This window comes from Streptomyces sp. NPDC002566, from assembly GCF_042889585.1.
Lineage (GTDB): Bacteria > Actinomycetota > Actinomycetes > Streptomycetales > Streptomycetaceae > Streptomyces.
This window is the reverse complement of the sequence record NZ_JBIARD010000010.1, coordinates 171,816-220,013: the sequence shown is the minus strand read 5'-3', so window position 1 is coordinate 220,013 and position 48,198 is coordinate 171,816. Positions and strand designations below refer to the sequence as shown.

Below are 48,198 nucleotides of genomic sequence, written 5' to 3'. Positions count from 1 at the left end.
AGATCTTTTCTCGATCCGATTTCCTCGGTGCTTTCCGGTTCCCCGCTCTCGCGGTTTCCCTTCCGGCGTTTCCGACTCTATCAGATCCTTTCGGCTCTGATTCCCAGTCAGAGGGGTTTGTCTTCCCGGCCGCTCGGGCCGTTCCGACGGGTGAGACTTTAGCGGATTCCCCGCCGCCGAAGCGAATCGGGGCCCGCGTCCTTTCGAACGCGGATTCCTCATTTCGCGAATACGCACGCCAATGAAACGACGACAGACCAATGGACTGCTCGTCGAGAGCCTGGTGAGGTACTTGCGGAATGGCTGTCCGGGGACCGACCGGAGTCGGCGCTCACGTCGGACAACTCGGAGAACACTACGTATCGGCCCGGGGTGTGTCAACCCGCCTCCTCGACGGTCCCGCGCGGCGTACTGTGGGGTCATGTTCATGCGTACGTGCAACCAGCAGTGGTGGGCCGCCTGAGGGCGGCCGGACTCACGTATGCAGTCAGCGGCCGCCGCCTCGGCGGCCGTTCTCGTTTCTCCCTCCTGAGAGCCGGCCGGCGGGCGCGGCGGTCATCGACCAGGAGGTGGAGTGATGAAGAGGGTCTTCAGCGGGGTCAAGCCGACCGGGCATCTGACGCTGGGGAACTACCTGGGGGCCATGCGGCAGTGGGCCGAGGTGGACCAGCACCGGGCGGACGCCCTGTTCTGCGTCGTCGACCTGCACGCGCTGACCGTGGACCACGATCCGGCGCGGGTGCGTCGGCTCAGTCGGCAGACGGCCACCCTGCTGCTGGCGGCCGGGCTGGATCCTGCGTTGTGCACCCTGTTCGTGCAGAGCCATGTGGACGAGCACGCGCGGCTGTCGTACCTGCTGGAGTGCGTGGCCACCGACGGCGAGATGCGGCGGATGATCCAGTACAAGGAGAAGGCCGGACGGGAACGCGAGCGCGGTGGGAGCGTGCGGCTGTCGCTGCTGACGTACCCGGTGCTGATGGCCGCGGACATCCTGGCCTACGCGGCGGACGAGGTGCCCGTCGGCGACGACCAGGCGCAGCACGTCCAGCTGACGCGGGATCTGGCGTTGCGGTTCAACCAGCGCTACGGGCAGACGTTCGTGGTGCCGAGGGCCACGCATCCGGCGGTGGCCGCCCGGGTGATGAACCTGCAGGAGCCCGCGTCGAAGATGGGCAAGAGCGAGGACTCCGGGCCGGGGATCGTCTACCTGCTGGACGAGCCGGACGTGGTGCGCAAGAAGGTCATGCGGGCCGTGACCGACAGCGGTCGTGAGGTCGTGTACGACCGGGCGGGGCGGCCGGGGGTGGCGAACCTGCTGGAGATCCTCGCGGCGTGCACGGGCGGGGACCCCGAATCCCTCAGCGTCCGTTACCGGTCGTACGGCGCTTTGAAGAAGGACACGGCGGACGCTGTGGTCGAGGTCCTGAAGCCCCTGCAGGACAGGCACAAGGAGCTGTGCGCTGACCCGACGTATGTCGAGGGGGTGCTGAGGGAGGGTGCGGAGAAGGCCCGGGCGATGGCCCGTCCGGTGGTCGACTCCGCCTATCGCGCGATCGGACTGCTGCCGCCGGTGCCGGAACCGCTGCCGGTCGCGACACCGTGAGGTGACTGCTCCCCGGTGGGCGGGCGGCGTCAGTCCTTTGTGCCGGAGGCCAGTTGGCGGCTGCGGTCGCGGGCGGCTTCGAGGGCCGCGATGAGGGCGGCGCGTACGCCGTGGTTCTCCAGTTCGCGGATGGCGTTGATGGTGGTGCCCGCCGGGGAGGTGACGTTCTCGCGGAGCTTGACGGGGTGTTCGCCGCTGTCGCGGAGCATCGTGGCCGCGCCGATGGCGGACTGGACGATGAGGTCGTGGGCCTTGTCGCGGGGCAGGCCGAGCAGGATGCCGGCGTCGGTCATCGCTTCGACCAGGTAGAAGAAGTAGGCCGGGCCGGAGCCGGAGAGGGCGGTGCAGGCGTCCTGCTGGGACTCGGGGACGCGCAGGGTCTTGCCGACCGAGCCGAAGATCTCCTCGGTGTGGGCGAGGTCGGCTTCGCCTGCGTGGCTGCCGGCGGAGATGACGGACATGGCCTCGTCGACGAGGGCGGGGGTGTTCGTCATGACGCGGACGACGGGGACGCCGGCGGTGAGGCGGTCCTCGATGAACGCGGTGGTGATGCCGGCGGCTCCGCTGATGACCAGGCGGCCGGCGGGGACGTGCGGGGCGAGTTCCTCGAGGAGGGCGCCCATGTCCTGCGGCTTGACCGTGAGGATGAGGGTGTCGGCGGTCTTGGCGGCTTCGGCGTTGGTGACCGGGACGACTCCGTGGCGGCTGCGGAGTTCCTCGGCCCGCTCGGCGCGGCGGGCGGTGACGAGAAGGTCGGCGGGCGGCCAGCCGCCTCGGAGCATTCCGCTGAGAAGGGCTTCGCCGATCTTGCCGGTGCCGAGGACTGCGACTTTCTGGGCCATGGCGGGGTGTCCTCCGGAAGGGTGCGTCGTCCTGAGGGCATCCTCGCATCCGGGGTGGGCCGCGTGGTGCGGTCGTCCGGCAGGCGGGACGTCGGGCGGGGCGGTGGAGCGGGGCCGGCACCCGGTCGCGGGCGGGCTGTCACGCCGTACGCCTGCGGAGTGTCGCCGCGCCCAGGCCGAGGACCAGCAGGGCGCAGCCGGCCACGATGAGGGCGTCGCGGACGAAGGTCGCCGTCATGTCGGTGTGCCTGAGGACCTCGTTCATGCCGTCGACGGCGTAGGACATGGGCAGGACGCCGGAGAGGCCTTCGAGGGCGGGGTGCATCTCGTCGCGCGGGGTGAACAGGCCGCACAACAGGAGCTGGGGGAAGATCACCGCCGGCATGAACTGGACCGCCTGGAACTCCGAGGCGGCGAAGGCGGAGACGAACAGGCCGAGGGCCGTGCCGAGGAGCGCGTCGAGCAGGGCCACCAGGAGGAGGAGCCAGGGGCTGCCCGTGACGTCGAGGTCGAGGAACCAGACGGCGAGGCCGGTGGCCAGGGCGGACTGGACGATCGCCAGGGCTCCGAAGGCGAGGGCGTAGCCGGCGATCAGGTCGCCCTTGCCGAGGGGGAGGGCGAGGAGGCGTTCCAGGGTGCCGGAGGTGCGTTCGCGCAGGGTGGCGATGGAGGTCACCAGGAACATCGTGATCAGCGGAAAGATCCCGAGGAGGGAGGCTCCGATGTCGTCGAAGGTGCGGGGGCTGCCGTCGAAGACGTAGCGGAGCAGGAACAGCATCGCGCACGGGATGACGATCATCAGGGCGATGGTGCGGGGGTCGTGGCGGAGCTGGCGCAGGACGCGGGCCGCGGTGGCGGTGGTGCGCGAGAGGTTGAGGGGGCCGGTGGGGGCGGGGCGGGTCGGTGTGGTCATCGTGTCGTCTCCTTTTCACGGGCGGACCGTGTCGCCTCGTCGACGAGGTGCAGGAAGGCCGCCTCGACGGTGTCGGAGCCGGTGCGGGCGCGGAGGGCGTCGGGCGTGTCGTCGGCGAGGATCTCGCCCTCGCGCATGAGGAGGAGGCGGTGGCAGCGCTCGGCCTCGTCCATGACGTGGGAGGAGACGAGGAGGGTGGCGCCGCGGGAGGCGGCGATGTCGTCGAAGAGGTTCCACAGGTCGCGGCGCAGGACGGGGTCGAGGCCGACGGTGGGTTCGTCGAGGACGAGGAGTTCGGGGGCGCCCAGGAGGGCCACGGCGAGGCTGACGCGGTTGCGCTGGCCGCCGGAGAGGTTGCCGGCGAGTGCGTCGGCGTGGCTGGTGAGGTCGACGTCGGCGATGGCCCGGGTGACGTCGTCGTGGCGGCGGTCGGCCGCCGGGCGCCCGGGGTCGAGGATCGCGGCGAAGTAGTCGAGGTTCTGGCGGACCGTGAGGTCGGCGTAGACGGAGGGGGCCTGGGTGACGTAGCCGATGCGGGTGCGCAGGGCGGGGTGTCCTGCGGGCCGGCCCAGGACGTCGAGGGTGCCGGTGACCTTGGCCTGGGTGCCGACGATCGCGCGCATCAGGGTCGACTTGCCGCAGCCCGAGGGGCCGAGGAGCCCGGTGATCTGGCCGCGCGGGACGGTGAAGTCGAGGGAGCGCAGCACCGTGCGGGGGCCTCGGACGACGGTGAGGCCTCGGGCCTGTACGGCGGGTGTCCGGTCGGCGTCGGGTGGCCTCGGGGGCTCTCCGGAACTGTAATTCATCATGTGATGAATAGTGCGCCTCGGGCGGGGCGTCGTCAAGAGGGGCGAGGGCGAGTGGGGCGGGGTCGACCAGGGCCGGGACCAGTGGGGCGGCGTCGACCAGGGCCGGGACCGTGGACATGCGTGTGCGGCGGCCCCGGAGTCGGGAGCCGCCGCACGGGAGAGGTGTGGTCAGGGGCGGAGGGCGACCAGGAACGCGACGTCGTAGGTCTCCTCGACGATGCCGTCCGGGAAGACGGTCAGGAGGTGCCGGCGCTCCTCGTCGAGGAAGGCGGCGACGCTCTCCCCGTCGTGGACGAGGAAGATCGAGTGGCTGCCGATGTTGGCCAGATGGGTGTCCAGGGGGACGCGGCGGCTCCAGCGGACATGGCCGCGCGCGAAGTCCAGGGGGTCGGTCGGGCCGGCCAGGACAGCATGCGTGCCGTCGCCGTTCCTGCCGGCGGTCCGCTCCAGGCCGAAGTGGCGCTGGACGCGGTCGGTCTGGGCGTCGATCCAGGGCACGTCGAGTGCGGCGGCGTTCCACCACAGGACGAGGGCGCCGCCGGGGCGCAGCACGCGCACGGCCTCCGGGACGGAGCGCGCCGGGTCCGTCCAGTGCCAGGACTGGGCGTAGGTGAGGAAGTCGAAGGAGGCGGTGGCGAGGGGGAGATGGTTGCCGTCGCCCCGGACGACCGGCACCTCGGGGAGGGCGCGGCGGAACTGCTCGGCCATGCCGTCGCCCGGTTCGACCGCGACGACGTCGGCGCCGCGGGCGTGCAGGAGGGCGGTCGCGATGCCGGTGCCCGCGCCGATGTCGGCGACGCGCGCCCCGGCGAGCGGACGGTCCGCCATGGCCTCGATCGCTTCGAGGAGGGCGGGCGGGTAGGAGGGGCGGTTGGCGGCGTACTGGGCTGCGGCGGAGCTGAAGGAGAGCGCTCGGTCGGTGTGTGCGGGAGCCGTCATGTGGCCATGGTGGCCGGGGTGGGCGGCGAGGGGAACGGGGCCTGCGGGTGCGCCGAGGGCGGCTCAGGTCCGGCGGCGCTTCTTGGAAGGGTTGCCCGTACGGCGGCCGGAGCGGCGTTCGTACTGGACGCGGGCCGCCTCGTACTCCTCGCGGTGGAGCTTCTCGCCCGGGGCCTCGGTGAGCGAGCGGAAGAAGTAGGCGAACAGGGAGCCGACGAAGCCGATGGCCAGCAGACCGCGCAGGGAGGACTGGCGTTCGGGGTCGTGGCGCTTGGTGAAGCCCTCCAGGGTGTGCCGGAAGGCCAGCGCGCTGCACACCGCGAACATGACGACGACCAGCAGGGTCACGAAGCTGCCGCTGTCGGCGATCGCGAGGCCCTCGTAGGCGAGGCGCAGCACCAGGCAGGAGCCGACCGCGGCGGCGAGGGACCCCACGGACGCGGCGGCCCGGCGGGCGGCGTAGCCCTGGTCGTGGTCGACCCAGGTCGTGCCGAAGAAGCGCAGGGGCTCGGGGCGGGGGCCGGTGGCACCGCCCCGGGCGCCGTTGTCGTCGCTCACATGACGATTATGGCCGCGGGCGGGGCGGGCCCCCCGGGTGGGGCCGGAGCGGGGCGGGCTTCCGCCGGGTTTCCCGTGAGGTGTCCCCTCGGGCTTCCCGTCAGGGCTTCCGTCGGGCTTTCCGTCCGGCCTTCGAACCGGTCGAACCGGTGGGAGCCCGCCCGTGCCGTGCGGTCAGCCGCAGCGTGAGGCCACGTAGCCGTCGCTGCCCGTGCGGACATAGGTGTCCGAGACGTACTGGCCGCTGCCGATGTTGTCCCAGATGTTCGACGTGCCGTACGGGCCGCTGACCGATGTGCCCGGCGTCTGGCAGTAGATCGTCACCGAGGCCCCTTCGGGCAGGACGCGGACCACGCCGTAACCGGTGCCGGGACCGCTGCGGACGTTCAGCCGGACGCCCGGGGCGACCGGATAGGAGTTCACCGCCACGGCCGCCCGCCGCACCGGCTCCCCGCCGCTCTCAACCTCTTCGACCTGCTCGACAGACATGACTGAACCTCCCCCGTGAACCCCCATGACCTCCATGGGGGGAGACGTTGATTCCCTGGAATCAGCGGCTGAAACACATGTATGCAATTCGAACACGGGGGCCTGGCAAGCCTCCTCGGTCCCGTCAGCCTCATCGACTAGGCTCCCTGCGTCGCGCGCGCCGATTCGCGGCCGAACAGCACGGGGGTGGTCATGGCGCCACAGCGCAACGCCGGATCGGATGCGGAAGCGGAACTTCCCGAGTACGCCGGCCACTACCGTCTGGAATCCTGTCTGGGCTCGGGCGGGATGGGCGTGGTCCACCTGGCCCGCAGCACCTCGGGGATGAAGCTCGCGGTGAAGGTCGTGCACGCCCGGTTCGCCGAGGACCCCGAGTTCAGAGGGCGGTTCCGGCAGGAGGTCGCCGCCGCGAGACGGGTCAGCGGGGCGTTCACCGCACCCGTCGTCGACGCCGACCCGGAGGCCGGACGGCCCTGGATGGCCACGCTGTTCATCCCCGGTTCGACCCTCTCGGACCAGGTGAAGCGGAACGGGCCCATGAGTACGGGTGAGTTGCGGCGGCTGATGGCCGGACTCGCGGAGGCCTTGCGCGACATCCATCGCGTCGGCGTCGTCCACCGGGATCTGAAGCCCAGCAACGTCCTGCTCGCCGAGGACGGCCCGAAGGTCATCGACTTCGGCATCTCCCGGCCCAAGGACAGCGAACTGCGCACCGAGACAGGGAAGTTGATCGGCACCCCGCCGTTCATGGCGCCGGAGCAGTTCCGGCGGCCCAGGGAGGTCGGGCCCGCCGCCGACATCTTCGCGCTCGGCTCGGTCCTGGTGCACGCGGCGACCGGGCGGGGGCCGTTCGACTCCGACAGCCCCTATGTCGTCGCCTACCAGGTCGTGCACGACGAGCCCGATCTGACGGGCGTGCCGCAGATCCTCGCCCCGCTGGTCCAGCGCTGTCTGGCGAAGGAGCCCGAGGAGCGGCCCACACCGGACGAGCTGATGCGGGAACTGCGTTCGGTGTCGGCCTCGTACGACACACAGGTGTTCATACCGGCGCCGCGGGACCGGGACGGGGACCGGGAGAGGGACCAGGACCAGAACCTGGACCGCGGTTCCCCCCGTCTCATCGGTCAGGCGGACGCGGCCGGCGAGGGCAACACCGAGGGCAGCAGGGCCGCCGGGAGCCACGGGGACTCCGAAGGCGACGGGCACGCCGAGAAGGGCGGGGCCGCCCCGCCCGCGCCCCGCACCCGGCGTCGGCTGCTCCGGCCGATGGCGGTCGCCGCGGGGGCGCTGTGCCTCGTCGCGGGCGGGGTCGCCGCCGTGCAGTGGGCCGGGGGCGCGCCCGCGCCGGGGCCCACCGGGGGGCGGACGGCGCCGGCCGGGTTCTCGGCGTGGAGGTCGGACCCGGTGTCCGACGCGCAGACCGCGCCCGAGTGCTCCTACGGCGCGGGAAAGCTCCTGTGCGCCCAGGCGGGGACGGTCCTCGCGCTCGACCCCGCCGACGGCTCCCCGGCCTGGCGGCACACCGTCGATGCGCCCCTCGGCAGCGGGGCTCCGGTGCTCGTCGGCGGTCTGGTGCAGCCCCCGGCGCATCTGGCCCCGCGGCTGGAGGCGCTCGACCCCGCCTCGGGCGAGGTGCGCTGGACGGCGGACGTGCCCGAGTACAACGCGCTGCAAACCGTCGGCGACATGCTGCTGCTCACCTCCGCCGACGGCACGGTCACCGGCGTCGACGGCGCCACGGGCAGGACCGCGTGGAGCCGTACGGTCCCCGGGCAGCCCGCGCCGTACTTCACGTCGTTCGCCGGCGATCCGCTCGCCTACGTGACGAGCACCTCCGGCTCGGGGAGGACCTCCGTCACCGCCGTGGACCCGGCCACGGGCGCCGTGCGGTGGCAGGCGGGGCTGGACGGCACGCTCACGGCCGTCGGCAGCCATGACGGGGCACTGTTACTGCTGTCGGTCGAGGACGGGACCGGGTACACCGACGCCGTCGTGCGCTACGACCCCGCGTCGAAGTCGACCCGCCGGGTGAAGCTGCCGGTCACCCGCCAGGACCCGCAGGCCGGCGTGCGCGGGGACGTCGTCTACCTGCTGAGCACCGGCGGCGCGCTGGAGGCCGTCGACATGGCCGGACGCCGCGTCCTGTGGCAGCTGGAGACCGGCGTGAGCCGGGGCTCGGAGCCGGTCGCCGACGGCCGGCATGTATACCTCGTCGGCGCGGACGGACGGCTCCTCGGGGTCGACGCCCGCGCCGGCCGGCTGCTCGGGCAGACCCCGGCCCGCCTCGGCGCGCACGGCGACCGGGTGGCGGCCTCCCTGCCGGCGCCCGTCGTCGCGGACGGGCGCGTGTACGGCAGCGCGCCCGACGGCACCGTCTTCGCGGTGGACGGGGGCGACCCGGCGGGCTGGTGAGCCCGCCGTCGCCCCCGTGGCACCGGGATCAGCCCAGCTTGGACACGTCCCGCACGGCGCCCTTGTCGGCGCTCGTCGCCATGGCGGCGTAGGCGCGCAGGGCGGCGGACACCTTGCGCTCACGGTTCTTCGGGGCGTACGTCCCGTTCAACGCCTGCTCACGGCACGTGAGTTCCGCGTCGTCGACGAGCAACTCGATCGTGCGGTTAGGGATGTCGATGCGGATGCGGTCGCCGTCCTCGACGAGGGCGATCGTGCCGCCGGACGCCGCCTCGGGCGAGGCGTGGCCGATGGACAGGCCCGAAGTGCCGCCGGAGAAGCGGCCGTCGGTGATCAGGGCGCAGGCCTTCCCGAGTCCGCGGCCCTTCAGGTAGGACGTCGGGTAGAGCATCTCCTGCATGCCGGGGCCGCCCTTGGGGCCCTCGTAGCGGATGACGACGACGTCGCCCTCCGTGATCTGCTTCAGCAGGATCTTCTCGACGGCCTCCTCCTGCGACTCGCAGACGACCGCCGGGCCCTCGAACGTCCAGATCGACTCGTCGACGCCGGCCGTCTTGACCACGCAGCCGTCGACGGCGAGGTTGCCCTTGAGGACCGCCAGGCCGCCGTCCTTGGAGTAGGCGTGCTCGGCGGAGCGGATGCAGCCCCCCTCGGCGTCCTCGTCCAGGGCCGCCCAGCGCTCCGACTGGGAGAACGCCTCGGCGGAGCGGACGCAGCCCGGCGCGGCGTGCCACAGCTCGATCGCCTCGGGGGACGGCGAGCCGCCGCGCACGTCCCACGTCTTCATCCAGTCCGCGAGGGACGGGCTGTGGACGGCGTGCACGTCCTCGTTGAGCAGGCCCGCGCGGTGCAGCTCGCCGAGGAGGGCGGGGATGCCGCCGGCGCGGTGCACGTCCTCCATGTAGTACGTGCGGTCCTTGGCGACGTTGGGCGCCACCTTGGCCAGGCACGGGACCCGGCGCGAGACGGCGTCGATCTCGTCGAGGCCGAACGGGACGCCCGCCTCCTGCGCGGCGGCCAGCAGGTGCAGGATCGTGTTGGTGGAGCCGCCCATCGCGATGTCCAGCGCCATCGCGTTCTCGAACGCGGCGAAGGTGGCGACGTTGCGCGGCAGGACCGTCTCGTCGTCCTGTTCGTAGTACCTGCGGGTGATGTCCATGACCGTGCGCGCGGCGTCGACGTAGAGCCGCTTGCGGGCGGTGTGGGTGGCGAGGGTCGAGCCGTTGCCGGGGAGGGACAGGCCGATGGCCTCGGTCAGGCAGTTCATCGAGTTGGCGGTGAACATGCCGGAACACGAGCCGCAGGTCGGACAGGCGTTCTCCTCGATACGGAGGATGTCCTCGTCGGAGATCTTGTCGTTGACGGCGTCGGAGATCGCGTCGACCAGGTCGAGCGTGCGGACCGTGCCGTCGACGAGGGTGGCGCGGCCGGACTCCATGGGGCCGCCGGAGACGAACACCGTGGGGATGTTCAGCCGCAGGGCCGCGTTGAGCATGCCCGGGGTGATCTTGTCGCAGTTGGAGATGCAGATCAGGGCGTCGGCGCAGTGGGCCTCGACCATGTACTCCACGCTGTCCGCGATCAGGTCGCGGGAGGGCAGGGAGTACAGCATGCCGCCGTGCCCCATCGCGATGCCGTCGTCGACGGCGATGGTGTTGAACTCGCGCGGGATGCCGCCGGCCTCGACGATCGCCTCGCTGACGATCCGGCCGACAGGCTGGAGGTGGGTGTGGCCGGGCACGAACTCCGTGAAGCTGTTGGCCACGGCGATGATCGGCTTCCGGCCGATGTCCGCACCGGGTACACCGGAGGCGCGCATAAGGGCGCGTGCGCCCGCCATGTTGCGGCCGTGGGTGACTGTGCGGGACCTCAGCTCGGGCATCGTCGCTCGCTCCTTCAGACAGATAGGGCTGCTGTCGAGCGTACGCCGGTCATCCAGGGACCGGGACGATGTGTCCGGAATGCGGGACGCATGTCTCGCCTGAGGGGCGGGAGCGGCACCCGGTCACGGTCCTGCGAGGTGTCCCTGCACGACCGGCGCGACCCGGGCGACGATCTGTTCGACGTCCGCCGACGCCAGCGGCTCCACCTTGATCACGTACCGCAGCATCGCCATCCCCACCAGCTGCGCGGCCGCCAGTTCGGCGCGCAGTTCGGCGTCGGGGAGTTCGAGCTGCGCGGCGACGCGGCGCAGGAGCTGGGAGGCGACCAGACGGCGGAAGACGGCCGCCGCGGTCTCGTTGGTCACCGCCGAGCGGACGATGGCCAGGACGGGCGCGCGGGTCGCCGGGTTCTCCCAGATGCCCAGGATGAAGCGGGTGAGGCGCTCGCCGACCTCGGCCGGCGGGCCGTCGGCGAGGGCCTCGGGCGCGTCGAGCGCGGGCGCGAACGCGACCTCGATGGCCGCCGCGAAGACCTGCTCCTTGGTGCCGAAGTAGTGGTGGACCAGCGCAGAGTCGACCCCGGCGGCCTTGGCGATGCCCCGCACGGACGTCTTCTCGTAGCCACGCTCGGAGAACTCCTCGCGGGCCGCGGTCAGGATGCGGTCGCGGGTGTCGCCGGACTCGGTGCGCGGGGGCCGCCCTCGGCGGCGCGCGCCGGTGCCGTTCACCAGCGGGGCACCTTCGGCGCCGACGCGAGGTGCAGTCGCGTGAAGGCCAGGGCCTCCGCGAGGTCGGCCTCCCGTTCGGCTCCGGACATGGCGCGGCGGGTGTTGACCTCGATGACGACATGGCCGTCGAAGCCGCTGAGCGCGAGCCGCTCCAGCAGTTCGGCGCAGGGCTGCGAGCCGCGGCCGGGGACCAGGTGCTCGTCCTTGGCCGAGCCGTTGCCGTCCGCGAGGTGGACGTGCCCGAGGCGGTCGCCCATGCGGTCGAGCATCTGGATGGCGTCCGTACGGGCCGTCGAGGCGTGGCTGAGGTCGATCGTGAAGTGCCGGTAGTCGTCCTTGGTGACGTCCCAGTCCGGCGCGTAGGCGAGCATCTCGCGGTCGCGGTAACGCCAGGGGTACATGTTCTCGACGGCGAACCGCACGTCCGTCTCGTCGGCCATCCGCCAGATTCCGGTGACGAAGTCGCGCGCGTACTGGCGCTGCCAGCGGAAGGGCGGGTGGACGACTACGGTGCCGGCGCCGAGCTTCTCGGCCGCCGCGCGGGCCCGCTGCAGCTTGACCCACGGGTCGGTCGACCACACCCGCTGTGTGATCAGCAGGCACGGGGCGTGCACGGCGAGGATCGGCACCTGGTGGTAGTCGCTGAGTCTGCGGAGCGCGTCGATGTCCTGGCTGACCGGGTCGTTCCAGACCATGACCTCGACACCGTCGTATCCGAGGCGCGCGGCGATCTCGAAGGCCGTCGCCGTCGACTCCGGATAGACCGAGGCCGTCGACAGGGCGACCTTCGCATCCGGGATGCGCACGACTGGCTCTGCCATGGGGGACAGGTTACGGGGTGCGGTCGAGTGCGAGCCGGGTCCCCGGCGGCCGTTGTGGTGTTCGCCACGACGCCCACGACGGGCTCCGGTGGATTCGCGCCGAATGCGCAGGGGTGGGGTGGGGGCGGGGGCCGACGCACGCGCGCGTGCGCGACTGACGGGGCGGCAGACGGAGGGGAGGCGTGTGCGGGTGCGCGCGGCGGCGGGGGCGGTGACGGTGACGGGGGTGGCGAGGGCGCTTACGCGTGCCTGCCCGGCCGGGCGGCGGGGTGGTGGCGGGGCTGTCGCGGGGGCGCAGGCCTCCCGACGGGGCGGCTGGGACGTCGGCGGGGGCGCCCATGCGTGTGTGCCCGTCGGCGGGCACCACGAGGAGCTGGGTCGGGTGCGCCGCATCGGCACACGTGTGTGCCCGTCGGCGGGCACCACGAGGAGCTGGGTCGGGTGTGCCGCATCGGCACGCGCGCGGCCGGCCGGCTCCGCACGCGGCGTGGGGGCCGCCCGGCTTGCGCACGCGCACGCGTGGTCTGTCCGTACGCTCACGCGTGCGTGCGGCCCGCTGTCGGACTCGCGCACGCGGGCCCACCGGCTCGCACGCGCGCACGTGTGCTCCGCCGGCTTGCGCACGCCGCGTGTAGTCCGGCTGCGCACGCGCACGCGCGGATCGTCCGTACGCTCACGCGCGCGTGCCTCGGTCTACGCCGAGCCCATGTGGTCCAGGCGGCGCAGGATGACGCCCTCTCTCAGGGCCCAGGGGCAGATCTCCAGGGTCTCCACGCCGAACAGGTCCATCGCGCCCTCGGCGACCAGTGCCCCGGCGAGGAGCTGGCCCGCGCGGCCCTCCGAGACGCCGGGCAGCTCCGCGCGCTGGGCGGCTGTCATGCCGGCCAGGCGCGGCACCCAGGCCTCCAGGGACTCCCGCTTGAGCTCGCGCTGCACGTACTGGCCGTCGGTGGAGCGGGCGGCGCCGGCGAGGCGGGCGAGCTGCTTGAAGGTCTTCGACGTGGCGACGACGTGGTCCGGGGAGCCGAAGCGGCTGAACTCCCCCACCGTGCGGGCGATCTCCGCGCGTGCGTGCCGGCGCAGCGCCCGGATGTCCTCGGGGTCGGGCGGGTCGCCGGGCAGCCAGCCCGCCGTGAGCCGGCCCGCGCCCAAGGGAAGGGAGACGGCCGCGTCGGGCTCCTCGTCGATGCCGTACGCGATCTCCAGCGAGCCGCCGCCGATGTCCAGGACGAGCAGCTTGCCCGACGACCAGCCGAACCAGCGGCGGGCGGCGAGGAAGGTGAGCCGGGCCTCCTCCGCGCCGGTGAGGACCTGGAGCTCGACGCCCGTCTCGTCCCGCACGCGCGCGAGGACGTCGTCGGCGTTGCCGGCCTCGCGCACGGCGGACGTCGCGAACGGCAGCAGGTCCTCGACACCCTTGTCCTCGGCCGCCTGAAGGGCCTCCTGGATGACCGTGATCAGCCGGTCGACGCCTTCGGCGCCTATCGCCCCGCTGTCGTCGAGGAGTTGAGCCAGGCGCAATTCCGCCTTGTGCGAGTGCGCCGGCAGCGGGCACGCGCCGGGGTGCGCGTCCACCACCAGCAGGTGCACCGTGTTCGATCCCACGTCGAGGACACCGAGTCTCATAAGGGGAAACGCTACTGCCAGGCGGGCTCCGCACGGTCCCCGGTGTGCATCCTGAGACGGTGTCGCGCCGGCCCGCGGGCGACTTACCCTGGACGCGTGCCAAAGACGAAAAGCGCGAAGCACGACAAGAACGCCACCTCGAAGAAGTCGCGCAAGGCCGCCCCGCAGGGGTCGCCCGCCGGCCCGGCCGGGGACGAGAAGGGCCTCGACTTCGCGCGCGCGTGGGTCGAGTTCCCCGACCCCGCCGACCACGAGCAGGTCTTCCGGTGCGACCTGACCTGGCTGACCTCGCGCTGGAACTGCATCTTCGGCAGCGGCTGCCAGGGCATCCAGGCGGGCCGCGCCGACGACGGCTGCTGCTCGCTGGGCGCCCACTTCTCCGACGAGGACGACGAGAAGCGCGTCGCCGAGCACGTGGCGCGCCTCACCCCGGACATCTGGCAGCACCACGACGAGGGCACGCGGGGCGGCTGGGTCTCGGAGGACGAGGACGGCTCGCGGCAGACCCGCCCGTTCAACGGTTCGTGCATCTTCCAGAACCGTCCCGGGTTCGCGGGCGGCGCCGGCTGCTCGCTGCACATCCTGGCGCTGCGGGAGGGCCGTGAACCGCTGGAGACCAAGCCGGACGTCTGCTGGCAGCTCCCGGTGCGCCGCACGTACGACTGGATCGACCGGCCCGACGACACGCGCGTGCTGCAGGTGTCGATCGGTGAGTACGACCGGCGGGGCTGGGGTCCGGGCGGTCACGACCTGCACTGGTGGTGCACCTCGGCGACCTCGGCGCACGGCGCGGGCGAGCCCGTGTACGTGTCGTACCGGGCGGAGCTGACCGAGCTGATGGGCAAGGCGGGCTACGACCGGCTGGTCGAGCTGTGCGAGCAGCGGCTCGCCGCACAGCTTCCGCTGGTGGCGCCGCACCCGGCGGACCCGGCGGGCTGAGGGGGCCCTGCCGGGCGGCTCCGTCAAGGCGCGCCGGTGTCGCCGTCGCCGCCGCCCTCCCCGCCGCCGTCGCCCGGTGGCGGTGTGGAGACGCCCGGGTCCGGTGTGGACGGATCGGGGCTGGGCTCGGGGTCGGCGGTGGCCGGCGGGGGGCTGGAGGCCGGGGGCGTGGTGGGCGGGGCCGTGGGGCTGGGCGCGGGTCCCTGCGACGGGGGCGCGCCGGTGGGGCGGCCCGGTCCGGGATCGGCGGGCGCGGGCGCGACGCCGTAGCCGTCGATGGAGACGACCGCGCCGGCCGGGGCGATCGCCACGCGTGCGTGCCAGTGCCCGGCGGGTTCGCGCTGACGGTCGACGTAAACCTTGACCGTCGTCGACTCGCCGGGCGCGATCACGCCCCGGGAGCGGCTCAGGTGGAGCCAGGGGGCGGTGGCGGTCGCGGACCAGCGGATCGGCTCGGGCGCGTCCGGGGCCGCGGTCAGGGTGATCAGGGTGGTGGCGCCGTCGGTGCCGGCCCGCACGGAGAGGCGGCCGACGCCGTGTTCGCCGAGTCCGGCGACGCTGATGACCTCGACGGAGACATCGGTCTCGTCGCCCGCGGAAGCGCGCCCGCCGGGCCGCGTGCTGGCGTTGCCGGCGTTCTGGTAGCCGCCGGCGGCCGCCGAGTCGAGGCTGCCGGGGTCCTGTGCCTCGCTGGCGGCGGGGTTGCGTCCGTCGGCGCCCTCGGCGGTCGGCGTGCTCCGGTAGGCGGCCCAGAGGGCGATCACGGGCGCGGCGACGACGGTGGCGACGACGGTCGTGGTGACGGCACGCGCGCGTAGGCGGTCGCGGCGGGCGGCGCGGTCCTTGGGGTCCATCGGGAAGCCGCGCCGGTCGAACCGGGGGGCGGCCGCGCCCCGCGCGCGGGAGAGGCGGGCGGTGGCGGCGCGCAGGGTCGCGCGGGGCGCTTCCAGCACCGGCAGCTCGGCGGGGGTGACGCCGGCGCCGGGCCAGCGGCCGGGGACCGCGCGTTCGGCGGCGCGGCGGCAGCGCGGGCAGTCGTCGACGTGCCGGACGAGTTCGCGGCGCAGGGCGGCACTCAGCACGAGCTGGTCGTCTCCGGAGAGACGGTCCACCCCGGGGCAGCCGCCGGTCTCGACGACGGCGAGGGCGGCGCGGGTGCGCTCGACCTCGCAGGCGGCGGTGGCGAGCAGCTCACGGGCTGCTGCGTGCTCCATCCCGAGAACGGCGGCCACCTCGTGGGCGGCGAGCTGGTGGCGTACGGCGAGTTCCAGCGCCTCGCGCTGCTCGGGTGTGGTGCCGGCCGCCTCCGGCCAGGCGAGCAGGGCGAGTTCACGCCGCCGCTGCTGCTGCCGGGCCTCGTCCGCGAGATCGGCGGGGGGCGCTTCGGCGGGCTTCGCGCCGCTCGCGCCGGGGGCGTCCGACCGCCCCGCCGCGTGCGTGCCCTGGCGTTTCCGCCGGGCCTCGGCGAGCTTGCGCAGACACGCCCAGCGGGCCAGTGCGTACAGCCATGCCCTGCGGTCGCCCGGGGCGTCCGGGACGCGCTGACCGCGCCGCTCGGCGAGCACAAGGGCGTCCGCGAGCGCGGCGGTGGCCGCGTCGTGCTCGCACAGGACGGACAGGCAGTAGGTGAACAGCCCGTCGAGGTAGGGCTCGTAGGACGGCTCGCTGCGGCCGCGCGGTCGCCGCGCCGGCGTGCGCGCCTCGGCGCGGTCGCACGCCTCCCGGTGCGCCCGGTGTGCGCCGGTCGTGCGGGTCGGGGTCTGCGGACTGCTGCTCATCACCCGTGCGACCGTAGGCGGCGCGGAACTGCGTGTTCTGCCCCCTTGAGTCCTTTTAATCCGTACGGGTGAAACGATCCCTCATACGGGTCGGGGGCGAAAGGTGCATACGGGGGTCGTCCCCCCGTGGGGGAACGCCGGGGGCGCACGGTTGTCCACAGGCCCGGACCGTTGTCAGTGGCTGCGGTTACGGTTTCCCCATGGCTGCCCGTACGAAGACCACCAAGGACCGTCCGTCCTACCGCTGCACGGAGTGCGGCTGGCAGACGGCCAAGTGGCTCGGCCGCTGCCCCGAATGCCAGGCGTGGGGCACGGTCGAGGAGTACGGCACGCCCGCGGTCCGTACGACGACGCCGGGGCGCGTCACCAACTCCGCCCTGCCGATCGGCCAGGTCGACGGCCGTCAGGCCACCGCCCGCCCCACCGGCGTGACCGAGCTGGACCGTGTGCTCGGCGGGGGCCTGGTGCCGGGCGCGGTGGTGCTGCTCGCCGGGGAGCCGGGCGTGGGCAAGTCGACGCTCCTGCTCGACGTGGCCGCCAAGTCGGCCAGTGACGAGCACCGCACGCTCTATGTGACCGGTGAGGAGTCCGCGAGCCAGGTCCGGCTGCGCGCCGACCGCATCGGCGCCATCGACGACCACCTCTACCTCGCCGCCGAGACGGATCTGGCGGCCGTCCTCGGCCACTTGGACGCGGTGAAGCCCTCGCTGCTGATCCTCGACTCGGTGCAGACGGTGGCCTCCCCGGAGATCGACGGCGCGCCCGGCGGGATGGCCCAGGTCCGCGAGGTGGCCGGGGCCCTCATCCGCGCCTCCAAGGAACGCGGCATGTCCACGCTGCTCGTGGGCCATGTCACCAAGGACGGCGCGATCGCGGGGCCGCGCCTGCTGGAGCACCTGGTCGACGTCGTCCTGCACTTCGAGGGCGACCGGCACGCGCGCCTGCGTCTGGTGCGGGGCGTCAAGAACCGCTACGGGGCGACGGACGAGGTGGGCTGCTTCGAACTGCACGACGAGGGCATCACCGGCCTCGCGGACCCGAGCGGCCTCTTCCTGACCCGTCGTGACGAACCCGTCCCGGGGACCTGCCTGACGGTCACCCTGGAGGGCCGCCGCCCCCTGGTCGCCGAAGTACAGGCGCTCACCGTCGACTCGCAGATCCCCTCCCCGCGCCGGACGACCTCCGGCCTGGAGACGTCCCGGGTGTCGATGATGCTCGCGGTCCTGGAGCAGCGGGGCAGGATCAGCGCCCTCGGCAAGCGGGACATCTACTCCGCGACGGTCGGCGGGGTGAAGCTCTCCGAGCCCGCCGCGGACCTGGCGATCGCCCTCGCGCTGGCCAGCGCCGCCAGCGACACACCCCTGCCGAAGAACCTCGTCGCGATCGGCGAGGTGGGCCTCGCGGGCGAGGTCAGACGGGTCACGGGCGTGCAGCGCAGGCTGGCCGAGGCCCACCGTCTGGGCTTCACGCACGCGCTCGTGCCGGGCGATCCCGGAAGGGTCCCCGCGGGCATGAAGGTCCTGGAAGTCGCGGACATGGGGGACGCCCTGCGGGTCCTGCCGCGGTCCCGTCGCCGAGAGGCCCCACGGGAGGGGGAGGACCGCCGGTAGACTTTGCCCAGGTCTCGCCCGTCCGTACGAACCGAGTGCGCGCAGCGGGGACGCCCCAGAACCTGCGACCGGAGGAGTGCAGTGGCAGCCAACGACCGGGCGGCAGCTCATGGAAAGTCCGGTGGCAATTCCGGTGCCGAGGGCCTGATGCGCGCCTCGCTGAGCGCGGTGGCCCCCGGCACTGCTCTGCGCGACGGCTTGGAGCGGATCCTGCGCGGCAACACCGGCGGGCTCATCCTGCTGGGCTCCGACAAGACGGTCGAGGCGATGTGCACGGGCGGCTTCGTCCTGGACGTCGAGTTCACGGCGACCCGGCTGCGCGAGCTGTGCAAGCTCGACGGCGGCATCGTGCTCTCCTCCGACCTGTCGAAGATCCTGCGGGCCGGCGTCCAGCTGGTGCCGGACCCCACGATCCCCACGGAGGAGACCGGCACGCGGCACCGCACGGCGGACCGCGTCAGCAAGCAGGTCGGCTTCCCCGTCGTCTCGGTCTCCCAGTCCATGCGGCTGATCGCGATCTACGTCGACGGCCACCGCCGCGTCCTGGAGGACTCGGCGGCGATCCTGTCCCGCGCGAACCAGGCCCTCGCCACCCTGGAGCGCTACAAGCTCCGCCTGGACGAGGTCGCGGGGACTCTGTCGGCGCTGGAGATCGAGGACCTGGTGACGGTCCGGGACGTGTCCGCCGTGGCCCAGCGCCTGGAGATGGTGCGCCGCATCGCCACCGAGATCGCCGAGTACGTGGTGGAGCTGGGCACCGACGGCCGCCTTCTCGCCCTCCAGCTCGACGAGTTGATCGCGGGCGTGGAGCCCGAGCGTGAGCTGGTGGTCCGGGACTACGTGCCGGAGCCGACGGCCAAGCGCTCCCGCACGGTCGACGAGGCGCTGTACGAGCTGGACGCGCTGAGCCACGCCGAGCTGCTCGAAATGCCCACGGTGGCGCGGGCGCTGGGCTACACCGGATCCCCCGAGGCCCTCGACTCCGCGGTCTCCCCGCGCGGTTTCCGGCTCCTGGCCAAGGTCCCCCGCCTTCCCGGCGCCATCATCGACCGCCTGGTGGAGCACTTCGGCGGCCTCCAGAAGCTCCTCGCCGCGAGCGTCGACGACCTCCAGACGGTCGACGGAGTGGGCGAGGCCCGGGCCCGCAGCGTCCGAGAGGGCCTCTCCCGCCTGGCGGAGTCCTCGATCCTGGAACGCTACGTCTGACACAGCCCGCGGCTGCGGAGCCGCGGGCCGACCGTCCGCCCCAGGGCGTGTTTCGCTCTAGGGCGTGTTTCGAAAGTAGCGTCGTCCGCCCGCAGGGCGGGGCTCGCGGCGTCTGGTGCGGTGCATCGCAAGGCGGAGGGTCGTCCGCGTACTGGTTGTACGCGGGCGATCCCGACAACGCGGCGAGGCGCCGTGCCAGGCGTCGCGAGCCAGACGGGACTTTCGAAACACGCCCTAGTCGGCCTTCAGCACGAACGACGTCTGTGCCTTCGCGAAGCCCGGGACCTTCGCCTCGACCAGGTAGGTCCCCGGTCCGGCCACCCCCGCCGGCGGCGTCGCGCACTTGGGCGCACCGGGCTTGCGGTCCCAGGTCACGGTGTACGTGAGGCCGCTCCCGCCGGCCACCCGGTACAGCCGGCTGCCCGCACCCTTGGGGCAGTCGTCGGAGGACCAGTAGTCGTCCTCCGCCCCCGCCTGAGTGATCGTCAAGACTGCTTTCGCGGGCCCGAGATCGACCTTGCAGTCACTCCCTGAGGAGTTCTTCGCCGTCAGCTGGAACGTGGGCTTCTGTCCCGGCGAGTAGGTGTTGCGGACACTACGCAGGCTCAACGTCACCACACTCGCAGTGCAGTTGGGCAGTGTGGTCCCGGCCGGCAGAATCGTGGCGGACGTCCCGGCGCTGGAAACGCCGTCGCTCACCACACCCCCGGCGCCCACCGCGGCCCCGCCGTCGCCCGCACCGGCGCCACCGGAACCGGCTCCGCCACCCGAACCCGACCCGCCCCCGGAGCCGCCCACGGCCCCGGACCCGCCCGATCCACCCGATCCGCCGGAACCGGAGCCCCCGTCGCCCGACTCGTCGCGCCCGCCGGGGTTTTGACTGATCGCGGGCCCTGATCCGGACGGTCCCGGAGTGATGGAAGGCGCGGGATTCTTCCCGTTGGGACCGTCCGCGCCGTTGCGTCCGCCACCCCCGCCCGAGGCCACGATCCATGTGACCAGCAGCGCCAACAGGGCGACCACGGACAGCAGTACGACCCTCCGTCGCCAGTAGATGGAGGAGGGAAGCGGCCCGACCGGATTGCGCAGAGATCCCACGGCGCAAACTGTACGAGAGATCGCGCCGTTCACCGGCCCCACCCGCCGCCCGGAGAACAACTTTTCCGGATCATCATCCCGGACACGACTGCTCCGCCTCCGACTTGTGCCCTTCACACCGCCACCAGTCGCAGGAGGTGACGACGAAGGCCTTCGCGCTCACCATCCGTGACCGCTGCTGAAGGAGCCGCCTCCCCTTCGCATCGCGCCGCTTGCACCTCTGGCCACAGCCGCCTGACGCTCCGGCCGCGACCGGGAGGGCGGTCCAACGGAAGATCCCCGTGGCCCGCCCCACAGAGTGGCGGTACGCGCGCTCCCCTCCCCTCATGGCAGGATCGGTAGGGCCATGACTGCGCCCACCAAGCCCCCGTACAGCAGCCCCGCCGACGCCGACGCCGCCCCCGGTCCCCTGCTCGACGAGCAGGTCACCGGCGCCCACCTCCACTCCCCCGTCATCGACTGGTTCGACGACAACGCCCGCGACCTGCCCTGGCGGCGGCCAGAAGCCGGCGCGTGGGGCGTGATGGTCAGCGAGTTCATGCTCCAGCAGACTCCGGTCAACCGGGTCCTGCCCGTCTACGAGCAGTGGCTCGCCCGCTGGCCGCGCCCCGCCGACCTGGCCGCGGAGGCCCCCGGCGAGGCCGTACGCGCGTGGGGCAGGCTCGGCTACCCGCGCCGCGCCCTGCGGCTGCACGGCGCGGCGGTGGCCATAACGGAACGGCACGGCGGCGACGTGCCGTCGGACCACGCTCAGCTCCTGGCGCTGCCCGGCATCGGCGAGTACACGGCCGCCGCGGTCGCCTCGTTCGCGTACGGGCAGCGGCACGCCGTGCTGGACACCAACGTCCGGCGGGTCTTCGCGCGCGCGGTCACCGGCGTCCAGTACCCGCCGAACGCGACCACGGCCGCCGAGCGCAAGCTCGCCCGGGCGCTGCTGCCCGAGGAACAGGAGACCGCCGCGCGCTGGGCGGCCGCCTCCATGGAACTCGGGGCGCTCGTCTGCACGGCCAAGAACGAGACGTGCGGACGCTGCCCGATCGCCGCACAGTGCGCCTGGCGGCTCGCGGGCAAGCCGGAGCACACCGGCCCACCGCGCCGGGGGCAGACGTACGCCGGCACCGACCGGCAGGTGCGCGGGAAGCTGCTCGCCGTCCTGAGGGACGCTCACGCGCCCGTGCCGCAGGCCGTTCTGGACCGCGTGTGGCACGAGCCGGTGCAACGCGCGCGTGCGCTGGACGGCCTCGTCGCGGACGGTCTCGTGGAACCGCTGCCGGGCGGCCAGTACCGCCTGCCGCTGACGTGACGCTCAGCCAGTTCACGGCCGTCGCACAGGCTCAGCGCTTGCGCACGGCTCCGTAACGGGCTTCCGTCACACTCGCTCACCATCTAAAACACCCCATAGGCACACCGATCGGTCGGGCCCCTTACCCCGAACTCATTTCCGTTACACAACCGACGGACAGCCGAGGGCTGGCCGCAGGCTGCCTCGGACAGTGCCGTGACAACACCTCCGTAGCTTCTCTTCCGTGGCCGCAGCAGCACGAGGGCCACAGACCACGAGCAGGAAACCGGTGGACCACGGTCGGCCGGAACGGGGACACGGAGGGTGTTGAACATGGCGCAGGGAGAGGTGCTCGAGTTCGAGGAGTACGTCCGCACTCGGCAGGACGCGCTGCTGCGCAGCGCCCGCCGGCTGGTCCCGGACCCGGTCGACGCCCAGGACCTGCTCCAGACGGCGCTGGCCCGGACGTACGGCCGCTGGGAAGGCATCGCGGACAAGCGGCTGGCCGACGCCTACCTGCGCCGCGTCATGATCAACACCCGCACCGAGTGGTGGCGGGCCCGCAAGCTGGAGGAGGTGCCCACCGAGCAGCTCCCGGACGCCTGCGTGGACGACTCCACCGAGCAGCACGCGGACCGCGCCCTGCTGATGGACGCGATGAAGGTGCTCGCTCCCAAGCAGCGCAGCGTCGTCGTGCTGCGACACTGGGAGCAGATGTCCACGGACGAGACCGCCGCCGCCCTCGGCATGTCGGCGGGAACGGTCAAGAGCACGCTGCACCGGGCGCTCGCCCGGCTCCGTGAGGAGCTGGAATCCCGCGATCTGGACGCACGCGCGCTGGAGCGTGAGGAGCGGGAGCGTTGCGCGGCGGCCTGACCGAGGCCGGGCCCCCACGGGTCCGGGGGATCTTCCAGGCGGCGATCACGGCGATGACCGTGCTCGCCGCCCTCGGGCTTTTGGCCTCCGCCTGCGCCACCGGGGGTACCGGCGCGCGCGACGAGGGGCCGGCCAGGGGCGACGCCTCCCTGGGCGCCGCCTCGTCGGGCGCCACCCCCGCCGCGGCCCCGACCAGCACCTTCGACCGTGTGGACGCGGCCCGTCTGGTCAAGGACGATCCGGCGGTGTCGGCCGAGGTCAAGCGCGGGCTGAAGCCCTGCGTCGGCGACGAGTACCCGGTCGACGTGTCGTACGGCGACCTCACCGGCGGCTCGGAGGACGACATCGTGGTGAACGTGCTGACGTGCAGCGACGTCGTCGGCATCGGTTCGTACGTGTACCGGCGGGCGGGCGACGGGTACACCAACGTGTTCAAGGCGGAGGAGCCGCCGGTCTACGCGGAGGTGGACCGGGGCGGCCTCGTCGTGAGCAGGCAGGTGTACGAGAAGGGCGACCCGGTCTCCAGTCCTTCGGGCGAGAATGTGGTCACCTACCGCTGGGTCTCGGGCCGGTTCGTCAAGGAGTACAGCTGGCACAACGACTACAGCGTCGTGGGCGACGACGCGACGCCGCCGCCGTCGGCCGGGGGCTGACCGGGCCGGTCGCCCACGGGGGAACGCCGTCGGGAAAGTGGTCGGGCGAAGTCGTCCGGCGAGGTCGTCTGGCAAGGTCGTCGGAGAAAAATCGGCCGTCGGGTGAACCGTTCGGACCCTCCGGACCGATGAACCAGTGAACGACCTGAGCGCTCCGGGCGTCCCTTCTAGGGACACCGGGCAGCGAAACGACAGATTCACGTCCGGGATCCGACCGCCCGAGCCACGACGACCGAGCAGCCACGACCGACCAGACACCACCGAACCGAAGACGACCCACCGAGACGCAAGCGGCCGGCTCACCACGAGCCGGCTCACGAGCGGCCATACGCACGAGGACTGAGAGCACCGGGATGGCAGACCAGACCCACGTCCTGTTCGTCGAGGACGACGACGTCATCCGCGAGGCCACCCAGCTCGCCCTGGAGCGGGACGGCTTCGTGGTCACCGCGATGCCCGACGGCCTGTCCGGACTGGAGGCGTTCCGGACCGATCGCCCCGACATCGCGCTGCTGGACGTGATGGTGCCCGGCCTGGACGGCGTGAGCCTGTGCAGGCGCATCCGCGACGAGTCCACCGTGCCGGTGATCATGCTCTCCGCGCGCGCCGACTCCATCGACGTCGTCCTCGGCCTGGAGGCCGGCGCGGACGACTACGTGACCAAGCCGTTCGACGGCGCCGTCCTGGTCGCCCGTATCAGAGCGGTGCTGCGCCGGTTCGGTCACGCGGGCGGCGGCGACCGGTCCGACCAGGACGCGTCGGCGGTCGGGGGCGTGCTGACCTTCGGGGAGCTGGAGGTCGACACCGAGGGCATGGAGGTACGGCGGGCCGGCCGGCCGGTGGCGCTCACTCCGACCGAGATGCGCCTGCTGCTGGAGTTCTCCTCCGCCCCGGGCACGGTGCTGTCGCGGGACAGACTGCTGGAGCGGGTGTGGGACTACGGCTGGGGCGGTGACACACGGGTCGTCGACGTCCATGTGCAGCGGCTGCGGACCAAGATCGGCCAGGACCGCATCGAGACGGTCCGCGGCTTCGGTTACAAGCTGAAGGCCTGAGCGGACGGGGTATCGGGGGATGTTGCGACACCTGGTTCCGGCCCGCGTGGAGCGCGCGGGCATCCGCACCGGCCTGCGGTGGAAGCTGAGCGCGGCCATCGCGCTGGTCGGCGCGCTGGTGGCGGTCGCGCTCAGTCTCGTCGTGCACAACGCGGCCCGCGTGTCCATGCTGGACAACGCGCGCGATCTCGCGGACGAGCGCATCAAGATCGCCCAGCGCAACTACCAGTTGTCCAGGCACCCGAACTTCCCCAACATCAAGATCGACGACCCGCGGCTGCCGGCGGAGCTGAGGGAGATGGTCGAGGAGGGCCGCCGGGCGACGTTCGTGTCGGACCGCGGGGGCGGCGCGCCGGACATCTGGGCGGCGGTGCCGGTCAACGACGGCGATCATGTGCTCTCCCTGCACACCGGGTTCACCGACCGCAGCACGGACATCCTCAAGGATCTCGACCAGGCCCTGGTGATCGGCTCCATCGCGGTCGTCTTCGGCGGCAGCGCGCTCGGCGTGCTCATCGGCGGACAGCTGTCCCGGCGGCTGCGCAATGCGGCGGCCGCGGCGAACGAGGTCGCCAAGGGAGAGGCGGACGTCCGCGTGCGGGACGCCATCGGCGGTGTGGTCCGGGACGAGACGGACGACCTGGCCAGCGCGGTGGACGCCATGGCGGACGCGCTGCAGCAGCGGCTGGAGGCGGAGCGCAGGGTCACCGCCGACATCGCGCACGAGCTGCGCACCCCGGTGACGGGGCTGCTGACCGCCGCCGAGCTGCTGCCGCCCGGCCGGCCCACCGAACTGGTCCTGGACCGGGCGAAGGCGATGCGCACGCTCGTCGAGGACGTGCTGGAGGTGGCCCGCCTGGACGGGGCGTCGGAGCGGGCCGAGCTGCAGGACATCCTGCTGGGCGAGTTCGTCGCCCGGCGGGTCGCGGCCAAGGATCCCGAGGTCGAGGTGCGCGTGATCCACGAGTCGATGGTGACCACGGATCCGCGGCGGCTGGAGCGGGTGCTGTTCAACCTGCTCACCAACGCGGCCCGGCACGGCAAGGCGCCGATCCAGGTCTCCGTGGAGGGGCGGGTGATCCGGGTGCGCGACCACGGTCCCGGCTTCCCGGAGAGCCTGCTCGCCGAGGGCCCGAGCCGCTTCCGCACCGGCAGCAGCGACCGCGCCGGCCGTGGTCACGGGCTGGGTCTGACCATCGCCGCCGGTCAGGCCCGGGTCATGGGCGCCCGGCTGACCTTCCGCAACGTGCAGCCGATGGGCGCACCCGAGCACATACCCGCCGAGGGCGCGGTCGCCGTGCTGTGGCTGCCCGAACACGCGCCGACGAACACCGGCAGCTATCCGATGCTGCCCTGAGCGGAAGGCGCCGGCGCTCGGGCCGCGTCGCGGACAGCGGCGGGCGGCGCCGCGTCTGTGCACGCGACGCCGCCTCGCTTTCGGCTCGGGGTCAGACGGACTCCACGACCGGGGCCTTGGCGGGGGCCGTCCCGTCCGTGACGCCGTCCGGGCCGTCCGGCTTCGGGAGCGCCCCCCGCAGCGGGACCTCCTTGACGAACACCGCGGCGACCAGGGCGATCACGGCCACCGCGGCTCCGAGGAGAAACGCCGCGTGCGTGCCGTCGGAGACCGCGTACTGGTACGCCTCCCGCGCCGCCACGGGCAGCTTGGCGAGGCTGGCGGCGTCCAGCTGGGCGGACTGCTCGGTGACCTTCGAGCCGAGGGCGCCGGCCCGTTCGGTCATGACGTCCTGGACCCGGCTGTTGAACAGGGCGCCCATGATCGCAACGCCGAAGGAGGAGCCGAGGGTGCGGAAGAGGGTGGTGGAGGAGGACGCGACGCCCATGTCCTTCATCTCCACGCTGTTCTGCGCGACCAGCATGGTGATCTGCATCAGACAGCCCATGCCGAGGCCGGTGACGGCCATGAACACGCCGGACATGAACCGCGAGGTCCCGGTGTCCATCGTCGACAGCAGATACAGACCGGCGACCAGCAGGACGCTGCCGGCGACCGGGAAGATCTTGTAGCGGCCGCTGCTGGTGGTGATCCGGCCCGCGATCATCGAGGTGACGAGCATCGCGCCGAGCATCGGCAGGAGCAGCAGTCCGGAGTTGGTGGCGGACGCGCCCTGCACGGACTGCTGGTACAGCGGCAGGAAGAGCGTCGCGCCGAACATCACGAAGCCGGCGATGAAGCCGATGATCGACATCAGCGTGAAGTTGCGGCTGCGGAAGATGTGCAGCGGCACGATCGGTTCGGCGGCCTTGGTCTGCCAGAACACGAACCCGACGAGCGCGGCGACGCCGATGGCGGTCAGCTCCATGATCCGCGCGGAGCTCCAGGCGTACTCCGTGCCGCCCCACGTGGTGACGAGGACGATGGCGGTGATGCCGACGGTCAGCAGCGCGGCGCCCAGGTAGTCGACGCGCGCGTCGGACCGCTTCTTCGGCAGGTGCAGGATGACGCTGATCAGGCCGAGGGAGACGACGCCGAGCGGCAGGTTGATGTAGAAGGCCCAGCGCCAGCCCCAGTGGTCGGTGATGGAGCCGCCGACGAGCGGTCCGCCGATCATCGCGATCGCCATGACTCCGGCCATCATGCCCTGGTAGCGGCCACGCTCCCGCGGCGGGACCAGGTCGCCGATGATCGCCATGACGCCGACCATCAGACCGCCGGCGCCCAGGCCCTGCACCGCGCGGAAGGCGATGAGCTGGCCCATGTCCTGTGCCATGCCGCTGAGCGCGGACCCGGCCAGGAAGATCACGATCGACGTCATGAAGGCGCCCTTGCGCCCGTACATGTCGCCGAGCTTGCCCCAGATCGGGGTGGAGGCGGCGGTCGCGAGGGTGTACGCCGTCACCACCCAGGACAGGTGCTCCAGGCCGCCGAGTTCGCCCACGATCGTCGGCATCGCGGTGCCGACGATCATGTTGTCGAGCATGGCGAGCATCATCGTGATCATGAGCGCGAGGATCACGGCCCGCACGCTCTTCGCCTGTTTCTCCTGTGCACCGGCATCCGGTGCGTCCGGTGTGCCGGTCTCCCGCTCGACGCTCTTGCTGTCCGCCATCGCTTCCACTCCCCCACGGCGACCCACTTACTTGCCGCCCGGCTAGTTCTCACTACACTGGTGAAAGTAGACGTGGAACTAGCCGGGCGTCAAGTAAGTTCTAGCCGGTCGGCAAGTAAGTGTTTCTTACCTCCGGCGGCCGGATTTCCGTGGGACCGTGAGGACTACGAGGATGGACGCCACTATGGACGGCACCAAGCAGCAGCGGCGCGGCAACACCCGCCAGCGCATCCAGGACGTGGCGCTCGAACTCTTCGCCGAGCAGGGCTACGAGAAGACCTCGCTCCGCGAGATCGCCGAGCGCCTCGACGTCACCAAGGCGGCCCTGTACTACCACTTCAAGACCAAGGAAGAGATCATCGTCAGCATCTTCACGGATCTGACGAAGCCGATCGAGGACTTGATCGACTGGGGCCGGGAGCAGCCGCACACCCTGGAGACCAAGCATGAGCTGGTGCGGCGCTACAGCAAGGCCCTCGCCGAGGCGGCCCCGCTCTTCCGCTTCATGCAGGAGAACCAGGCGACGGTGCGGGAGTTGCAGATCGGCGACTCTTTCAAGGACCGCCTGAAGAGCCTGCGTGACATCATCCTCGACCCGGACGCCCCCCTCACCGACCAGGTCCGCTGCGTCAGCGCCATCTTCACGCTGCACGCCGGCATGTTCTTCCTCCACGACCTCGAAGGCGACCCCGAGGACAAGCGGGAAGCCGTCCTTGAGGTCGCCGTCGATCTGGTCACCCAGGCCCATCAGGGCGCCCGGCCGTCCTCTGCGCCCTCCCCCTCGGAGGACTAGGAGAGCCGGCCGGCCCTGGCCGTCGTCAGACGGTCACGCCCTTGGCGCGCAGGAACTTCACCGGGTCGATCGCCGAACCGTAGTTCGGGGTCGTCCTGATCTCGAAGTGCAGGTGCGGGCCGCTGGAGTTGCCCGTGTTGCCGGAGAGGGCTATGCGCTGCCCGGTCTTGACGACCTGGCCGACGTTGACGTCGACGCGCGAGAGGTGCGCGTACTGCGAGTAGACGCCGTTCGCGTGCTTGATCACGACGGCGTTGCCGTAGGCCGGACCGTCGCCGGCGCCGTTGCCGCCGGCCTTGACGACGATGCCGCCGTGGGCGGCCATGACCTTGGTGCCGGTCGGCACGGCGAAGTCCTGGCCGCTGTGCTTGTGCGCCCACATGCCGCCGGCCTGGGCGAAGCTCGCGGACAGCCGGTACTTCGCCACCGGGTCGACCCAGGAGGCGCCCTTCTTGGCGGCCGCGGCGGCGGGCTTGGCGACGGCGGCGGGCTTGGCGGCCGCGGGCTGCGCGGCGGACGCCACTCCGGACCCCAGCACGACCGAGGCGCCGAGAGCGGCGGCCCCGACGGCCGCCCGGGTGCGGAGCTGGGACGTACGGGAGGAACGGGACGTGACGCGCTGGAACATGGAAAACCTCATGGGTCCGGGGTCAGAGAGAACCACCCGACGTGACGTCCGCCGGATGGCCATCCCTTGGTAACCCCCGGGTCCATGTCGCCTCAAATGTGTGACCTACGGCGGTAGCTAGTACTAAACCCCGAATGCGATGAGTTCTTGACAGTTGGCCTTTTAGTCCGTTTCACCGCCAACTCCCACCCCGGACGCGCAGTTCACCTCACCCGTTGGCCAACTTGTCCGTTTTGCCGGAATTAGTGTTTTCACTATTCCATCTAGTAACGGACATTTCGCCTGTGCGGCATGTCACCAATGCCCTGCCGTGGGGGACTTCTTGATGTGACGGGCGCTACTCCCTTACGGGTGCGGGGAGTTGTGACCCGCGTCACCTTCGACTGCACGCCTCTGTGAGCGGCGTCTCATCAACCGCTACCGTCCGGTAACCCGCTGGTTCCCCTCAAGCCATCCCCACCGATGAGCATGCCCACGACACCCGCAGCACATGGACGTGAGAGGACCCCCACACCATGAACAGAGGTACCTGGATGCGCCGTATCGCCATGACGGCCGTGACCACGGCCGCCGTCACCGCGATGGCCGTCCCGGCCGGCGCCCAGGCCGCGACGGCCACCGGCAGCTCCACCGTCGCCACGACGGCAGCCGCCGCGGACGTCGACTACGCCACCTGGCAGGCCGACTGCCAGGTCGTGATGAACCAGGCCCTGCCGTACCTCAAGCAGCGCATCGCCGCCGCCAAGCCGGGCGAGAAGCAGGCGCTCATCCTCGACATCGACAACACCGCGCTGGAGACGGACTTCGGCTTCAGCTACCCGCAGCCGGCCAACAAGCCGATCCGCGACGTCGCCGAGTACGCCCAGGAGCACGGCGTCTCGCTGTTCTTCGTCACCGCGCGCCCGGGCATCATCGCCGGCTTCACCGACTACAACCTCAAGCAGGTCGGCTACAAGGTCTCCGGCCTCCGTGTGCGCGGGCTGTTCGACCTCTTCAAGGACGTCGCCGCCTACAAGACCGCCCAGCGCGCCGACATCGAGAACAAGGGCTACACGATCATCGCGAACATCGGGAACAGCGCCACCGACCTGTCCGGCGGCCACGCCGAGAAGACCTACAAGCTGCCGGACTACGACGGGCAGTTGTCGTAACCACGGCGGGAGCGGACGCAGACATGCGAGAGGGGCCGGTGCCCGAAAGCACCGGCCCCTCTCTCGCGCTCAGTCCCCGAAGGGTCAGGCGTCCTTGCTCAGGTTCGGCCCGGCACCGCCGGCCGCCTGCTCGATCGGCGGGACGTCGGGCAGCGCCGACTTCTCCTCACCCCGGAAGGTGAAGGTCTTCGCGTCGCCCTCGCCCTCGGTGTCCACGACCACGATGTGGCCGGGGCGCAGCTCGCCGAAGAGGATCTTCTCCGAGAGGGTGTCCTCGATCTCGCGCTGGATCGTGCGGCGCAGCGGCCGGGCGCCCAGGACGGGGTCGTAGCCCTTCTTGGAGAGGAGCTCCTTGGCGGTCTGGGAGAGCTCGATGCCCATGTCCCGGTCCTTCAGGCGCTCGTCCACCTTGCCGATCATCAGGTCGACGATCGCGAGGATGTCCTCCTGGGTCAGCTGCGGGAAGACGACGACATCGTCGACACGGTTGAGGAACTCGGGCCGGAAGTGCTGCTTGAGCTCGTCCGAGACCTTGTTCTTCATGCGCTCGTAGTTGGTCTTCGAGTCGCCCGCGGCCGCGAAGCCGAGGTTGAAGCCCTTGGAGATGTCCCGGGTACCGAGGTTGGTCGTCATGATGATGACCGTGTTCTTGAAGTCCACGACCCGGCCCTGGGAGTCGGTCAGCCGACCGTCCTCCAGGATCTGCAGCAGCGAGTTGAAGATGTCCGGGTGGGCCTTCTCGACCTCGTCGAAGAGGACGACGGAGAACGGCTTGCGGCGGACCTTCTCGGTCAGCTGGCCGCCCTCTTCGTAACCCACGTATCCGGGCGGGGAACCGAAGAGACGCGACACCGTGTGCTTCTCGCTGAACTCCGACATGTCGAGGGAGATCAGCGCGTCCTCGTCACCGAAGAGGAACTCGGCGAGCGCCTTGGACAGCTCGGTCTTACCGACGCCGGACGGGCCGGCGAAGATGAACGAACCACCGGGACGCTTCGGGTCCTTCAGACCGGCACGCGTACGGCGGATCGCCTTCGACAGCGCCTTGACGGCGTCGACCTGGCCGATGACCCGCTTGTGGAGCTCGTCCTCCATGCGCAGCAGACGCGAGGACTCCTCCTCGGTCAGCTTGAAGACCGGGATGCCGGTGGCCGTGGCGAGGACCTCGGCGATCAGCTCGCCGTCGACCTCGGCGACGACGTCCATGTCGCCGGCCTTCCACTCCTTCTCCCGCTTGGCCTTGGCGGCCAGGAGCTGCTTCTCCTTGTCGCGCAGGGAGGCGGCCTTCTCGAAGTCCTGCGAGTCGATCGCGGACTCCTTGTCCCGGCGGACACCGGCGATCTTCTCGTCGAACTCGCGCAGGTCCGGCGGCGCGGTCATCCGGCGGATGCGCATCCGGGAACCGGCCTCGTCGATCAGGTCGATCGCCTTGTCCGGGAGGAAGCGGTCCGAGATGTACCGGTCGGCCAGGGTGGCGGCCTGGACCAGCGCCTCGTCGGTGATGGAGACGCGGTGGTGGGCCTCGTACCGGTCACGGAGACCCTTGAGGATCTCGATCGTGTGCGGCAGGGACGGCTCGGCGACCTGGATGGGCTGGAAGCGGCGCTCGAGGGCCGCGTCCTTCTCCAGGTGCTTGCGGTACTCGTCCAGCGTGGTGGCGCCGATGGTCTGGAGCTCGCCGCGGGCCAGCATCGGCTTGAGGATGCTCGCCGCGTCGATCGCGCCCTCGGCGGCGCCCGCACCGACCAGCGTGTGGAGCTCGTCGATGAACAGGATGATGTCGCCGCGGGTGCGGATCTCCTTGAGGACCTTCTTCAGGCGCTCCTCGAAGTCACCGCGGTAGCGGGAGCCGGCGACCAGGGCGCCGAGGTCCAGGGTGTAAAGGTGCTTGTCCTTGAGGGTCTCGGGCACCTCGCCCTTGACGATCGCCTGGGCCAGGCCCTCGACGACCGCGGTCTTGCCGACGCCGGGCTCACCGATCAGGACCGGGTTGTTCTTGGTGCGGCGCGACAGCACCTGCATGACCCGCTCGATCTCCTTCTCGCGCCCGATGACCGGGTCGAGCTTGGACTCGCGAGCGGCCTGCGTGAGGTTGCGGCCGAACTGATCCAGGACCAGGGACGTCGAGGGCGTGCCCTCGGCGGGGCCGCCGGCGGCGGCGGTCTCCTTGCCCTGCTGGTAACCCGACAGCAGCTGGATCACCTGCTGCCGCACCCGGTTCAGATCCGCACCCAGCTTGACCAGGACCTGGGCGGCGACGCCCTCGCCCTCACGGATCAGGCCGAGCAGGATGTGCTCCGTGCCGATGTAGTTGTGGCCCAGCTGAAGGGCCTCGCGGAGCGACAGCTCCAGGACCTTCTTGGCACGGGGGGTGAAGGGGATGTGCCCGGACGGGGCCTGCTGGCCCTGGCCGATGATCTCCTCCACCTGCTGGCGGACCGCCTCGAGCGAAATCCCGAGGCTCTCAAGGGCCTTGGCGGCGACACCCTCACCCTCATGGATCAGGCCCAGGAGGATGTGCTCGGTGCCGATGTAGTTGTGGTTGAGCATCCGGGCTTCTTCCTGAGCCAGGACGACAACCCGCCGCGCGCGGTCGGTGAACCTCTCGAACATCGTTAATCGCTCCTCAGAGCGGTCAGGCAGTGGGGGGAACTTCCCCTCCCTGTCCTTCCGCAGCTTAGTCCCGCAAGCGGGGACCGCTCATTCCAACTGCCGACACCGTCGATGGCCTCCTGACCCCGAACGCCGACATCTGCTCCAACCCGATGGTGCGAGACGATGTTCCCGCAGGCCAGGCAGTTACCCCCATCGCCAGTACGCCGATGGCGAACGTGAGACGTCCTGTCCTGCGTGTCGCCCCCTCCCACTAGGCATGTCTTACCCGTCGGGACTGACACTCCATGCCGCGCGCCCCGGTTCGCTCCGCTATGGGCGAACAACCTTGCGCCCCCGGACGCCCCCGCGCGCCCCGATTCCGGGCACCTTTCGCAGTCGGGGAAACACCCAGCGTAACTCGCGGGGCTTTTCGGGGTTGCACTTGGCATGGTCGGCACAGCCTCCTCCCTCGTCCCGTCTCCGCGTCGGCCGCTCGATCCCGACCCGGCCGTCCCGGCCGACCGGGTCCGCGGCTGGTACGAGAACGAACTGGGGTGGGCCACGGTGCCCGGGGAGCCGGTACGACTTTCCGTGGGCGTGCGCTTCGACGTCCTGGACGTGCCGGCCGCCGCGGGCCACGCGGCGCTGCGGCGGCTGCCGCCGGGCGCTCCGGTGGCCGTGCGGGGGGAGCGGATGCAGTTCCTGGTGGCCGCGGGCAGTGCGGACGAACTGCCGGGGATCCTGCGCTGGCTGGAATGGGAGCCGCTTCCCCTGGACCTGAGGGCCATCGGCCCCGGGGGCGCCGTGGAAGCGCCTCGGCCCACCGCCCTCGCCGAGCGGCAGGCGCCTCAGGAGAGCGGCGAGCCCTGCTCGCCTTCCCGGCCCCCCAGGATGTCCCCCGCTCCCCGGGAGCGGTCCCGGGAAGTGGTGCAGGGGGCCGCTGTCTGGCTGCGGCCCCCTGTGGCGGGGTGCGAGGTGGAGGCCTCGCTGCCGACCGTGTCGGCGTTGGGGGGCGGTGGAGGCACCCCCGATCTCGTGCGGCTGGTCAACACACTGGCGACGCACTGTCACCGTGTCCGATTGCTGCGCGCGTGCGCTCAGCCGTTGGCCTTCTCGTAAGCCTCGCGAATGGTCGCGGGAACGCGCCCGCGGTCATTCACCTCGTAACCGTTCTCCTTCGCCCAGGCACGGATCTGCGCCGTGTCCTGGCTGCCGCCGGAAGCGGCGCGCGTCTTTCCGCGCCCACCTGAAGCACGGCCTCCGGTACGGCGGCCGCCCTTCACGTACGGGTCGAGAAGGCCGCGCAGCTTGTCCGCATTGGCAGTCGTGAGATCGATCTCGTACGTCTTGCCGTCCAGAGCGAACGTCACGGTCTCGTCCGCCTCGCCGCCGTCGAGGTCGTCGACAAGAAGGACCTGAACCTTCTGTGCCACCGCATTTCCTTTCATCGATAACGTGAGGGCCGGGGGTCTCCGGCGTCCGCCGTTTCGCCGCCCCCTGTTATATGCAGTACTGCAGTACGTCGGAAAGCAAACCGCTTTTCCCGAGAAAACACAAACCCCCGGTTGAGGCTCACGGCCGGTCCCGCGCCCGGAAACGTGCGCGTTTCGGACATAGGGCACCCGGGCAAGGCGGGCGGTGCGGAATGGACTCGGCGATCACAGATGCAGAAGCATCCGGCTGTTGCCCAAGGTGTTCGGTTTCACTCGTTCGAGACCGAGGAACTCCGCGACGCCCTCGTCATAGGAACGCAACAGCTCCGCGTAGACATCGGTGTCAACCGGCGTCTCACCGATCTCCACGAAGCCGTGCTTGCCGAAGAAGTCCACTTCGAAGGTCAGGCAGAAAACGCGCCGAACGCCTAGCCAGCGGGCGGTCTGGAGCAACTTCTCCAACAACTGGTGGCCGACGCCGGCGCCCTTCAGGCCGTCCTTCACGGCGAGAGTGCGGACTTCCGCGAGGTCTTCCCACATCACGTGCAGTGCCCCGCAGCCGACCACCTCGGCGTTGTCGTCGCGTTCGGCGACCCAGAACTCCTGGATGTCCTCGTAAAGCGTCACCGTCGCTTTGTCGAGCAGGATGCCGCCGCGGACGTACGCGTCAAGGAGACGGCGTACGGCGGGGACATCGCTGGTCCGGGCCCGGCGGACGGTGATGGCTTTAGCGCTGACTTCTGGGCTCTGAGCTGACATGTGCGGACGCTATCGCCCACCGGTCCCCGTTGCCGAGCCGGGGTTCTCGCCCGTACTGCCCGCTTCCGCGGGCGGAGGCGGTGGTGTTTGCGGACCTTGGACGATGCGCACCGCGTCGCTGAGCGCCCTTCGCTGTTCCTCGCTCATCATGCCGAAGAAGGCCACGAGAGCCGCGGCGGGGTTGTCGCTCTGCGCCCAGGCGTCGTTCATCAGCGCGGCCGCGTAGGCGGCCCGGGTGGAGACCGCCTCATATCGATAGGCGCGGCCTTCCGCCTCACGGCGGACCCAGCCCTTCTGATGGAGATTGTCCAAAACGGTCATGACCGTGGTGTACGCGATCGACCGTTCCCGCTGAAGGTCTTCCAGGACTTCTCGAACGGTCACCGGGCGGTTCCACTTCCACACCCGCGTCATGACCGCGTCTTCGAGTTCTCCCAATGGGCGAGGCACAGCTCAGACAATAGTGGGAGATCCCGCCCATCGCGTGCCGGACGTGCGCTTTCGGCGGCAAGACGAACAAAAAGGGCGCACGAGTCCGAGCGAGTCGGAGTCGTGCGCCCAGGTGGGCGGCGGGGTCAGGCGTCGGCCGGCCCGGAGGCCGGGCGGACGCCCTCCGTGCGCGCGAGGGCGGCGTCGACTGCCGCGTCCTCCTTGGCCTTGTTGGCCCCGCCCTGGGTCTTCACGATCACCCTGATCACGCCGATGAAGAACACGGCCATGACGACGGGGGGCACGAGCGCGGAGACGTAGTCCATGGATCCAGAGTAGCCAGGGCGCGAGGGGATCCCGGGGCGGGGTGGCCGTGCGACGCCCACCCACCCCCGGGTGGAGCAGCCCGGCGCCGCGGGACCGTGTCCGCCCTCCGGTCAGCCGGCCGCCAGCGTCCGCTGCCCGGCGCCCGCGGGCGGTGCGGCCGGCTTGCGGCGGGGGAAGACCTCGCCCGGCGTCGGGATGGGCCGGCGCGACGGCTCGGGGGCGGGGGGCTTCACCGGGACGGGCCCGGGACCCGGGGCGGGGGCCGCCGGCTTCTCCGCGGGCTTCTTCTTCGGCTCGTCGGCCGCCGCGACGGCCCCTGCGGCGCGGAGAGCCTCGCCGTCCTCCTGCTTCCCGAGCTCTGCGGAACGGCCTCCAGGCAGCGCCAGAAGGCGCGTGCGGGACGCCGGGACGACCGGGGCGACCCGGGCGGACTGCTCAGCCGCACGACCCGCCAGACGGGTGCGTACGTCCTGCTCGGCGAGCGTCTGGCAGCGTTCGAGGAGCGCCGCGGCCGCCGGAGAGCCCCGCAGCGCCCGCAGCGCGGCGAGGTCGTCGGGGACGGGCCGGTAGCCGGCGCCCAGCACCTCCTCCAGGAGCCGGAGGTAGCCGGCCGCCGTGCCGGGCAGGGCGGCGCGGTACCGGCCGAGGTCGGCCACCAGGAAGGCCCGCAGCCGGGCGGCCTCCCGCGCCGCCTCGTCGAGGGACTCGGCGAGGCGATGGCAGTCCTGGACGTCCTCGGCCGAGGCGGGACCGGGGTGGAGGGCGAGGGCGAGAGCACGGCGGAGCACACGCAGCTCCTCCGGGCCGAACGCCATGCCGCCGCGGGATCCGTATGGCGTGGGCATGCGGCGACGATACGCGCTAATCAGACAAGTTCGACATAACGGGCAGGCGTGGCGCATGCGGATTCCGCCGACCGGCCCGCACCCGCGGGCCGGCGGTGCGCCCCGCTCACATGCGGGACACGTTCCGTTCGTAGACCAGGCGCAGACCGATCAGGGTCAGCCAGGGCTCGTGCTCGTCGATCACCGAGGACTCGCCGAGCACCATCGGCGCCAGACCGCCCGTGGCGATCACCGTCACGTCGTCCGGGTCGTCCGCCAGCTCGCGCGCCATCCGGCCGACCACGCCGTCGACCTGCCCGGCGAAGCCGTAGACGACGCCCGACTGCATCGCCTCGACCGTGTTCTTGCCGATCACGCTGCGGGGGCGGGCCACCTCGATCTTGCGCAGCTGCGCGGCCTTGATGCCCAGGGCCTCCACCGAGATCTCGATGCCGGGCGCGATGACGCCCCCGACGTACTCCCCGCGCGCGCTGATCGCGTCGAACGTCGTCGCCGTGCCGAAGTCGACGACGATCGCGGGGCCGCCGTACAGCTCGTTGGCGGCGACCGCGTTGATGATGCGGTCGGCGCCGACCTCCTTGGGGTTGTCGAACAGGATCGGCACGCCCGTCTTCACGCCGGGCTCGACGAGCACCGCCGGCACGTCGCCGTAGTGCCGGCGGGTGACCTCGCGCAGTTCGTGCAGCACCGAGGGGACCGTCGCGCAGATGGCGATGCCGTCGATGCCGTCGCCCAGTTCCACCCCGAGCAGGGGGTGCATGCCCATCAGGCCCTGGAGCAGGACCGCGAGCTCGTCGGCCGTGCGGCGGGGGTCGGTGGAGATCCGCCAGTGTTCGACGATGTCCTCCCCGTCGAACAGGCCGAGCACGGTGTGCGTGTTCCCCACGTCGATCGTCAGCAGCATGGCCGGTTCCCGCTCCTACTCCGCGGCTCGAAGGTCGAGGCCGATGTCCAGGATCGGCGAGGAGTGGGTCAGGGCGCCCACGGCCAGGAAGTCGACGCCGGTGGCGGCGTACGCCCCGGCGTTGTCCAGGGTGAGCCGGCCGGACGCCTCCAGCAGCGCGCGTCCGCCGACGATGCCGACGGCCTCCTCGCACTCGCCGGGGGTGAAATTGTCCAGGAGGATCAGGTCCGCGCCGGCGTCCACGACCTCTCGCAGCTGGTGCAGGGTGTCGACCTCGACCTCGACCGGCACGTCCGGGAAGGCCTTGCGCACGGCCTCGAAGGCCTGGGCGACGCCGCCGGCGGCGACCACGTGGTTGTCCTTGACCAGGGCCGCGTCGGACAGCGACATCCGGTGGTTGACGCCGCCGCCGCAGCGGACCGCGAACTTCTCCAGCGCGCGCAGCCCCGGCGTCGTCTTGCGCGTGTCCCGCACGCGAGCCCTGGTGCCCTCGAGGACGTCGGCCCACGCGCGCGTGGCGGTCGCGATGCCCGACAGGCGGCACATCAGGTTGAGCGCGCTGCGCTCGGCGGTCAGCAGGTCACGCGTGCGCGTGGTGACCGACAGCAGTTTCTGCCCGGGCTCCACGCGGTCGCCGTCCTCGACGTGCCGCTCGACCTCGAACTCGTCCGTGCAGACGACCGAGATCACCGCTTCGGCGACCCTGAGGCCCGCCACCACGCCGGCCTCGCGCGCGGTGAAGTCGGCGGTGGCCACGGCCTCCTCGGGGATGGTCGCGACGGTCGTCACGTCCACGCCGAGGGCGAGGTCCTCCTGGATGGCGACGTTGGCGATGTCCTCGACCTCCAGGGGGTCGAGTCCGGCGTCGGCCAGGAGCTGGGCGAGAGCGGGGTCCAGCCCGCACTCCATGTACTCGTCGTCGCCGGTGCCGTCGCCGCAGGCGCAGCCGTCGCCGCAGCCGCCGTTCTCGACGAGGGAAAGGTCCTCGGGGGTGCTCACTTCTGTCACTGCTCCTGCTGGTGCTGCCGGGTAGGGGGGAAGTCTGCGGTATCGGTGGTGCGTACGGCGAGCGTCCGGTCCGGATTCAGCCGTACGACGATGTGACGGCGCCAATTCGCGTCGTCGCGCCCGGCGCGGTCCTCGCGCCAGTGGCAGCCGCGGGTCTCCTCGCGCAGCAGGGCGGCGGCGACCAGGACGCGGGCCACGCACAGGAGGTTGGTGGCCTCCCAGGTGTCGACGCCGGGCTCGGCGGTCTTGCCGTTCTCGTCGAGGGCGTCGCGGGCCTCGGTGTGCAGCCGCTGGAGCCGGTCGGCGGCCTTCTCCAGCGACTCCTTCGAGCGCAGGACCCCCGCGCCGTCCGTCATGGTGCGCTGGATCGCGAACCGGGCCTCGGGGGCCAGCAGCGGGTGCGCGGGCGTCGCCGGGTGCTCGACCGGGGCGGGCACGCGCTCGTGCGGGCCGTCGGCCGCCCGGTCGCCGGCGATGTCGGCGGCGATGCGCTCGGCGTAGACGAGGCCTTCGAGGAGGGAGTTGGAGGCGAGCCGGTTGGCGCCGTGCACACCGGTGCAGGCGACCTCCCCGCACGCGTACAGGCCCGGGACGGTGGTGCGGCCGTGGGAGTCGGTGCGCACGCCGCCGGAGGCGTAGTGGGCTGCCGGGGCGACCGGGACGGGCTCGGTGACCGGGTCGATGCCGTGGGCGCGGCAGGCCGCCAGGATCGTCGGGAAGCGGTTCTCCCACATGTCGGCGCCGAAGTGGCGGGCGTCGAGGAACATGTGCTCGGCGTCCTGCTCCTGCATGCGGCGCGTGATGCCCTTGGCGACGATGTCGCGGGGCGCGAGCTCGGCCAGCTCGTGCTGCCCCAGCATGAACCGCACGCCGTCGCCGTCGACCAGGTGCGCGCCCTCGCCGCGCACGGCCTCGGAGACCAGCGGCTGCTGGCCCTCCGCGTCCGGGCCGAGGAACAGCACGGTGGGGTGGAACTGCACGAACTCCAGGTCGCTGACCTCGGCGCCCGCGCGCAGGGCGAGGGCCACGCCGTCGCCGGTGGAGACGGACGGGTTGGTCGTCGCGGAGTAGACCTGGCCCATGCCGCCGGTTGCGAGGACGACCGCGGGAGCGTGCACGGCGCCCACGCCGTCGTGCTGGCCCTCGCCCATGACGTGCAGGGTCACGCCCGCGGTGCGGCCCTCGGCGTCGGTGAGCAGGTCCAGGACGAGCGCGTTCTCGATCGTGCGCAGGCCGCGCGCGCGTACGGCCTCCACGAGCGCGCGGGAGATCTCCGCGCCGGTGGCGTCGCCGCCGGCGTGGGCGATGCGGCGGCGGTGGTGGCCGCCCTCGCGGGTGAGCTGGATGCCGCCCTCGTCGTCGGTGTCGAAGTGGGCCCCGGTGGAGATCAGCCGGCGTACGGCGTCGGGCCCCTCGGTGACCAGGAGCCGTACCGCGTCCTCGTCGCACAGGCCCGCGCCCGCCACCAGCGTGTCGTCCAGGTGCTGTTGCGGGGTGTCGCCCTCGCCGAGGGCCGCGGCGATGCCGCCCTGCGCCCAGCGCGTGGAGCCGTCGTCGAGGCGGGCCTTGGTGACCACGACCGTCGTCAGGCCCGCGGCCTCGCAGCGCAGGGCGGCGGTCAGGCCGGCCACTCCGGAGCCGACGACCACGACGTCCGCCGAGATGGACCACCCGGGCGCGGGCGCGTGCAGTCGTATGCCTGTGCTGGTCACGAGGCGGCTCCGAACGTGAGGGGGAGGTTGTCGATCAGCCGGGTCGTCCCGACCCGGGCGGCGACGGCCAGGACGGCCTCGCCGGTGAAGTCGTCCCCGATCTCGGTGAAGTCGGCCGGGTCGACCAGCGCGAGGTAGTCCAGCCGCAGCGGCGGGTCCATGCGGGCGGCTTCGTCGAGGACCAGGCGGGCGGCCGCGCGGACGGCCGCCGCGGCGCCGGGGACGGCCTTGGCGACGGCGTGCGCGTCGGCGGCGGCACGGGACTCGCCCAGGGCGCTGAGCGCCTCGGCGCGGGCGTGCGTGGCCGGCACCTCACGCGCGCGTGCCCGCAGCGCCTCCTGGGCGGCGTGCCGGTCGCGGCCGGCGAACAGCGCCTGGGACAGCGCGAGCGCGGTACGTCGCCCGGTCGCGGACAGATAGCGGTTTCTGCTGGACAGGGCCAGGCCGTCGTCCTCGCGGACGGTCGGCACGGCGACGATCTCCACGCCGAAGTTCAGATCGCGCACCATACGGCGGATCAGGGCGAGCTGCTGGGCGTCCTTCTGCCCGAACAGGGCCACGTCGGGCCGGGTGAGGTGCAGCAGCTTGGCGACGACGGTCAGCATCCCGTCGAAGTGGCCGGGGCGCGAGCCGCCCTCCAGACGCTCGCCCATGGGCCCGGCGGTGATGCGCACCTGGGGCTCGCCGCCCGGATAGACCTCGTCCACGGACGGGGCGAAGACGACGTCGGCGCCGGCCTGTTCGGCGAGCTTGACGTCGGCGTCCAGGGTGCGCGGATAACGGTCGAGGTCCTCGCCCGCGCCGAACTGAAGCGGGTTGACGAAGACGGTGACGACGACCTCGCCGTCCGGCCCGGCGATCTCGCGGGCGGTGCGGACGAGCGTGGCGTGCCCCTCGTGCAGGGCGCCCATCGTCATCACGACCGCCCTGCGCCCGGCACGCGCGCGTGCGTGCAGGTCGTCGGCGGTGCTCAGCAGGCTCGTGGTCATCCGGCTTCTCCCTCGGCGCCGTCGGTCCCGTTGGCGAGTACCCCGAGGAGGTCCTCGGCGAGTTCCGGCTTCAGCAGGCCGTGGGCGAGCGCGCGGTCGGCGGTGGCGCGGGCCATCGCGAGGTAGCCGCCGACGGCCTGCGGGGCGTGCCTGCGCAGTTCGGCCACGTGCGCGGCGACCGTGCCGGCGTCCCCGCGCGCGACGGGGCCGGTGAGCGCCGCGTCGCCGGAGCGCAGCGCGTTGTCGAGGGCGGCGCCGAGCAGCGGGCCGAGCATCCGGTCGGGGGCCGACACCCCGGAGGCGCGCAGCAGCTCCATGGACTGGGCGACCAGCGTCACCAGGTGGTTGGCGCCCAGGGCGAGGGCCGCGTGGTAGAGCGGCCGGCTCTCCTCGGCGATCCATTCCGGTTCGCCGCCCATCTCGATGACCAGGGCCTCGGCGGCCAGCCGCAGCTCGTCGGGCGCGGTCACGCCGAAGGAGCAGCCGGCCAGTCGCTGGACGTCCACGGGGGTGCCGGTGAAGGTCATCGCCGGGTGCAGGGCCAGCGGCAGGGCGCCCGCGCGCAGGGCGGGGTCGAGGACCTTCGCGCCGTACCGCCCGGAGGTGTGCACGAGCAGCTGGCCGGGCCGTACGGCACCGGTGTCGGCGAGGCCTTCGACGAGGCCGGGCAGGGTGTCGTCGGGGACGGTCAGCAGGACCAGTTCGGCGCGCTGGAGGACCTCGGCGGGCGGCACCAGCGGCACGTCCGGCAGCAGTGCCGCGGCCCGGCGGCGGGAGGCGTCGGAGACCCCCGACACGGCGACCGGGCGGTGCCCGGCGAGCTGGAGCGACGCGGCGAGCGCGGGGCCCACGCGGCCGGCGCCTACGACGCCGACGGTGAGCCGCGCGGGACGGTCGCTGGGGTCTGGCTGTTGGCTTGTGTTCACGCGGCGACGGCCTTCCCGTTCCAGTCCGCTTCGGGTACCGGACGATTTCTCGTCATGTTAACGCGATCGGTCGCCGGGGCGTCCGGTCGTCCACAGGCTGTGGGCTTCCTCTCGGCGACCGCACGGCCCGCGCGCGGGCCGCCGGTGGTGCGGAAAAGCCGGTGCTCGGGCGGTCCGGCGCCGGGCATGATCCGAGCATGACGAACACGGCGGAACGGGACGGGGAAGAGCCGGGCGAGGAGCGGCGGGAGGAGCTGGGGAAGCGACGGACGGCCGCCTTCCGGGCGGCGGAGCGGGCGCTGTCGCGTCCGGGCTTCCGCGGCAGCCTGCGCGACCGGCTCGCCCTGCTGCACGAAGCGGCGCCCGAGGTGTACGACCTGGACGAACCGCCGGACGTGTACGGCGGCGGGGTCGTCGCCGCCCTGGAGGACCGGGTCGCGGGCCTGCTGGGCACGGAGGCCGCGGCGTTCTTCCCCACCGGCACGATGGCCCAGCAGGTCGCCCTGCGCTGCTGGGCCGGGCGTACCGGCAACCCCACGGTCGCCCTGCACGCGCTGGCCCACCCGGAGGTCCACGAGCGGGGCGCCCTGAGCGCGGTGGCCGGGCTGCGGCCGGTACGCGTCACCGGTGAGCCCCGGCTGCCGACGGCCGACGAGGTCCGCGCCTTCGAGGAGCCCTTCGGGACGCTGATGCTGGAACTGCCCCTCAGGGACGCCGGTTTCGTGCTGCCCTCCTGGGAGGAGCTCACCGACGTCGTGGACGCGGCACGCGAGCGGGACGCGGTGGTGCACTTCGACGGCGCCCGCCTGTGGGAGTCCACCGTCCACTTCGGCCGCTCCCTGGAGGAGATCGCGGGCCTGGCGGACAGCGTCTACGTGTCGTTCTACAAGTCCCTGGACGGCTTCGGCGGCGCGGCGCTCGCCGGCCCGCGGACGCTGGTGGAGGAGGCGAGGGCCTGGCGCCACCGGTACGGGGGCACCGTCTTCCTGCAGTTCCCCACGGCGCTGTCCGCGCTCGTCGGGCTGGAGCGGGAGCTGCCCCGGCTGCCGGAGTACGTCGCCCACGCGCGCGTGGTGGCCGAGGCGCTGCGCGAGGGCTTCGCCGAGGCCGGGGTCCCCTGGGCGCGCGTGCATCCGGAGGCACCGCACACGCACGAGTTCCAGCTCTGGCTGCCCTACGACGCCGACGACCTCGCCGAGGCGGCGGTGCGGCAGGCCGAGGAGACGAAGACGGTGCTCTTCGCGTCGGGTTGGAGCCGCGGCGGGCCGCCCGGGCTGTCGTTCACGGAGGTCACCGTGCGCGCCGACGGCCTGGAGTGGACGCCGCAGGACGTGCGGACGGCCGTCGGGGACTTCATGGCGCGGCTGAGGGAGACCGCCGGGCAGCCCTTCAAGGCCTGACCGGCCGCAGACGGTGCAGCAGTCGGCCGAGGACGTTCCGGGCGCGCCCGCGGGCGGGGCGGCGGCCGCCGAGGACCGCCTCGAACTCACGGCGGTCGCGCAGTTCGCGGACGAGCTGCCAGTCGTGGGCGCCGGGCGCGGGCGGGAGGGGCTCGCCGTGCTGACGGGCGCGGTGGACGTCGAGGGCGTACTGCTCGGTGATGCTCATGGCCGTTGCCTTTCCGGGAGTTGGAGAGGGGCCCGGGTGCGCCGCGGTCGCCCCGGTGACTCCAGGCTGCGGCGCGCCCGCGCCGCTCGTCCCGTCGATTGACGAGGGCCGTCAATCGACGGCTGCGTTGTCAGTGCCGGGGTGCACCATGAGGGCATGAGCGTGCGCATCGACATCACGGGGCTGCGGCCGGAGCGGGTCACGGTCGCGCCGTCGCCCCTGGCCGAACTCGGCATGGCGCTGCACGCGCTGTCCGAACCGGGCCACCACCCCGGTCTGCAGGGCTGGGTCACCAGCGTGACGGCGTCCCTCGACCCGCATCTGGCCGACCGGATGTGCGAGGCGGACTTCCTGTGGCGGACGACGTTCTCCGACGTCTTCCTGCCGTACGCGGGCATCCCGGGCGGCGGCGCGCGGCCGGGCGCCACACTCGCCGAAGAGCTCGACCTGCTGGACAAACTGAGCGACGAGCAGTTCACCGACTCCGCGCTGGAGTTCACGTGCGCGCCGGGCTACGAGCTGCCGAGCTCCGGCGTCCTGTCCGACCCGGCCCTGCACGAGCGCGCCCTCGACCTGGCCGCCTCCCGAGGGCCGCGCCAGGTGCGCTTCACCCGACGGCTGCTCGCCGACCCGCCCCTCGTGCGGGCGTGGCTGCGGCAGTTCCTCCAGGACTGCGAGGAGGCCTTCTTCGCGGACGTCTGGGCCCGGGTCCGCCACGCTCTCGCCGCGGACGCCCGCCACAAGACGGAGCTGCTGCACCGCAAGGGTCTCGCGGAGGCCCTCGCCTCGGTGTCCTCCGCCGTGACGCTGGACGAGAACGCCGCGCACATCACCGTCGACAAGCTGATCGAGGGCCGCACCGCCGTCACCGACGGGTCCCTGCTGCTGGTGCCGACGAGCCTCGGCTGGCCGCATCTGATGGTGCTGCACCGGTACGGCTGGCAGCCGGTGCTGCACTACCCGGTCGGCTCGCCGGAACTGGCCTCGCCGCCGTCGGTGGAGCAGCTCACGCTGCGGATGACGGCGCTGTCCCACCCCGTGCGCATGCGGATCTGCCGCCTGCTGGCCCGCAGCGCCTACACGACCACCGAGCTGGCCCAGGCGCACGGCATGACGGCGCCCGAGATATCCCGGCACCTCGCCGTCCTGAAGAAGGCGGGCCTGGTCTCCACCCGCCGCCGCGGCCGGTACGTGCTGCACCAGCTGGACGTGACGATGGTGGCGCGGCTCGGCAGCGACTTCCTGGAGGGGATACTCCGCTAGCCCCGCGGCAGGAGCGGTTCGCGCGGGTCGGCTGCTCAGTCGAAGCGGATGTGCCTCAGCCCCACGCGCGCCTGCCGCAGCCTGGTCCGCAGCGCGCCCTCGTGGTTGGGCCGGAGCGTCAGACCGGCCAGGACGGCGATGCGGTCGGCCGTCCTGGGCACGGAGGTGCGGTCCGTCCACAGCTGCTCGGCGAAGCAGGGCTCCCGCAGCCGCTCCAGACAGTGGTCGAGCTGACGGACGGCCCAACTCTCCTGCCTCGGAGCGGCGTTCTTGCCGGCGAGGAACCGCAGCAGGCGTCCGAGGCCGCGTTCCCGCAGCCGCCGCAGCACGGTCTCCCGTTCGGCGAGGAGCGTGAAGTGGCGTACGTCGTGCCCCAGTTCACGCAACCGGCCCACGGTCTCCGCGAAGTGGTCCGGATCCGTGAGGGTCATGGGCACGATCACCACGCCGTCGTGCTTGCGCAGCGCCAGGTCGAGCACCTCGACGACGCCCAGCCGCCAGGACGCAAGGTCCCGGAAGTCCTCGCGCAGCGCGGGCGGCAGCATGCGGTGCAGGCCGAAGCCCACGTGCTCGGGGTCGCACACGACGCTGCCCGGCAGCCGCCGCCGGATCTCGTGTGCCGTCTGTGTCTTGCCACCCCCGAAAGGGCCGTTTATCCACAGGAGCATGCGCAGACCCTAGTGGCCGCCACGGGGGCCGGGGAGCGCTTTCCGGCTCAGTGCCCGCCGGCGCGGACCAGTCCCGTCTCGTAGGCCAGGACGACCACCTGGACCCGGTCGCGCAGGCCCAGCTTGGTGAGGATGCGGCCGACGTGGGTCTTCACCGTCGCCTCGGACAGCACCAGCCGGGCGGCGATCTCGCCGTTGGACAGCCCCTGGGCGACGAGGATCATGACCTCGCGCTCGCGCTCGGTGAGCCGCTCCAGCTCCTTGCGCTGCGGCTCCTTGCCGGCGCTGGGCAGCATCGGCGCGAACCGGTCGAGCAGACGGCGGGTGGTGGAGGGGGCGACGACCGCGTCGCCGCTGTGCACGGCGCGGATGGCGGCGAGCAGTTCGCCGGGCGGCACGTCCTTGAGCATGAATCCGGAGGCGCCCGCCTTCAGCCCGGAGAAGGCGTACTCGTCGAGGTCGAAGGTGGTCAGGATCAGCACCTTCGGCGGGTTCTCCTCCGCGCAGATGCGCCGGGTCGCCTCCACACCGTCCAGCTTCGGCATGCGCACGTCCATCAGGACCACGTCCACCGCCGTGGACCGCACCGCCTGGAGGGCCTCGACGCCGTCGCCCGCCTCGGCCACGACCTCCATGTCCGGCTGGGCGGCGAGCACCATCCCGAACCCGGTGCGCAGCAGCACCTGGTCGTCGACGAGCATCACGCGGATCGTCATCGGGTCCTCTTCCGTGTTACAGGTGTCAACGGGGGGCGTGCAGGGGCGTCAGTGCGCCGGTTTGAGCGGCAGCAGGGCGCTGATGCGGAATCCTCCGCCCGGGCGCGGGCCGGCGTCCAGCGTGCCGCCGACCATGCCGACCCGCTCGCGCATGCCGATCAGCCCGTGCCCCTGGCCGTCGATGCCGCCCTCCTCGTACAGCTCGTGCGGGGCGCCCTTGCCGTCGTCCTCGACGAGCAGGCCGAGACCGTCGTCGAAGTAGACCAGGCGCACGCTGGCGCCCGCGTGCGGTCCGCCGTGCTTGCGCGTGTTGGTCAGCGCCTCCTGCACGATGCGGTACGCGGTGAGCTCGACGCCGCTGGGCAGCGGACGCGGAGTGCCCTCGACCTTGAAGTCGACGGGCAGACCGGAGCCGCTGCACTGCTCGACCAGGTCCTTGATCTGCTCGACGTCCGGCTGCGGCACGTACTCGCCGCTCTCCTGGTGCTCCCCGGTGCGCAGCACGCCCAGCAGGCGGCGCATCTCGGCGAGCGCCTGGCGGCCGGTCGAGGAGATCGTCTCCAGGGCCTTCTTCGCCTGGTCGGGGGCGGCGTCGAGGACATAGGCCGCGCCGTCGGCCTGCACCACCATCACCGACACGTTGTGCGCGACGACGTCGTGCAACTCGCGCGCGATACGGGCGCGTTCGGCGGCGACCGCGACCTTCGCCTGCGCCTCGCGCTCCTTCTCCAGGCGGGAGGCCCGCTCCTCCAGTTGCGCGAAGTAGGCGCGGCGGGTCCGCATGGAGTCGCCGAGCACCCAGGCGAGGGCGAACGGCACCGTCTGGAAGACGACGATCGCGACATTGCCCCACGCGCTGGTCTGCCCGTTCGGCCAGCGCATCTGCGCCAGCGTCGCCGCGCTCAGCCCCGTGCCCAGGGCCAGCCAGGACGACCAGCGCACGCCCGTCGCGGCGACCGTGTAGACGATCACCAGCAGGGCGAAGTCGGCGGCCATCGTCGCGACGTCCAGCGCCAGCTGCGCCACGCCGATGGCGCCGGCCAGCAGGAGCATCCCCTCGGGCATGCGCCGTCGCAGCGCCACCACCAGGCAGAGCAGGAAGGCCACCGGCACGATGAGTGCCGGATCGTCGGTTCCCTGGCCGGTGTTCCTGGTGGAGGTGTCGGCCACCACAGAGATCCCGAACAGGACGAAGGCCCAGAAGCCGTCGACCCCGCTCGGGTGTCTGCGGATGAAGTCATAGAGGCGCTGCACGTAACCCAGAGTAGGGAAGCCCGATGTGTGCACGGGTCAACCGGAGGGCCGATCCGGGTCCGGCGCGCATACTCCGCAAGGTGGAGGAGGCGATCACCTGTGCGCATAGTCTGAGCCGGTGGCGGCACAGGTGACGGGTTCCGGTGGATGGCGCGGCTGGCGGGCGGCGACGCAGGACGCGCTCTACGGGACGGACGGCTTCTACCGCCGCCCCGAGGGCCCGGCGGGGCACTTCCGCACATCCGTGCACGCGTCCCCGCTCTTCGCCGGTGCGGTGGCCCGGCTGCTCTGCGAGGTGGACGAGGCGCTGGGCCGGCCCGCGTCGCTCGACTTCGTCGACATGGCCGCCGGACGCGGTGAGCTGGTCACCGCGGTGCTCGCCGCGCTCCCCGCCGACGTGGCGGCCCGCACACGCGCGTACGCCGTCGAGATCGCCGCCCGTCCTGCGGGCCTCGACCGTCGGGTCGAGTGGCTGCCCGAGCCGCCCCATGAGGTCACCGGGCTGCTGTTCGCCAACGAGTGGCTGGACAACGTGCCCGTCGAGGTCGCCGAGGTCGACTCCGCCGGAACCGCGCGCCGGGTGCTCGTACGAGGCGACGGGGCAGAGCGGCTCGGCGAGCCGGTGTCCGGCGCGGAGGCGGAGTGGCTCGCGCGCTGGTGGCCCCTGGCCGGCGAGGAGGGGCTGCGGGCGGAGATCGGGCTGCCCCGGGACACCGCCTGGGCGTCCGCCGTCGCCCGGGTCGGGCGGGGGCTCGCCGTGGCCGTGGACTACGCGCACACGGCGGACGCTCGCCCCCCGTTCGGGACGCTCACGGGCTACCGGGAGGGCCGGGAGACGACGCCCGTGCCGGACGGCTCGTGCGACCTCACGGCGCATGTCGCACTGGACGCCTGCGCGCAGGCAGGCACACCGGCGCTTTCACCGTCCGCGCCCCGTCTGCTCTCCCAGCGGGAGGCGTTGCACGCCCTGGGCGTCACCGGCGCGCGCCCCCCGCTCGC

General features: G+C 72.2%; 45 protein-coding genes (1 of these 45 cut by a window edge). 16 read left to right on the top strand and 29 right to left on the bottom strand.

What is annotated here, in order from left to right; all coding sequences use genetic code 11:
* Nucleotides 1–577: 577 nt before the first annotated feature.
* Nucleotides 578–1,603: a tryptophan--tRNA ligase gene (gene trpS, locus ACFYXA_RS32500; RefSeq protein WP_389039677.1), complete on the top strand. Its 1,026-nt coding sequence runs from the start codon at nt 578–580 to the stop codon at nt 1,601–1,603.
* Nucleotides 1,604–1,632: 29 nt separating this feature from the next.
* Here trpS and proC read toward each other — a convergent pair whose 3' ends face one another.
* The 6 genes from proC to ACFYXA_RS32470 all read right to left on the bottom strand — a co-directional run bounded on the left by proC (nt 1,633) and on the right by ACFYXA_RS32470 (nt 6,153).
* On the bottom strand, nt 1,633–2,445 hold the full coding sequence (proC, locus tag ACFYXA_RS32495; protein WP_351090641.1) for a pyrroline-5-carboxylate reductase: 813 nt from the start codon (nt 2,443–2,445) through the stop codon (nt 1,633–1,635).
* Between the two features lie 139 nt (nt 2,446–2,584).
* Nucleotides 2,585–3,358, bottom strand: coding sequence for an ABC transporter permease (locus ACFYXA_RS32490; RefSeq protein ID WP_389039673.1), 774 nt, complete (start codon nt 3,356–3,358; stop codon nt 2,585–2,587).
* Nucleotides 3,355–4,167, bottom strand: coding sequence for an ABC transporter ATP-binding protein (locus tag ACFYXA_RS32485; RefSeq protein WP_389039670.1), 813 nt, complete (start codon nt 4,165–4,167; stop codon nt 3,355–3,357). The genes ACFYXA_RS32490 and ACFYXA_RS32485 overlap by 4 nt, the downstream gene beginning before the upstream one ends.
* 168 nt (nt 4,168–4,335) lie before the next feature.
* Nucleotides 4,336–5,106: a class I SAM-dependent methyltransferase gene (locus ACFYXA_RS32480; protein ID WP_389039667.1), complete on the bottom strand. Its 771-nt coding sequence runs from the start codon at nt 5,104–5,106 to the stop codon at nt 4,336–4,338.
* A 63-nt stretch (nt 5,107–5,169) separates the two neighbouring features.
* Nucleotides 5,170–5,664 (bottom strand): EamA/RhaT family transporter, encoded by a 495-nt coding sequence (locus ACFYXA_RS32475; protein ID WP_389039664.1) that lies wholly within the window; start codon nt 5,662–5,664, stop codon nt 5,170–5,172.
* A gap of 174 nt (nt 5,665–5,838) precedes the next feature.
* A complete protein-coding gene (locus ACFYXA_RS32470; protein ID WP_389039661.1) occupies nt 5,839–6,153 on the bottom strand; it encodes an SH3 domain-containing protein in 315 nt (104 codons plus the stop codon).
* Between the two features lie 192 nt (nt 6,154–6,345).
* On the opposite strand from ACFYXA_RS32470, the gene ACFYXA_RS32465 reads away from it, so the two are divergent.
* A complete protein-coding gene (locus ACFYXA_RS32465; protein ID WP_389039658.1) occupies nt 6,346–8,565 on the top strand; it encodes a serine/threonine-protein kinase in 2,220 nt (739 codons plus the stop codon).
* A 28-nt stretch (nt 8,566–8,593) separates the two neighbouring features.
* Here ACFYXA_RS32465 and ilvD read toward each other — a convergent pair whose 3' ends face one another.
* From ilvD to ACFYXA_RS32445, 4 genes are all read right to left on the bottom strand, one after another.
* Nucleotides 8,594–10,447: a dihydroxy-acid dehydratase gene (ilvD, locus tag ACFYXA_RS32460; protein ID WP_389039655.1), complete on the bottom strand. Its 1,854-nt coding sequence runs from the start codon at nt 10,445–10,447 to the stop codon at nt 8,594–8,596.
* 123 nt (nt 10,448–10,570) lie between these two features.
* A complete protein-coding gene (locus tag ACFYXA_RS32455) occupies nt 10,571–11,176 on the bottom strand; it encodes a TetR family transcriptional regulator (RefSeq protein ID WP_389039652.1) in 606 nt (201 codons plus the stop codon).
* Nucleotides 11,173–11,997, bottom strand: a complete 825-nt coding sequence (locus ACFYXA_RS32450; RefSeq protein WP_352244918.1) for a sugar phosphate isomerase/epimerase — start codon at nt 11,995–11,997, stop codon at nt 11,173–11,175. The genes ACFYXA_RS32455 and ACFYXA_RS32450 overlap by 4 nt, the downstream gene beginning before the upstream one ends.
* Nucleotides 11,998–12,690: 693 nt before the next feature.
* Nucleotides 12,691–13,623, bottom strand: coding sequence for a Ppx/GppA phosphatase family protein (locus tag ACFYXA_RS32445; protein WP_352244917.1), 933 nt, complete (start codon nt 13,621–13,623; stop codon nt 12,691–12,693).
* Between the two features lie 96 nt (nt 13,624–13,719).
* Between ACFYXA_RS32445 and ACFYXA_RS32440 the strand changes: the two genes are divergently transcribed.
* Nucleotides 13,720–14,562: a hypothetical protein gene (locus ACFYXA_RS32440; protein ID WP_352244916.1), complete on the top strand. Its 843-nt coding sequence runs from the start codon at nt 13,720–13,722 to the stop codon at nt 14,560–14,562.
* A gap of 23 nt (nt 14,563–14,585) precedes the next feature.
* Here the strand turns inward: ACFYXA_RS32440 and ACFYXA_RS32435 are convergent, their stop codons facing one another.
* Complete coding sequence (locus ACFYXA_RS32435) at nt 14,586–16,343, bottom strand: hypothetical protein (protein WP_389039648.1); 1,758 nt, start codon at nt 16,341–16,343, stop codon at nt 14,586–14,588.
* A gap of 197 nt (nt 16,344–16,540) precedes the next feature.
* On the opposite strand from ACFYXA_RS32435, the gene radA reads away from it, so the two are divergent.
* Both radA and disA read left to right on the top strand, forming a co-directional pair.
* The gene (gene radA / locus ACFYXA_RS32430) at nt 16,541–17,950 is read left to right on the top strand and encodes a DNA repair protein RadA (protein ID WP_389039645.1); all 1,410 of its coding nucleotides are present in this window, start codon (nt 16,541–16,543) and stop codon (nt 17,948–17,950) included.
* A gap of 81 nt (nt 17,951–18,031) precedes the next feature.
* On the top strand, nt 18,032–19,156 hold the full coding sequence (disA, locus tag ACFYXA_RS32425; protein WP_389039642.1) for a DNA integrity scanning diadenylate cyclase DisA: 1,125 nt from the start codon (nt 18,032–18,034) through the stop codon (nt 19,154–19,156).
* A 234-nt stretch (nt 19,157–19,390) separates the two neighbouring features.
* On the opposite strand, the gene ACFYXA_RS32420 is transcribed toward disA, so the two are convergent.
* Nucleotides 19,391–20,254: a hypothetical protein gene (locus ACFYXA_RS32420; RefSeq protein WP_389039640.1), complete on the bottom strand. Its 864-nt coding sequence runs from the start codon at nt 20,252–20,254 to the stop codon at nt 19,391–19,393.
* A 346-nt stretch (nt 20,255–20,600) separates the two neighbouring features.
* On the opposite strand from ACFYXA_RS32420, the gene ACFYXA_RS32415 reads away from it, so the two are divergent.
* The 5 genes from ACFYXA_RS32415 (at nt 20,601) to cseC (ending at nt 25,477) form a co-directional block, all read left to right on the top strand.
* Nucleotides 20,601–21,557 carry an A/G-specific adenine glycosylase gene (locus ACFYXA_RS32415; protein WP_352244911.1) on the top strand — a complete coding sequence of 319 codons (957 nt, stop codon included), beginning with the start codon at nt 20,601–20,603 and terminating at the stop codon, nt 21,555–21,557.
* 312 nt (nt 21,558–21,869) lie between these two features.
* Nucleotides 21,870–22,412 carry a SigE family RNA polymerase sigma factor gene (locus ACFYXA_RS32410; protein WP_130438363.1) on the top strand — a complete coding sequence of 181 codons (543 nt, stop codon included), beginning with the start codon at nt 21,870–21,872 and terminating at the stop codon, nt 22,410–22,412.
* Nucleotides 22,397–23,065, top strand: a complete 669-nt coding sequence (locus ACFYXA_RS32405) for a hypothetical protein (protein WP_352244910.1) — start codon at nt 22,397–22,399, stop codon at nt 23,063–23,065. Before ACFYXA_RS32410 ends, ACFYXA_RS32405 begins: the two co-directional genes overlap by 16 nt.
* A 353-nt stretch (nt 23,066–23,418) precedes the next feature.
* Nucleotides 23,419–24,120, top strand: a complete 702-nt coding sequence (gene cseB / locus ACFYXA_RS32400; protein ID WP_351090610.1) for a two-component system response regulator CseB — start codon at nt 23,419–23,421, stop codon at nt 24,118–24,120.
* A gap of 19 nt (nt 24,121–24,139) precedes the next feature.
* On the top strand, nt 24,140–25,477 hold the full coding sequence (gene cseC, locus ACFYXA_RS32395) for a two-component system sensor histidine kinase CseC (protein WP_352244909.1): 1,338 nt from the start codon (nt 24,140–24,142) through the stop codon (nt 25,475–25,477).
* 91 nt (nt 25,478–25,568) lie between these two features.
* Here cseC and ACFYXA_RS32390 read toward each other — a convergent pair whose 3' ends face one another.
* A complete protein-coding gene (locus ACFYXA_RS32390; RefSeq protein WP_389039634.1) occupies nt 25,569–27,191 on the bottom strand; it encodes an MDR family MFS transporter in 1,623 nt (540 codons plus the stop codon).
* Nucleotides 27,192–27,363: 172 nt separating this feature from the next.
* Here ACFYXA_RS32390 and ACFYXA_RS32385 point away from each other — a divergent pair, with 172 nt between their 5' ends.
* Nucleotides 27,364–27,984, top strand: a complete 621-nt coding sequence (locus ACFYXA_RS32385; RefSeq protein WP_389039631.1) for a TetR/AcrR family transcriptional regulator — start codon at nt 27,364–27,366, stop codon at nt 27,982–27,984.
* A gap of 25 nt (nt 27,985–28,009) precedes the next feature.
* Here the strand turns inward: ACFYXA_RS32385 and ACFYXA_RS32380 are convergent, their stop codons facing one another.
* Nucleotides 28,010–28,612 carry a M23 family metallopeptidase gene (locus ACFYXA_RS32380; RefSeq protein ID WP_389039628.1) on the bottom strand — a complete coding sequence of 201 codons (603 nt, stop codon included), beginning with the start codon at nt 28,610–28,612 and terminating at the stop codon, nt 28,010–28,012.
* A gap of 515 nt (nt 28,613–29,127) precedes the next feature.
* On the opposite strand from ACFYXA_RS32380, the gene ACFYXA_RS32375 reads away from it, so the two are divergent.
* On the top strand, nt 29,128–29,763 hold the full coding sequence (locus ACFYXA_RS32375; protein WP_389039625.1) for an HAD family acid phosphatase: 636 nt from the start codon (nt 29,128–29,130) through the stop codon (nt 29,761–29,763).
* Between the two features lie 84 nt (nt 29,764–29,847).
* Here ACFYXA_RS32375 and ACFYXA_RS32370 read toward each other — a convergent pair whose 3' ends face one another.
* A complete protein-coding gene (locus ACFYXA_RS32370) occupies nt 29,848–32,376 on the bottom strand; it encodes an ATP-dependent Clp protease ATP-binding subunit (RefSeq protein ID WP_351090604.1) in 2,529 nt (842 codons plus the stop codon).
* Between the two features lie 429 nt (nt 32,377–32,805).
* Here ACFYXA_RS32370 and ACFYXA_RS32365 point away from each other — a divergent pair, with 429 nt between their 5' ends.
* Entirely contained in the window at nt 32,806–33,477 is a 672-nt protein-coding gene (locus ACFYXA_RS32365; protein WP_389039622.1) for an SCO3374 family protein, read from the top strand.
* Here ACFYXA_RS32365 and ACFYXA_RS32360 read toward each other — a convergent pair.
* The 10 genes from ACFYXA_RS32360 to ACFYXA_RS32315 all read right to left on the bottom strand — a co-directional run bounded on the left by ACFYXA_RS32360 (nt 33,456) and on the right by ACFYXA_RS32315 (nt 41,690).
* Nucleotides 33,456–33,791, bottom strand: a complete 336-nt coding sequence (locus ACFYXA_RS32360; RefSeq protein WP_130438373.1) for an Lsr2 family protein — start codon at nt 33,789–33,791, stop codon at nt 33,456–33,458. The genes ACFYXA_RS32365 and ACFYXA_RS32360 overlap by 22 nt on opposite strands.
* Before the next feature lie 225 nt (nt 33,792–34,016).
* Nucleotides 34,017–34,550, bottom strand: coding sequence for an amino-acid N-acetyltransferase (locus ACFYXA_RS32355; protein WP_352244904.1), 534 nt, complete (start codon nt 34,548–34,550; stop codon nt 34,017–34,019).
* A gap of 9 nt (nt 34,551–34,559) precedes the next feature.
* Nucleotides 34,560–34,988, bottom strand: a complete 429-nt coding sequence (locus ACFYXA_RS32350; RefSeq protein WP_130439482.1) for a BlaI/MecI/CopY family transcriptional regulator — start codon at nt 34,986–34,988, stop codon at nt 34,560–34,562.
* A 137-nt stretch (nt 34,989–35,125) separates the two neighbouring features.
* Entirely contained in the window at nt 35,126–35,305 is a 180-nt protein-coding gene (locus ACFYXA_RS32345; RefSeq protein ID WP_352244903.1) for a hypothetical protein, read from the bottom strand.
* Between the two features lie 111 nt (nt 35,306–35,416).
* The gene (locus ACFYXA_RS32340; protein ID WP_389039692.1) at nt 35,417–36,121 is read right to left on the bottom strand and encodes a hypothetical protein; all 705 of its coding nucleotides are present in this window, start codon (nt 36,119–36,121) and stop codon (nt 35,417–35,419) included.
* Nucleotides 36,122–36,257: 136 nt separating this feature from the next.
* Nucleotides 36,258–37,055, bottom strand: coding sequence for a type III pantothenate kinase (locus ACFYXA_RS32335; RefSeq protein ID WP_130438376.1), 798 nt, complete (start codon nt 37,053–37,055; stop codon nt 36,258–36,260).
* Between the two features lie 15 nt (nt 37,056–37,070).
* On the bottom strand, nt 37,071–38,054 hold the full coding sequence (nadC, locus tag ACFYXA_RS32330) for a carboxylating nicotinate-nucleotide diphosphorylase (RefSeq protein WP_352244902.1): 984 nt from the start codon (nt 38,052–38,054) through the stop codon (nt 37,071–37,073).
* Nucleotides 38,055–38,059: 5 nt separating this feature from the next.
* Nucleotides 38,060–39,775, bottom strand: a complete 1,716-nt coding sequence (locus ACFYXA_RS32325) for an L-aspartate oxidase (RefSeq protein WP_351090595.1) — start codon at nt 39,773–39,775, stop codon at nt 38,060–38,062.
* Nucleotides 39,772–40,764 (bottom strand): pantoate--beta-alanine ligase, encoded by a 993-nt coding sequence (gene panC, locus ACFYXA_RS32320; protein WP_352244899.1) that lies wholly within the window; start codon nt 40,762–40,764, stop codon nt 39,772–39,774. The genes ACFYXA_RS32325 and panC overlap by 4 nt, the downstream gene beginning before the upstream one ends.
* Nucleotides 40,761–41,690 carry a DUF2520 domain-containing protein gene (locus tag ACFYXA_RS32315; RefSeq protein ID WP_352244898.1) on the bottom strand — a complete coding sequence of 310 codons (930 nt, stop codon included), beginning with the start codon at nt 41,688–41,690 and terminating at the stop codon, nt 40,761–40,763. The genes panC and ACFYXA_RS32315 overlap by 4 nt, the downstream gene beginning before the upstream one ends.
* A gap of 197 nt (nt 41,691–41,887) precedes the next feature.
* Here ACFYXA_RS32315 and ACFYXA_RS32310 point away from each other — a divergent pair, with 197 nt between their 5' ends.
* Nucleotides 41,888–43,090: a threonine aldolase family protein gene (locus ACFYXA_RS32310; protein WP_389039614.1), complete on the top strand. Its 1,203-nt coding sequence runs from the start codon at nt 41,888–41,890 to the stop codon at nt 43,088–43,090.
* Here the strand turns inward: ACFYXA_RS32310 and ACFYXA_RS32305 are convergent.
* The gene (locus tag ACFYXA_RS32305; protein WP_389039611.1) at nt 43,080–43,298 is read right to left on the bottom strand and encodes a hypothetical protein; all 219 of its coding nucleotides are present in this window, start codon (nt 43,296–43,298) and stop codon (nt 43,080–43,082) included. The two genes, ACFYXA_RS32310 and ACFYXA_RS32305, sit on opposite strands and share 11 nt — an antisense overlap.
* Nucleotides 43,299–43,454: 156 nt before the next feature.
* On the opposite strand from ACFYXA_RS32305, the gene ACFYXA_RS32300 reads away from it, so the two are divergent.
* Nucleotides 43,455–44,561 carry a DUF5937 family protein gene (locus ACFYXA_RS32300; RefSeq protein WP_352244895.1) on the top strand — a complete coding sequence of 369 codons (1,107 nt, stop codon included), beginning with the start codon at nt 43,455–43,457 and terminating at the stop codon, nt 44,559–44,561.
* A gap of 35 nt (nt 44,562–44,596) precedes the next feature.
* On the opposite strand, the gene ACFYXA_RS32295 is transcribed toward ACFYXA_RS32300, so the two are convergent.
* The 3 genes from ACFYXA_RS32295 to ACFYXA_RS32285 are packed head-to-tail and all read right to left on the bottom strand — an operon-like array spanning nt 44,597 to nt 47,199.
* On the bottom strand, nt 44,597–45,229 hold the full coding sequence (locus ACFYXA_RS32295; protein ID WP_389039608.1) for an AAA family ATPase: 633 nt from the start codon (nt 45,227–45,229) through the stop codon (nt 44,597–44,599).
* Nucleotides 45,230–45,276: 47 nt separating this feature from the next.
* The gene (locus tag ACFYXA_RS32290; protein ID WP_352244893.1) at nt 45,277–45,945 is read right to left on the bottom strand and encodes a response regulator transcription factor; all 669 of its coding nucleotides are present in this window, start codon (nt 45,943–45,945) and stop codon (nt 45,277–45,279) included.
* A 48-nt stretch (nt 45,946–45,993) separates the two neighbouring features.
* Nucleotides 45,994–47,199 (bottom strand): sensor histidine kinase, encoded by a 1,206-nt coding sequence (locus tag ACFYXA_RS32285; protein WP_352244892.1) that lies wholly within the window; start codon nt 47,197–47,199, stop codon nt 45,994–45,996.
* Nucleotides 47,200–47,317: 118 nt separating this feature from the next.
* Between ACFYXA_RS32285 and ACFYXA_RS32280 the strand changes: the two genes are divergently transcribed.
* On the top strand, nt 47,318–48,198 hold the 5' portion of the coding sequence (locus ACFYXA_RS32280; protein WP_352244891.1) for an SAM-dependent methyltransferase. The gene runs 148 nt beyond the window's last position; the window shows 881 of its 1,029 coding nt (coding positions 1–881); it begins with the start codon at nt 47,318–47,320; the stop codon falls past the right edge of the window.

What these genes read in the sequence shown, in the direction of transcription:
- ACFYXA_RS32295 (WP_389039608.1), bottom strand. Translation starts at nt 45,229, where the DNA reads ATGCTCCTGTGGATAAACGGCCCTTTCGGGGGTGGCAAGACACAGACG.
- ACFYXA_RS32480 (WP_389039667.1), bottom strand. Translation starts at nt 5,106, where the DNA reads ATGACGGCTCCCGCACACACCGACCGAGCGCTCTCCTTCAGCTCCGCC.
- ACFYXA_RS32470 (WP_389039661.1), bottom strand. Translation starts at nt 6,153, where the DNA reads ATGTCTGTCGAGCAGGTCGAAGAGGTTGAGAGCGGCGGGGAGCCGGTG.
- ACFYXA_RS32345 (WP_352244903.1), bottom strand. Translation starts at nt 35,305, where the DNA reads ATGGACTACGTCTCCGCGCTCGTGCCCCCCGTCGTCATGGCCGTGTTC.
- ACFYXA_RS32290 (WP_352244893.1), bottom strand. Translation starts at nt 45,945, where the DNA reads ATGACGATCCGCGTGATGCTCGTCGACGACCAGGTGCTGCTGCGCACC.
- ACFYXA_RS32385 (WP_389039631.1), top strand. Translation starts at nt 27,364, where the DNA reads ATGGACGCCACTATGGACGGCACCAAGCAGCAGCGGCGCGGCAACACC.
- cseC (WP_352244909.1), top strand. Translation starts at nt 24,140, where the DNA reads ATGTTGCGACACCTGGTTCCGGCCCGCGTGGAGCGCGCGGGCATCCGC.
- ACFYXA_RS32340 (WP_389039692.1), bottom strand. Translation starts at nt 36,121, where the DNA reads ATGGCGTTCGGCCCGGAGGAGCTGCGTGTGCTCCGCCGTGCTCTCGCC.
- proC (WP_351090641.1), bottom strand. Translation starts at nt 2,445, where the DNA reads ATGGCCCAGAAAGTCGCAGTCCTCGGCACCGGCAAGATCGGCGAAGCC.
- ACFYXA_RS32390 (WP_389039634.1), bottom strand. Translation starts at nt 27,191, where the DNA reads ATGGCGGACAGCAAGAGCGTCGAGCGGGAGACCGGCACACCGGACGCA.
- ACFYXA_RS32445 (WP_352244917.1), bottom strand. Translation starts at nt 13,623, where the DNA reads ATGAGACTCGGTGTCCTCGACGTGGGATCGAACACGGTGCACCTGCTG.
- ACFYXA_RS32370 (WP_351090604.1), bottom strand. Translation starts at nt 32,376, where the DNA reads ATGTTCGAGAGGTTCACCGACCGCGCGCGGCGGGTTGTCGTCCTGGCT.
- ACFYXA_RS32490 (WP_389039673.1), bottom strand. Translation starts at nt 3,358, where the DNA reads ATGACCACACCGACCCGCCCCGCCCCCACCGGCCCCCTCAACCTCTCG.
- panC (WP_352244899.1), bottom strand. Translation starts at nt 40,764, where the DNA reads ATGACCACGAGCCTGCTGAGCACCGCCGACGACCTGCACGCACGCGCG.
- ACFYXA_RS32450 (WP_352244918.1), bottom strand. Translation starts at nt 11,997, where the DNA reads ATGGCAGAGCCAGTCGTGCGCATCCCGGATGCGAAGGTCGCCCTGTCG.
- ACFYXA_RS32300 (WP_352244895.1), top strand. Translation starts at nt 43,455, where the DNA reads ATGAGCGTGCGCATCGACATCACGGGGCTGCGGCCGGAGCGGGTCACG.
- ACFYXA_RS32305 (WP_389039611.1), bottom strand. Translation starts at nt 43,298, where the DNA reads ATGAGCATCACCGAGCAGTACGCCCTCGACGTCCACCGCGCCCGTCAG.
- ACFYXA_RS32410 (WP_130438363.1), top strand. Translation starts at nt 21,870, where the DNA reads ATGGCGCAGGGAGAGGTGCTCGAGTTCGAGGAGTACGTCCGCACTCGG.
- cseB (WP_351090610.1), top strand. Translation starts at nt 23,419, where the DNA reads ATGGCAGACCAGACCCACGTCCTGTTCGTCGAGGACGACGACGTCATC.
- ilvD (WP_389039655.1), bottom strand. Translation starts at nt 10,447, where the DNA reads ATGCCCGAGCTGAGGTCCCGCACAGTCACCCACGGCCGCAACATGGCG.
- ACFYXA_RS32380 (WP_389039628.1), bottom strand. Translation starts at nt 28,612, where the DNA reads ATGTTCCAGCGCGTCACGTCCCGTTCCTCCCGTACGTCCCAGCTCCGC.
- ACFYXA_RS32310 (WP_389039614.1), top strand. Translation starts at nt 41,888, where the DNA reads ATGACGAACACGGCGGAACGGGACGGGGAAGAGCCGGGCGAGGAGCGG.
- ACFYXA_RS32365 (WP_389039622.1), top strand. Translation starts at nt 32,806, where the DNA reads ATGGTCGGCACAGCCTCCTCCCTCGTCCCGTCTCCGCGTCGGCCGCTC.
- ACFYXA_RS32375 (WP_389039625.1), top strand. Translation starts at nt 29,128, where the DNA reads ATGAACAGAGGTACCTGGATGCGCCGTATCGCCATGACGGCCGTGACC.
- radA (WP_389039645.1), top strand. Translation starts at nt 16,541, where the DNA reads ATGGCTGCCCGTACGAAGACCACCAAGGACCGTCCGTCCTACCGCTGC.
- ACFYXA_RS32415 (WP_352244911.1), top strand. Translation starts at nt 20,601, where the DNA reads ATGACTGCGCCCACCAAGCCCCCGTACAGCAGCCCCGCCGACGCCGAC.
- ACFYXA_RS32485 (WP_389039670.1), bottom strand. Translation starts at nt 4,167, where the DNA reads ATGATGAATTACAGTTCCGGAGAGCCCCCGAGGCCACCCGACGCCGAC.
- trpS (WP_389039677.1), top strand. Translation starts at nt 578, where the DNA reads ATGAAGAGGGTCTTCAGCGGGGTCAAGCCGACCGGGCATCTGACGCTG.
- ACFYXA_RS32355 (WP_352244904.1), bottom strand. Translation starts at nt 34,550, where the DNA reads ATGTCAGCTCAGAGCCCAGAAGTCAGCGCTAAAGCCATCACCGTCCGC.
- ACFYXA_RS32465 (WP_389039658.1), top strand. Translation starts at nt 6,346, where the DNA reads ATGGCGCCACAGCGCAACGCCGGATCGGATGCGGAAGCGGAACTTCCC.
- ACFYXA_RS32335 (WP_130438376.1), bottom strand. Translation starts at nt 37,055, where the DNA reads ATGCTGCTGACGATCGACGTGGGGAACACGCACACCGTGCTCGGCCTG.